A 57,671-nucleotide genomic window follows, 5' to 3' on the forward strand; every position below is an offset into this window, starting at 1 on the left:
CACCTGTCTCTTACTCCACTGAAGATTCGTGGCAAATGGGTTTATCTGTACCGGGCGGTGGATCGGGCGGGCCAGACGGTGGACTTCATGCTCAGGGCAAAGCGCGACATGGGTGCGGCCAAAGCCTTTTTCAGAAAGGCGATCAAACATCAGGGCCAGCCGCCGGAGACGATCACGCGCGATGGTTATGCTGCCTCGCACCGGGCGGTGCGTGAAATGAAGGTCGATGGCCTGCTGCCTGAGGCTACGAAGGTCCGGTCCTCGAAGTACCTGAACAACGTGGTCGAACAGGACCATCGAAACATCAAGTCCAGAACGAACGTGATGTTTGGCGTCAAACGGTTCAGGAGCGCCGCGACCACGATTGCCGGCATCGAGTTGATGCACCGAATTCGCAAGGGGCAGTTCAACCTCTCCATTCTCGGGCCCAAAGATGCAGTTGTGCCCGCCGCCTGGAATGCTGTCCCGTTCGATCGATAAGGTATCCATATCTATAGTAAAATTTTCGGCCAATCCGTCTATTTGCATCAGAGCCGCCGTATCCGAGTACCTGATGAACGAATAACGGAACGATCGAAAGCGGCAATTCCACCGAGATGAATCCAAAAAATAGCCCGACAGCGATAAGCGCCTTTGCGCGCACCGAACTTTCACTGCGTGTATCCAACGGCGATGCCAGCGACAAATTTCCATGTGAAAACATGTTGTTACGCAGTAAAACGCCAGGCGTCTTCCAGTCGGTTGTTCTGCAAGGCAGGGCGCCTGCCGCGTTGTGCATAAGTGGCAGGCAGGTTCATATGCTTCAAGCCGCCGGTTGAAGACGGGGGAAATCATCTTCAAATGCATGAGGCTGATAGCCGGCTGCGTCGAACAGATAGTCACGCGAGGCATCTGTTGCGCGCCGGACAGCGGCGAGGTCGACATCGACCAGTTGACCCTCATGCTTGCGCAACCGACCAGCGATCATCACGGTCCGGACATCGCTGCGATTGGCCATGTGCACGACATTGCCCACTGCGTTGTGCGACGGGAAGATGCCGATGCCGTCCGTGCGGATCATGATCAGATCGGCCTGCTTGCCAGGCGTCAGGCTTCCGATGCTGCTCTCGAGTCCCATGCAGTGCGCACCGTCAATCGTTGCAGCTTCCAGAATCGGACGTACATGCGTCGGTGCCGGCGCAGCGGTCTCAGCGGCCGCGCGTCGCTTCTGGCCGAACGTCCGCTGCTGGGCAAAGGCGGCGTGCATTTCGCCAAACATGTCGCCACCTTGGGATGTGTCGATATCGATACCCAGTGCCGGACGCAAGCCGTACTCGAGTGCCGTCTGATACGGGAAGCCATCGGTTTCCAACCCGAACAACGCGTCCGAGCGCGGGTTCACGGTGACGTTGACGCCTGCTTCCGCGAGGATTCGCCAGTCGTCACCGGTCAGGCGGACACAGTGATTGAAGATGTTGTCCGGGCGCAGTAACCCTTTGGCGTGCAGATCGCGCAGTGGCGACCGGCTGCCGTCCCAGTTGCCGAACTCACTCAGGATGCGGCATCCGGCTTCTCTTGCCACCGCCCATTGATCCGCGACATCGGTATTGGCGAACAGGCCCACATTCACGACGGCATCGGCTGCACGCTTCAGACGCTGAACTTCTCCGGGCCAGTGTTTGACTGCCATTCCCACTGGTTGACCAACCATGTGAATGGCGCGCAGACCGGCCACATCGAAGGCTTCCAGCGCGGCATCCGTGTGTTCGGTGGTAAGACTGTTGTGCGCGGCATCCAGGATGCTCGTAATCCCCGCATCGATGCATGACAGGCTTGTCAGGAGCGTCGCGAGGTGCATGTCCTGAGGACGGTAGTAACGGCCAATCGCAAATGGAATCGCTTCGAAATACTCGTTGAGCGTTTCGACGTTTGGCATGAGTCCGCGCAGCAGACCGAGCCAAGCGTGCTGGTGAGGATTCACAAAACCAGGCATGATGATGTGCCCGCTCGCGTCGATGGCGCGCGCATCGTCCGCGCTGAGGTTGGGACCGACTGCGGCGATCTGTGGACCTTCGACAAGGACATCGGCAATAGTGAAGTCGCCGATCGTTTTGTCCAGACTCAAGACCGTGCCGCCCTTGAACAGGGTCCGTTCGTAGTTTGTCTGCTGCATATTGCTTTCTATCCATGAGGTTGATCTGGCGAGGGTCTGTCGATGCAGATTCCGGCTGTTTCTTACCGCACTGAACATCCGTTGCAGCCCGCGTGCGACGAATCATAGGCCTCCCCCGTTATTTACTGAAGAGCGCTTATGTCTGTACACTCTTGACTCAAATTCAGGAGTGGCGATGAGCTTTGACGGACGTTTGTTATCTGGCGTGACCGTGCTGGCGGCCGTGGTGGGAAGTGGCAGCTTCAGGCGGGCGGCGGCCGTATTGGGCATGTCCGACTCGGGCGTTGGCCGCGCCGTGGCTCGTTTGGAGACGCGGGTCGGAGTGCGGCTGCTGGATCGAACCACCCGCTCGCTGGCGTTGACGGAAGAAGGACGCCGGTTCTACGAACTCGTCGTTCCCGGACTGGCCGATATCGAGGATGCAGCGGAGGAATTGCTGAATTCGCCGGCATCGGTTCGCGGCAAACTCCGGGTCGACGTGGACCCATTCTTTCTTCGCACCATGCTGGCCGACGGGTTGGCCGGTTTTCTGCAGGCGTATCCCGAGGTCGAACTGGACCTGCTGACAAGGCAATCGGTTGGCGATCTTGTGGTCGACGGGATCGATGTCGCACTGCGCTTTGGCGAGCCATCACTGTCATCTTCCTACGTGTCGCAGAAACTTCTGGAGACTCGGGTGCTCACCGTCGCTGCGCCTGAATACTTGGCCCGGCGCGGGCATCCCACGCATCCGTTGGACTTGACGAATTACGATTGCATCCATTTCCGGAATCCGGCAACCGATCGCGCATTCCCTTGGGAATTTCATCGCGGCGGAGAAATCCTGACGGTTCCGACGACGGGACGACTGATGCTCAGTGACGTGACCGCGATGCTGCGCGCGTGTGCGGCAGGAGCAGGCGTCGCGCAGACCATCGAGGTCGGAACTCCCGACCTGGTGAGCGCGGGGAAACTGGTTGAACTGTTTCCTAAGTGGTCCGACGAGCGGTTCGGCCTCTATGCGGTGTACCCGTCGCAATACGCGCCTTCATCTCGCGTGCGTTGCTTTATCGACTTTGTCATGGAGGCGATCCGCTCATGAGCAGACCGGCCGGACGGACCACGAGCCTTGATGGCCGACTACTGACAGGTGTGAGCGTCCTTGCCGCGATCATTGAAACAGGTGGCTTTGGGCGTGCAGGAGAACTGCTCGGAATTACCACCTCGGGGGTAAGCAGATCGCTCTCGCGCCTCGAAGAGCGAGTCGGTGTTCGCCTGCTCGATCGGACAACCCGTTCAGTCAGTCTGACCGACGAAGGGCGAAGGTTCTACGAACGTGTCAGGCCCAGCATGGACAGCATCGAAGAGGCCGCCTCGATGGCGTCGGCGTCGGCCTCGGTCGTACAAGGCCGGCTGCGTGTCAATATCGATCCCTTCGTCATGCGGCTTCTGCTTAGTGGCCGCATAGGCGCTATTCTCGAGCGGTATCCGGGCCTGAGCCTTGAGTTGATTTCGCGCGATCAGATTGGGGATCTGGTGGCAGACGGCGTTGACGTCGCGGTGCGATTTGGAGAGCCGAGGGGGGCATCGCTGATTGCGCGAAAGATCGCCGATCTGAAACTCATCACGGTGGCAGCCCCGACGTATCTCGAGAGGCACGGACGTCCCAAACATCCAGGTGATCTCCAGTCGCACGCCTGCATCCATCTTCGAGATCCGCAGAGCGGCCGGCCATTCGCATGGGAGTTCCACGGAAAGGGTGCTGCGTTCACGGTTCAAACGTCGAGTCGACTCTGCGTGAGCGATGCGGCCACGATGCTTTTCGAGTGCATTGCTGGCACAGGGGTTGCACAGGTCTTTGCCGTCGTGGTTCGCGACCTGGTTCGGAGTGGCGCACTCGTTGACCTGTTTCCAGGGTGGGCAGAAGAAACGTATCCGCTGTATGCGTCGTACCCCTCGCGTAAGAACCGTCCGATGAAGGTACGGGCGTTCGTCGACTTCATGGTTGAAATGGTGAAATGAGGACAATTCTCAAAAGCAAGAGCGCCGGATTCGTGCGCGCCCAAAGATACATTGGCCGTTACCAGCGCTCGACCGCTTACTTGTCACAGAGGCTTAAGTGTCGGGTTTCAGGGTGCTAATGGACGAATGTCCAATTTAGATGACGGCCCGTGGTGGCCGACCACGGAGATTCTCCAGACAGTATCTGGAAAATCTGCCGTTCCTGAAAATGTCCAGACACCGTCTGGAAAATCGCCGCCAGCGAAGACGTCGTCGACTGCATGGCAACGGTGCCCGATTGCATGGCGCTAGCCACCCATCCTACGTCGCCCTGGCCCGCCTACGTGCGCCGGCTTTCAGTGAAGACGGCGTCCGCTCGCGCTTTCTATGAAACAGAGGGGTTGCGCGAAGGCTGGTCGGTGCGCCGGCTCGACCGCCAGATCAGTAGCCGGCTTTACGAGCGGCTGGCGCTGTCGCGCAACAAAGTGGCCCTGATTAGGAAAACCGCGGATGTCCAGCCGGGCGATCCCCGCACGCCGGAGGAGGCGATTCGCGATCGTTCGTTCTCGAGTTTCTAGACATCAAGAACGAGTACTCAGAGTCGGATCAGGTTTGCCATCTTTCCACAGTCTGACCGTTGCATACAGGTCGACATACAAGTGCCGACCTGCATATACGATGTCACAAAGAGCGATGAGTGACGATCTTCGAGTCTGCGCGCCCGGCCGCCGTCAGTCGGTTGCGACAACCAGTTCCTGACGGATCGCTCGTGCCTCGAGTTCTACCTCGCCGCCGGCGATCGGCGGCCGTGCGCGATAGACAAGTACGCCACCGCGGATTGGAGTCCCGACAGCACCGAGCAGCGCAGGTTCCCAAAGGTCCGGAATATCGTGCACATGGAAAAGCGCGATTTGAGTGGCGTCTTTCCACGCAAAGCCGAGCTTGTTGAGCGTGTCGCCGACCGTATCAATCGTGTAGCGTGTACGTTGCCGCATCGCGGCGGGACTGGTATCGCCATCTGCGATTGGCTTGCCGTTCGCGCCAATGTCTGCCTGTCCAGAGAGCAGGAACGTCTGACCTTTGGACACAGCGGGGACCGTGTAGCTGAACGTGCATACCGATGTTTTCGCCGGCGGGTAAAGGGCCAGCGCAATATTGGATCGACATACGCCGCTGTAGTCACCGAACATCAGCTCCCATTTGCGCAATTGTTCGAAATACGGCAGATTGAAGGTCGACCAATCGTTAAATGTCAGCGGAGCGGGTACACGCATTTCAATGCCGCAAAAGGCCTGTGCCGGGCGACCGATACGCTCTAGGTGCGCCTCGATGAACCGGTATGCTTCTTCGAGCGGTAGCCAGGACTGCAATTGGACCCTCACAACCTCAAAGCCTTCATCCGGGATGATCCCGGAGCAGTAAGCGGCACCACCGGGCAGAATCTTGTAGTTACCCGGGCGGTTTTCGATCATATGGAGTGCGGACATGATTCGATTCCCTAAAAAATCAGACTGATCAAAGAAGAATATTGCCAACCTTATCTAGCGCAGTGTCGATGCCGCTGCGCAGCGATTGGTAACGGATCCCCATCATACAAATGATCGTCGATTAGAGCTCGTCGAGCACCGGAGGGTCAAACCAATTCGTCAGCGACAGACCTCCGTCGACGACAAACGAGGCGCCGGTTACGTAAGCCGATACCTTGCTCGAGAGCACCGCCAGTGCCATTGGCGCGAGGTCCTCGCTGCGGCCGAGACGACCCAGCGGGATGTGCCGTGTAAGCGAGGGGTCGGCGACGAAGCCACCAGCTGCGATCGCACCGGGAACAAGCGCGTTCACTCGAATGCCAAACCTGCCAAGTGTCTTAGCGAGCTCCTTGACCAGCATCGCGAGGGCTGCTTTCGATGTGCTGTAGTGTGGGAGGTTGCGGGGCGTTGCCGCATGCAGGGATGTGAGCATCAAAATGGATCCGGGTTCGCGGGCGGCGATAAGCTCACGAGAGAATTCACGTGCCAGATGAAAACCAGCGTCGACGTTGACTGCGCGCATCTGCTCCCAGGTCTCGTCGGTGACCGCGAGTGCGTGATCAGACTCCCGCCTCGGGGGCGCCGCGCTGTGAACGAAAAGTGTCACGCGTCCGACGGCTGCGCGGGTGTCGGTGATCAACGCGTCGCAGGCATCCCGGCTTGCCAGATCACCGATCCATGGTACAGCGAGTTCGGGACGCGATGATGAAGCTGCGGCGGCGGAAACGGTATCGCGGTGCACATCAGCGAAGACGGTCCGCACACCTTCGCTGACCAAAGCTTGAGCGATGGCTCGGCCTATGCCGTTGCCCGCACCGGTCACAAGGGCGGCATCGCGCCCGGGATCGAATAGTTGAGTGAACAAGCTCATGTTCTGGAGGCTCCACAAGAGTGTTGCGGTGGTTGGTTGTATCGAATAGGAAATTTTGAACGCGCATTAGTGAATCGCAGTACGGTCAATCAGAATCGGAGATCATGCGAATACTATGGTAGGACAAAAATTTGAACGGCCTTTCAAGCGCTCGTTCATCGGCTTGGAGTGACAGGTTACTCGAAAGTGAAGTCTAGTCGCTCAGTTTGCATTGACGAAATATGAAATACTTATCCAGCGATCAGTTGCCGTGATCCTTGCAACCTCCTTTAAGCGAGTTGCCCGGTATTGCTGACCGTATTCAGGTGACTTGAAACACGCGATTTCAAGTATTCGTCGTTTGCTGGATCGGTAGCGTACATGAGAACCGTCAAACCCTCGTTGATTGACAACTTTGTGCAGAGTGGTCGTCGATGTACCCCCTCGTCCGCACCTGCAAGCTCGGGGGCATCGATCCCGAGGCATATCTGCGTCACGTCCTCGCCCACATTGCAGACTATCCGATTAATCCGGTTGATGAGCTGTTGGCGTGGCGTGTCGTCGCTTCGCTGCATCCGGCGTCAACCTGACGTAGTCACGCGCCGCACATCGCTGTTAATCACGGTCGTGATGCACCGCTTACGCTACACAAAACGTTGCCTGTATCTGATCGGTCTGTTTGGCTAAGCAGTTAGACGTTAAGGCGCTAGGGACTGCTTGACGAGATCGCTGGCGCCTGTGTGAGCCCCGAGCTTGAATTCACCACGCCGCAACGCGGCTTCGTGTACGTGGAGCTTCGCCTGAAGATCCAGCGCGCGGCGTGCCTCCTGTTCGGCCTCAGCTAGTGGCAACACCAGCACACCGCTTTCGTCCGCAAGGATTACGTCCCCCGGGTGCACTACGACTCCACCGATCGACACGGGAACGTTCATCCGACCGCCAAGGTCATACATGCGCGTAGTAATGGAGGCTATTCCTCGCGACCAGATCGGGAAGTCGGATTCCTCAAGTTCCGCAAGGTCCGTGGTTGGGCCGTCAACGATGCCTGCAGTTGCGCCCGACGCTTTGACGGCCGCAGTGACGCCACCACCCCAACAAGCGTAGGTGTTGTCGCCAAGTCGGTCTACGAGAAGGATGTCACCGGGACGCAGCAATCCAGCGGCATGATGCAGCAACGTAGAGTCCGGGCCGGGGATGCCTAACGTGACCGCAGTCCCGACGACATGCTTACCTCGGAGCATCGGGCGGATCTCGCGATCGCAGAAGCCCCAGAAACGGAAGTGACCGATCGTTGCGGTTTCAACCGTAGACAGAAGTTCACGGACTTCGTCGTTGATCTGTTTCGGCATCGGATTGACTACGTATTTGTGATCCATGGATCTGCCTCTAATATGTATGAGTATTGCCGTTACGTTCGAATTCGTCTATTTCGTCGATATATAAAATTTTGCTTCGTATAACTAATCTATGATGACTTATCAGAAATGTGTTCAAGATAATAATTATTTAAGCGGGGCAATCCATCCTGACGGCCGAATATATGGAGAACGACGGCGGTTAAATCGCCGCGTTCAATGCCTGCAAGGCTGTGCGCAGGAGCAGGGCGCGCAACGATCAACGGCAAACTGAGCGCAGAGAAACCTTGCGCAACAGCAGTTGGTTTGCGTTGTATCCTATACAGCTCTTGCGTCCACCAGCGGGAAACTATCCGCTTCGTCGCTTGCTTGTCTGTTCCACGCGGGGACGTTCTGGCGCGCGTGACTTACTTGCTCTGTGTCGATGGATGCCGTGATGATCGTCGATTCGTCACCGGCTTCGGCAAGTATGCGTCCCCATGGATCAACAATGAGCGAGTGCCCGAACAGCTCGACGCCGTTCTCGAACTGACCACACTGACCCGCTGCAAGAACGTAGCATCCCGTCTCGATTGCGCGAGCGCGAATGAGAGTGTGCCAATGTGCCCTGCCAGTGTGCCGCATGAAAGCCGCGGGCACGATAATGAGGTTGGCGCCAGCCTGAGCGTATCGACGGTAAATGTGAGGAAAACGTAGGTCGTAGCAAATCGAAAGTCCTACACCGCCTGCGCGGGATCGAGCAATCGCCAGCTTGGTTCCGGGGGCGACAGATGCGCTTTCTCGTACTTGACGATCTGGAAGATCGATGTCGCAGAGATGAACCTTGTCGTAGCGGGCGTTCACCTTTCCATCGGATCCAATCATGAAGGACGAATTGAAGATACGACCGTCACCTGCCAGAATGCCGACGGATCCCACGACGATCTCAATCCCATTTGCCGAAGCAAAGTTCGAGAACTCTATTAAAGCCGGATGCTCAGCTTCCGTGTATGCGACCGGTCGGAATAACCCGTTAGAGGTATCGATGCCGGCGCAGACCTCAGGGAGTACCGCTATGTCAACCTCACGATCGATCGCATCTTCTAGCATCATCAACGCGGTGTCAACGTCGCGTCTCCAGTCCGAGGTAGCAGTGTATTGAATACACGCCGCTGTCATCGTAGTCATTCGGTCTCCCGGTCTTCGAGGCAAGATTTCAAAAAGAAAGTTGCAACCAGGGAGCCTTAGCAGAAGCACCGCTGATTCACGATGAATCTTCCGTCAGGTGTGAACGTCGGTCAAATTGTATAAGTTGATGCCGCGCTATAAACAAAGTGAATGAAGTGACGATATTTGCAGTTCGTGGCTCAATAGCTAACCGAAACCACTCCCGATAGGCGGGGGGGAGCGGAGGAAGGGAATGCCGTCCCCTCCGTTGGCCGGAGGGAAGGGGCCTAGGCGGAAAACACTCAGTCAGGGTCGGTCTAACGCCAGATATCCGGTTTCGTCTGGTCCGCAATGTAGTGTTCAATCGCGTTATTTGCGATAGCGACGAGTGAGTCAATGATAACGTTCGTGACCGGTTTTTTCAGACAGGCAAACACGTGGAAGGTCGGTGGTGCCTGTCTAACAGGGACGATAGCCATACGTCCAGTCGCTATATCATCTCGAGCGAGAAACGTCGGACTAGCGATGACACCAAGTCCGGATAATATTATTTGTCGCGCTGTGCTAAACGAGTAGATACAATTGAGTATGATCTTGCTGTGCCGCTTGGGAATATGCGTGACACCCGCGAGTCGGAAATAGTCAATAAGCTGTTCGTAGCCGGACGTGCCCGGTCTGGCCATCACGATGGGAAGCTCAGCGAGTTCGGCTATATCGATTGGTCGCGCGCAATCGTATTTGTTCGGGTTGGCTAGCCAGGATAAATTCATGTTGCATAGGCCATGCGAAGCTATGTTCGGCTCGTTGACTGGGCCAACGAGGAACGCCAGATCGATTTCGCCTTTTTGAAGACGTTCAAGCAGGTCGCTACTGGTACCAGTTGTAATTTCAAAGGTTGCTTTGGGGAACGAGGACGATATTTCGTTGAGGAACGCGGGTAGCCATGACATCGTCACAAACTCGATCGCGCCGATTCGTACGTGATGTTCAGAGTATTCGTCACTGGCGGCCAGTTCGACCAGCTCAAGAGAGAGCGAAACAATCGCTTCGGCATGGTTGTATATCCTGCGACCCGCTGGCGTTAGTTCAAACTGCTTCGCGCTTCGATCGTAAATCTGAATTCGAAGCACGTCCTCCAGTTTATTAATGCGATTGGAAATTGACGGTTGACTAGTGTGCAATTTTTCAGCAGTGCGGCTGAAGCTTTTCAATCGCGTGAGCCACACCAGTGTTTCGAGAAACGTCGTGTTCATCTTCTTAGAGCCTCGGGCCATGACGCGATATCTACGATCCGCAAGAGTCTGCGATGTTCGTCCGGTTACTATTCCGTGTCGCATCCAGCTCACGTCGAGCGTTCATGTCAGCGCGATCCTGCCCGGGATGTTGCACGATCGTTCGCCGCGTGTCAAAACTTCAAAATCGACCACTCTTCCATCTCCCTCCAAGCCTGAATATACATCGACACGATCCCCATTCGCACCGCTGGATTCGCAGAATCGCTAGCTCTGCTCGGTTCTTCCGGAAGAGACTGGGACTTCGCACGGACGCTTGCTTTCCTACGCGGCCGTCGAAAGCTGTCTGACCTTATATTGAGCACCGGATCGGGATCGGATCCGAAGGTGCGCGCTGTAAAGCTGGGCATCGTGCCTAGTCGGCAACCAGTTTCCATGTTCGAGAGGGTCCAGCCTCATCAACTAATTTTATAGGGCATCAAAGAACAATGTGATTGGACGGGGCCAATTTGGTTGGGGAATATACTTTCAGCGCGAAGAAACGCTGCTGAAGCAGACGCGGCGGACCGTACGTGGAAGACGATCAACGTGCGTGAACACGTTCCGGGATCGTGAATATCAAACAATTACAGAAGAAGCAGGAGACGTTAAATATGACCGAAGCAGCGGAAAACGACTGGAGTTACGTAGCTGCGAAATGGTCCCCGCGAAGGGCGTAAAAGGCAGCCGCGCGATCAATGACCTCAAGTAAGGGCTTCACCAAATACGTCGATTGTTGGCGAGAACGTTCTCAAATCGACAAGTCAGCACATTAACATGGCGTCTAACTGATCACTTCTGCGTGTAGGTAATCATGAGTTTATTCAGAAATAAATGGTTCATTCTATTTGCGTTGCTGATTCCGCTCAACCTCCTGTTCGGAATCGATAGAAATGCAATGACGGTTTCAGCACCGTACATTCAGCACGAAATGGGGCTCGACTATGTCCTAATGTCGGAGGTGCTTGTCATCTCAACAGCAGTTTATGCGCTTCTTCAGGTGCCGGCAGGTTGGCTTGTACAGCGCGCCGGCGTCAAGTGGGTGTTGATCACTGCATGTTTAGTCTGGTCCGGTGCCACCATCCTCGCGTCGTTCCAGCACACCAGCAATGGACTGTTCGGCGCCCGAATTTTGCTGGGCATCGGCCAGGCGCCTGATTGGGTTGCATGCATCCTCGCGCTAAAATTGCTCTTTCGTGAGTCCGAGCGCGAAGACACGAATGCGATACTGCTTGCGGGTCTATACACAGGGTATATCGCAAGCGGCACCTTCACTCCTTACCTCGTCGAGAATTTCGGTTGGCGTCAGTCATTTTTCGGATATGGCATCGCTGGGATCGTACTGGCTGGGATTATTTTCCTATGCTTTCAAGGGCCGAGTCGAGAAGTCCGCCCGCAAGAAGGAAAAAAGGACGAGACACGAGCACGAGTGTGGACCGGTCGAGTGGTCACCAATGTCGCTCAGGCAGCCCTGTTTTTCGGACTCGCTTGCATCATGCATTCGTTCTTTTTCGTTACCTTCCCGCACTTCGCTAGCTCGCATTTCAAGGTGACGCCCTCAGGCGCTGGCAAGTTGTTCTCTATTCTCTGGGCAGCCCTTTATGGCTCAGTTTTGTTCTGGGGAGCTTTGATTAAGTACTTACGAAGGAAAGGGAAGTCGGAGTTCCTGCGCAGTGCTAGGGGGCGTGTTTTCGCAATCTCATTGGCGGCAGTTTTTCTCGCGATTGGACTTTATTTCGACGATACGTGGGTATGTATGACGTTTTTCGCGATCTCGATGGCGGGACTCGGCCTTTGCCAGATCTTGACTTGGTCATACGTCCAGACTATTCCCGGCGTTACCGGGATGGCAGCTGGCTTTGTACAACTCGCGGGAAATGCCGGTTTGGCTCTGGGCCCCGTGGTCTTCGAAATCCTGTTCAGAAACTACGGTGTGTGGATTCCGGTTTGTTATATCTCGATTCTCTGCGGAATAATTGGAGCGTTGGTCTGGATTTTGCCTCACGTGTTGACCAAGGGTTTAAAAACTGATCCGTTAAGCGCCGACGGCTCGATGTAATGCGAGAGGTAGCTGATCTGCAATGGTACCTCTCTGGCGCATCAGCACCGTTGCGTTAGCGACAATAAGCGACAACTTGTCCCACGGGGGCGTAACGCTGCCTTCAAGGCAGCGCGCAAGACATGGACTTGGGCCAGTCTGGCGTGCTGCGGTTCGCCGCTCATGAAACCACGAGTGGCCGGTTATCCGCGGCGATACATTGGTCGGGACTGCCCGGCGCCCCAGTGCATTCTCTGCAAAGTAATCAAACACTACGTTGACACGATGTGATCGGGTCCCTATCTCGTCTGAATTATTCTGGAGAATATAAATGAAATTCAAATTAGTGGCTTTTGCTGGATTTGCGATTTTTTTTCAAAATGCGGCTCAGGCTCAGAGTAGCGTGACTTTGTGGGGTTTGATTGACGAAGGGATGCTGTACAACAGCAACGCAAATGGCCATGACAGGATTTCGATGGCAACTATGCTGACTTCTAGTAAATTCGGATTTACAGGCATCGAAGACCTTGGTAACAACTATAAAATAGTGTTTTCACTTGAGAACGGTTTCAATCCGGCCACGGGCGCGATGAGTAATGCGAATCTTGCTTTTGGAAAACGAACCTATATTGGTTTGTCGTCTCCATTCGGAACGCTTCTCGCCGGACGTCAATATTCTGCTATCCTCGACTGGGTGAAATGGTTTTCCGTTAACCAGTCGTTTGCTGGTGGGCTGCCAGGATTGTATATGAATGATGTTGACGATGTTGGTGGCGATATTCACTTCAACAATACAATCAAATACAAATCACCGGACTACAACGGATTTGGATTTGGTGGGCAGTATTCGATGAATTCCCATACCGACTCGGCAACGTCGGGAACGGCGTGGGGGGTGGGTACTGCATATGTGGGTAGCAATTTCGGTGCTGGAGCGGCTTTTCAGCACATCGGGAATCCACAGGCTTATGCCGCATTTCAAAATAATGCTACGTATACGAATGTGTACTATGGCCGGGCGATCACTCTTGCGAGCGGGTGGAATATTGCAGCGGCAGGCGTTTTCGCAAACTATAAAGCGCTGAATGTGCAGTTTCTATATTCGCGAGTAAATTTTTATCTTCCATCTGGAAAAGATATTTCTGTATTCAATAATTATCAGTTGGGATTTAATTATTCATTAACTCCCGCGATCCAGGCTGCCGCCTTCTACGTATATTCAAACGTAAGCCAAGCTGGAGAGGGCGGCTTCAACAACCAACACTTCGGCGTAGTCGGACACTACTTATTGTCCAAGTCAACCGACCTTTATGCTATTGCCATGGGGATTCTCGCGCACGGGAACGTTGCAGGTGCACAAGCAGTTGGGCAACCGGCATCATCGGCAAGTAGGCAGTTCCTCGCCGGCATTGGTATCCGTAAGAAGTTCTGAAGTAACTCGAAACTCTTGGAGCCGCGCCGTTGCGGGCGATCGGCATTGTTCGACTTGCTAGAGATGGTCGACGATCTCTGCTGAAGTTTCGAAGCCGCCTAGATTTGCGGCCGCTAAGTTGTTTGCGTTAACGAGAGGTTGGGACAAGAATCTTGCAGTGAACATGCATCCGTCGATTTCTGCAGAGAGGGAAGTAGGTGCCTTTTTGTGATGGGGAATTCAAAGAGATCGTTTCACATTCCCTGGATCTGGTTTCCATCAGATGTCGGTGATTCCCACGGCGCCGTCATTGACGAACAGCGCGCGTCCCCTCTGATACAGCGCGTAGTTGATAGGGCCAATGCCGAGCAGGAACACCATCGCGTGGTGTTCGTTGGGAATGAGAAGATGGCTGGCAAATCGCCGGCATGCCACATCCTCGATTTGACGACTTGCCTGAGCATCCAGCTAGGAAGTTGCGCCGGGCGCGTCTACTAGGTGCATTGAAAATTGCTAAATTCTCGTTTTTTTGGTCGCTCAAGCGGTGCATATCGACTTACTAGAGCTGTCGTCAGGCTGCTATCGAGCAAAGGTCGCCTGGTACGAGAAAGTCGGGTGAAGCCGCATTTCGGCGCGCGCAACTGTTCGCGTTGGAGAGAGACTTCGCCTTGGAGGCAGAATCTCTCATGCCGTCCGCGAGCCTGTTTTCGCCCTTCTGGGCTTGATGCCGCTTATGCTTCGGTCCGTGTTGAATGTATCGCACTAGCGTTTGGAACCATCCAAAGTGCTGAACCGAGCAATCCAATGCCTGCTATCAGAATGGCCACATGTGTCCACGCAGAATACTCCTTGAACAGAATCTCGAACACGACGGGCCCCAGCGCAAGAAATCCGTTTCCAACCAATTGAGTGACACCCGCAGCAATTCCGGTTGCGCCGGAAATGCTCTGGACATGAGACCACGTTAGAACCTGACACAGGCCGAGCGCGGACATTGAAAGACAAAGAAGTAGCATACTTGCCCAGAGGCTTCCCCACGATACGCCAAGCGCAAGCAACACAGCCGATGCCATTAGACCCACGCTACGGCCTAGGTTGCCTCGCAGCCAATCGCCGCCGCCCCGGGTCTTGAGGTATTTAATAAGACCGCCCCAAAAGAGGACGGATAAATACAGTACAAGCCAGAGAACAGAGAACAGAGTTCCTGCCAAGACAGGCGTCACATGCAAGCTAGATCCAGCAAAATGAGGAAAGCTTACAAAAAAGAAGCCGTGTTGAACGCAGACCGCACCATAATAAAGACCAATTTGCGCAATCTTCCAGATCAGTTCAGCGTTCCATCTGGTATTGGTTCCTCCCGACAGGCAAGAAACAGGAAGCAATTTATCTGTTTCTTGACCTTTGTATCCAAAAAACAAAACTAAACTGAAGGCTATGCCAATAAGCCCGTACCAAAAAAAGCAATTGCGCCATCCGAAATTCTCAACGATATAGGGCGTTATCGCACCACTTGCAATAAAGCCGGTGTACGATGCGGCGAGCAAAAGCGAACTTGCGCCCTCACGGTCATTTTCTGGAAACAACATCTTCATCGCGAAGATGCAGGCGACCCAGTCGGGAGCTTGTCCTATGCCGAGCAAGATTCGCGCGCCGAAAAATCCCGCGACATCGGTTTGCATGGAAGTCGCCAATGTTGCGGCTGACCAAACGAGACATGCGCCCGCCAGCATCCACCGCACGCCGAACCTCTCGACAAGCCATCCCGCGGGTATCTGTAACAGTGCATACACCGCCGTTGAAATGACTAGTATCTCGGACATCAGAACGTAGTCGATTCCTAGCTCAGGTTGGATATAGTGTGCCGTTACGCTAAGGGCATTCCTGTCAACGCCGAATAAAAAATTCAAAGGAGCCAATAGAACCAGCATTATGAACCATCGATTTTCGAATATTTTCATAATTTTATCGACTCCTAATGAGCGCATGGGTGTATTTTATCTGTATAAAAATACATACTAATTCGTTGGTCTTTTGATGAAATCGATTGATCTGATGCAGGTTAGAAACCTGATCATGAAAAATAGGGCGGGACAGCAGTTAAGATCGCTCTCGTGGATTGAATTCTTATATCGTGCACCGTTTGTCATATCGACCTTCGATCATCAAAAGAAAAGATTGATTTTTGAAAAGTGCAGCAGACGAATAAAGCCGAACGGTGTTCGAACCAGGCGCAGTGTGGCGGGTTCGAACGCTCTACGAAGCGCGTACCCGATCTCTAGTTTCAATTAGAAGCATAGATGTATTGATAAACCTCAACTGTCCCAACGCAACTGCCCCAACGCAACTGCCGAAATGGGAGCTGAGAGGCACGCGCCGGACAATTCCATCTGTCATAGTTACTGGGCGTTGAGACGGGTGGGCATGTTGCCTTTGCACGCGCACCGAATACTATCGGATTGATTTTCCGGTTGAAGGGTCGGTATGGCGTTTGACGTGAAGAGCTAGATCAGTACCTATTTCAACCAGTCGGTCGACGACTTGTTTTCCAACTGCGGCCGAACATAGGCGCGGATCGCCTAGATAGATAGCATTGGGGACCATGTCATTTCCCTCAAGCGGGACCGTGACAAAGCCTTTTCCTATGTTGACGGTATCAAAGCCGCTCACAGGTAGACCCCAAGCATGTACGTCTTTGACCGGCGGGGCCATAAGGTCTTCACGTACAAGATCGGGAAAGAGATGCATTGCGACGCTCGTTAGCGGGTTGCCACCATGGCCGCTCGACGCGCGAGCTTCGTCTTCTCCTATGATCTCTGGCAAAAACGTGTATGCGACTCTCCATAGGTAGAAGCTCGGAATAATAACGCCTTGCTCGAGCCAGATTCGTTGGGTCGCATCATGAATCGTGCCGCAGTTTCCTCCATGGCCATTGACGATCACTATCTGGGTCAGACCGTGCCTCAACAAGGAGTTCAGCATGTCGTCCAACAGGGATCGCAATGTCGACTGGGAAAGAGAGATGCATCCGGGCATGTACCCGAAAAAATCACATCCACCGAATGGTACTACCGGGGCGACGTAGGTTTCTGTGCCTTGCTGACTCGCGCGCTTAGCAATCTGTTCAGCGACCACCGCGGCACTCAAATAGTCGCCGGTCGGTGCGTGAGGCCCTTGATCTTCGAAACTACCCATTGGGAGCAGGATCACAGGGCTTCTCGAAGTCACTTGACGCATTTCGTCCGCAGTGAGTTCCGCGAGACGGTATTTTGTGTTCGTCATTAGTCGCCAGTTATTGTTGAGGTTGGGGCGTCGCGATGTGCCGCGCATTGGGATTGTGTTTTATTCAAGTCCTAGCCTATCCTGCCAGAATCTGTAGAAGCGGCGGCTGTCATTATGTCGAACACATCCCACCGATTAGTGACCTTAGACTGGCTTGACTTCGTATTTTGATTCCGTCGCTAGTCCAATTGCTTGGATGATCGAATTCGATTTGAATCCCTGCTGAGGCGGCCCGCGCGTAGGTGCATGTCATCAATTTTCCACATCTAAATTCACCGCGTCCAATCAGAATATGTTGTGCATTCTTATAGAAATATCTGATATGGGTTGGCAAGATGTCCGTTGCTCTCGCACCTTGATTCGAGGATAACACCTTCGGATATGCGCTATTCTTATCAATATCGCTTGATGTCTTGCTGACCAAATCGCGTTGCCGATCTGCCGACATCGCGCGTCTGCAGGCCTGCGACTGCGGATTCGCGAAACGAGCTACTTTAGTGTGGCCGCCAAACCTCGATGCCAACGCGACTTGCGAGATGAGGGGGATCAGGCTAAGCCCTCAGGTTTACCCACATCTATGCAGGGACAGCGCTTGTAAACAGTTTGAGGCGGTGTTAACTTTTGAGGAACCGCCTCAGGAACTACACGTAATTGCCTTCGACCGACAATCAGGAAGACCAGGACGACTGGGCCGACATCGAATTCGGTGCGGCAAATCTGGGCGATGCCCGTCTGACGAGTCGACTCGTTGCGCTGGCACGCCGGCTTGCCAGCACACCAGACTGCTCGTTTCCGCGTTCAATGGACGCCGCTGAACTCAAGGCCGCCTATCGCTTCTTCGATAACGGGCAGGTCGATACCGATGGTGTGCTTGCACCCCACATAGACCAGACGCTCAGGCGCATGACCCAGGTACCCGTTGTGCTCGCCGTACAGGATACGCAACGTGATCGAACAGGACCATCGCCACATCAAGTCCAGAACGAACTTAATGCTCGGATTCAATCGGTCATGAGCGCCGCGGCCGTGATATCAGGCATCGAGTTGAGGCAAGCATTCGCTAGGGTGAGTTCGAGGTTGCGAAGCTCGGTCTCAAGGATGCCGCTGGGCCTGCTGTATGAAAAGCGGTTCTGTTTGATCGATCAGTTATTCCGTCTTTGTGGGATTTTTCAACCTGTTCATCTATTTACACTGAAGCCCGAGAGCAGGCCAGCGGAGTGAACTCAGCGATAGGGCGCATCAGTTGCTCGAGCTTTTGCGCGGACGTGCTTTGCCGTGTGGCTCGCTCGGCCAGTTGGTGCAACCGGACGCTTCCTATTTTCGATTTCGTACGATCAACGGGTCTTGCATCGTAGCGGCCTTTTGCTCATCGGCGCGTGACCGTCCGCGCTTTCTTCGCGCCTTTCGCTGGTATGGCGCGTTGGCCCGTCGCAAACATGGTCATGCGCTCGCGCGACCATTTAAGCAACGCCTCAGCCGCGGCCGACAGTGGTCTGCCGCTTCGCACCAGCAACCTTGCTTTGGTCGATCGGAACATCGGATGCGCGATCGGGAGCACGACCAGGTCTCCGTTCGAGACTTCGCGCATTGCACCGGACAGTCCGACAAGCGTCACGCCGTTGCCGCGTCGGACGAAATCCTTCAGCACCGTCAGAGAGTTCGACGTCAGCGTCGGACGAATCGATTTGTTCTCGACGTATGCGAGCGTTTCCATGAATTTGCCGATGCCGAACGTCGGGTGCATCAAGCCGAGCGGATAGGCGAGCATCTCCGCAATTGACACGTCGGTTCCGCGCTGCGCTAACGGATGCGATGCGTGGACGAGAATCGACAGCGGCTGCGCGGAGGTCGCACGATATTCGATATTCGGATGCCCGGGAGGATTGAATGCGAGGCCGAAGTGCGCGCGACTTTCAGCCACTTCAATGACCAAATCGTCCACGGGTAAAGTATCTACGCAAATATCGAGCTTCGGATAGCGCTCGCAGAAATCGATCAACACTTCTTCCATCAGCGTGTCGACGTAACTTTCGCTGGTTACGACCCGAACGTTCCCCTGTTCTAGGCCATGTAATGCCCGAAAACGGTCTTCGAGTTGCTCTTGCAAGGCATGGCATCCCCGCCAGTAATCGAGCAAGTGGCTCGCCGCATCGGTAGGCTGGACACCGCGAGCGTGCCGCTCGAACAGGAGTGCGCCTATTTCGTTTTCGAGTAGCTTGATCTGACGGGTGATCACGGATGGCGCGGTGTTCAGGCTGTCGGCCGCTCCACGAATCGACCCGTGTGTCACCACCTCGTGGAAGTATCGGAGCCGATGCTGATTGACGCTTCGCATGTGAGTGTCTCCTTGTTCGAGCTTTAACGTGAGCGTTGCCCAATGGGCAACTATACCTATGTTTTGTTGCTCTTGCTCGTATGAAATTGTGGAGGGATGATAGACCTGTCGTCGACAAACATTGGCAAACGGCTTCGCCGCAGAAACCACCATCACATTCGTCCATATTGACCACATGAGAATGAATGGGAGAGTCATGCGGATGAGAGCGATTTTATGAAAAAATTTCGATGACATAGGTAAGGATTTCAAAGAAAAATCGATTGCGTCGATTCAATATCTGATCGGCGACAGAACCACGGATTTTCAAAAATTGAATGAGTATGGAAAGCGAAATTGTCGACTTTGGCGCGATTGAACTTGCGAAACTGATCAAGCGTCGCGATATATCGTGTCGCGATGTCATGTCCGCGTATCTGAACCGGATCGATCGCTGGAATCCGGTTGTTAATGCGATTGTTTCGATGCCCGATCAGGAAGAACTGCTCGACCAGGCGGACGAGAAGGATCGTCTATTGGGAGCGGGGCAGTACTTGGGCCCGTTGCACGGGTTGCCACAAGCCCCGAAGGATGCGTCGGCTGTTGCGGGCATGCTAAGTACATACGGTTCGCCGATTTTTGCCGACCATGTTCCGATCGAAGATTCGATTTTCATTAGCCGGATGCGGGCGGCCGGTTCGATCTTTGTTGGCCGGACCAATACACCCGAGTTCGGTCTGGGCGGGCAAACCTATAACACCGTGTTCGGTACCACGCGCAACGCGTATGATCCAGCCATGACGTCGGGCGGCAGCAGCGGCGGCGCCGCCGTCGCGCTCGCTGCTCGCATGCTGCCCGTCGCGGACGGCGGCGACATGATGGGGTCGCTGCGCACGCCAGCAGCATTCAACAATGTTTTCGGACTGCGCCCTTCGAGGGGTGTTGTTCCGTTTGGTCCCACTCCGGAGCTATTTCTGCAACAACTGGTTTGTGAGGGACCAATGGCGCGCAACGTGCCGGATCTCGCGCTGTTGCTTCAGATTATGGCTGGACACGATCATCGTGCGCCACTGTCGCTCGACAGAGACCCTACCACGTACGCCGGTTCGCTCGATCGAGACTTCGGTGGCACAAGAATCGGCTGGGTGCGTGACTGGAGTGGGTATTTCCCGATGGAGCAGGGGGTACTGGATCTTTGCGATCAGGCAGTACGGATGTTCGAAACGCTTGGGTGCAATGTCGAAACGCTTGACGATGAGATGCTTGGTTTTCCTCCTGAGCGACTCTGGTCGGCATGGGTCACGCTTCGCAATTTTCTGATGGCGGGGAGTTTGGGTGGGCATTATGAGAATCCCGTCACGCGCGCACAACTTAAACCTGAAGCAATCTGGGAGATCGAACGAGGTCTCGCTCTGTCCGGCTCGGATATATATAAGGCTTCCCTTGACCGCAGCGCATGGTATAGCCGGCTATTGACGATATTCGCCCGCTACGATTACTTGATTTTCCCCGGGGCACAGGTTTTTCCCTTTTCCGCGGAGATACATTGGCCATCGGAGATCAACGGTCGCGCGATGGACACCTACCACCGATGGATCGAGGTTGCAATCCCTGCGAGCATGGCCGGCCTGCCGTCCATGAGTACGCCTGCAGGATTTAGCGATACCGGATTGCCGATGGGCATTCAGATCGTTGGACCGTGTGGAAGCGATTTCTCGGTCATGCAACTGGCCCATCAGTACGATCTTGCCACCGGACTGAGCCGGAATAAACCCTATCGTTAACGGGCACGGATCAGAAGTCTGACTTGGTTGATGCGGCACTCAGGGAAGCGCTTTGCGCGTGTGTCGTGTAGAAATATCTGATGCGGTCGATGGTTTTCGGTGCTGAAAGACACAGCACAAATTGTTGCCAATGAGGCTATCTATTACTGGAGATTGTCATGTATTTAAATAAAAATGTGAATGCTGTTCAAGATTATGAAGATATCCTTGAGGTGGTAGGAGAGTACGTCAAAGGTCTTAAAGTTGGTAACGTCGATGGATTGAAGCGTGCTTTTCACGAGAACGCGGTGATGTACGGTTTTACCGATCAAGGCTTACTTGAGGGGACGATCCAGAATTTATATGACTATGTGAAGAACTATGGCGACGCGCCGAAAATCAAGACTCGTTTCGACGTTCTTCATAAAACGCCGACGACGGCGGTGGTTCGGGTCGAACTCGAGAATGATGCGGCCGACGGTAATTTCACCGATTATCATTCGTTGATTAAGGTCGGAAATGAGTGGAAAATTGTCGCGAAGCTCTTCCATTTGTACGAAAAGTAAGAGTTCCTTGTTCTTGACTCTCGCTCCATTGCGGGCGAGAGGCGTTCTTATGAGTATTCGTCTCGCAGTCCTACTCATCTTTGACTCTGAAATCCGGATATGCCGACGCCATGTTCGGGTTCCACCAAACGTTTTCCCATCTTGTAATCGTGCAGGCCGGCATCTACATCAAGATTGACCCGGTGTCAGGCGTTACAGATTTCGCTGTCAAGTAAATGTGTCGCTATATGAGAGACGAATCGACGTGATTGTCGACGTTTACAGAGTGGCCCATGTTTTTGCCATGTCAATTGGACGCAGGTTGGCACCGTGATGCTCAAATCGAAACCCGAATTGGTCGTCCCTGAAGTGGTCGACAACGCAGATAAACAGCCTTTGATCGCATAAATTAAACGTCAATTACCCTTATACGCGCCGGTATGTAAGTGCAATGAGCGCCATGCCAGATTTGCGTGATTCGGAGTATCCCGATTTGTCTTTCTTCGTACATGTCGGTCCAGTCGTAATTGATTAATTTCGAGCCGAGGTATCAAAGGGGGCCATATTTATCTGATAACGACTCGATTGCGTAAATGACGAGGTACATCGAGAATCATATAATCCAAAGCAAGAAGTATCCCACTTACGTATGGGGGAGTCACCTAAACGAGCGGAGAGACGGTCGATCTTGCAATGCCATCTTGTAAGGGGCATGCCGGAGATTGATTGCGAGTGTCGGAGAATTTGCTATATGGTCTGGAGCTTGGCATTGATTGCCAGAGAGGTCGACGATCAGGAAGTCTTACTGAGCGAAGGATCTCAGCTGTTAGGTCTCGTGTCAGCGGGGAGTAAGGCGTGTGTCGGAAACGCCGTGTCGATACTGTGTTGTGAACCGAAACCCGACCGTCCTGAGAAAGAGGTGGATCAATCGCAGCGGGCGATCGAGCTATCAGTTTTTGGATGCATGGTTGTGCCTTCGTATTCAGAACTTATGACGGAGATCTAGGCGTACCAGTAGCTGATGATTATTCGACGAATCTCCCACGTTGGTAAAATCGGCCACGGCAGCAGTCCCTAGCGAAGACGTTCCCGACGCTCGTTGCCAACCTGCCTCGAAATAGACGTCGGTTCGTTTCGACATTAGATAGTCGGTCAGGAATGCGACCTGGTTGTAGTGTTGATTGCCGACTGTCGCTCCGCCGGTGGTTCTGACGCCCTTGCCGATCAGGTATTCGTACCCAAGCGAAAAGGATAAGAACGGTTTGCATGTGTACCGGATTCCGATGTCGGCATTGTTGAATTGAGCGGTTCCCCCAATGAGGGGGCCTCCGAGGTTCGCATACTGGATGTTGGATGCGGAGGCTGCAAGCGTCACGGATCCGATGGAATAACTAGCAGCCACGATTGCGACCTGATAGGCCGATGCACTCGCATATCCTTTGTTCAATGACTGAGCCAGCCATGATGCGCCGTTGGCATTGTTGGTGAACAATCCGGAGCCGGGCGTCGACGATACAGGATTTTTGAAATACTCGAATGCGGTGCCGAGCAATAGTGAGCCATTCGTATAACTGGCACCGAGCGAGTAACCACTGTTGGCAGTCGTGTTGCCGGATACGCCCCCGACACTGTATTCGCCGCCGAACATAAATCCGTAAAAATTTGGGCTCATGTAACGAACTGCATTGTTCACACGTATGTCGTTTCCCGTGTTGTCCAGGTCACCGGGATGCCCGAACGCCGCCGACCCGATCATACCGGCGAAACTCGCAGGTTCGGCAAAGTAGAAGATCATGTCGTATTGCCTGCCGAACGACAGGTTACCGAACCGAGCACTTCCGAGACCAACATAGGCCTGCCTGCCGAATGCCGTACCGCCTTGTCCGAAGGCACCCGTATTCAGGTTGATGCCAGATTCAAGTGTAAAAAATGCATTCATGCCTCCGCCTAGATCTTCACGACCTTGAATGCCCCAGCGGCTACTGTTCATGCCGGAGAAAGAATCGAGCGATACACGCCGTTCGCCACCGAGATTACTCTGATACATCAGTCCTTCGTCGATAATTCCGTATAGCGCGACGCTACTTTGAGCATGCGACGCGGTTGCTATTGTGCAGAGTGTAGTGAGATATGCGGCAGATCCGAAAAGTTTTGCTGATTTCATTTGGCATCCTAATTTAGGATAATACTATTTGATATTTATGGAAGATAGATCGACGATCAAAGCTTTACATTCTATATTTAAATTGTTTCGGCCTTGGCCTGGCAAGGCAACGGGCAATGAAATCGTTAGACAAGAGGGGCGAATGGGAATGATGCGTTGGCTAGCGCGCGTCCGTGTGTGATTTGGTAGACGCATCATCGCGGTGAAGTCGGTTTTTCATGAATACGAAGGCGCCGATTAACAACAAGCCCGACATGGCGAGCAAGCCAAATTTCGTACTGCCAGTTGTACTCTTGATCCAACCGATTAATGTCGGACTCAGGAACGCACCACAAAGCCCGATCGAGTTGATCAGCGCGATGCCACCGGCTGCCGAATCACCTTTAAGGTATTCGGAAGGGGTGGCCCAGAATACCGCATAGGTGATATACATCATCGCGTTGGCTAACGTGATGAAGGCGAGCGAAGCCGTTAGATTGCCGGTTGACATCGCGGACGCGGCAATCGCAAGCGCGCCGATTGCGGCGGTAACCGTGCAATGCCAACGACGTTCTCGACGCAAGTCGGAACTACGGCAGCCAATGAACATTGCGATGGCGGCAACGATATACGGTATCGACGAATACATACCGATCTCCATCGGATCTTTCAGGCCTTGTTCCTTCAGGATGGTCGGTAGCCAGAAGCTAACGACATACATGCTGCCCATCAAGCAGAAGTATGCGAGAGCCATGAGATACACCTTGGGATCCTTCAACACGTGCGAAAACGAGTGATACTTTATCGTAGGGGTACCGAGTTCCTCAGCGAGGAGGTGCTTTTCGTCTTCGGTCAGCCATATTGCTTCGCTCGGTCGGTTGACCAAAAAATGGCGCACTGTGAATCCAAGTGCAATGCATGGTAGGCCTTCAAGCAGAAACATCCATTGCCATCCTGAGAGACCGTATATGCCAGACAATGCGGTCATGATCCAGGTCGACAATGGTCCTCCCATGGCGCCGCCGATCGGACCGGCGAGCGTGACAACAGCCACGACACTCGCCATCCGCTTCGCGTTATACCAATAAGTTAGATAGAAGAACATGGCGGGAGTGAAACCCGCTTCGAAAACGCCCAGTAAGAAGCGAATGACATAAAATTGGGTCTCGTTGCGCACGAACAACGTGGCGGCTGAGGTGAGACCCCAGAGCACCATGATGCGGCTGATTGTTCTGCGCGCTCCGACTTTTGGTAGCAACAGGTTGCTCGGCACCTCGAACAACACGTATCCGAGAAAGAAGATCCCGGCTGCAAGCCCGTAAGCCGCATCCGTCATGCCCAATTGGCCTTGCATTTGCAGCTTCGCGAATCCGATATTGATCCGATCCAGGTACGCGAGCGTATAGCAGGTCAGAAGAAACGGCAGAAGTCGCCAACTTATCTTATTGAACAGGCATGACACGCTTTTGCTTTGCTGCGATAGTTCGAGAGTAGACACCTAAAGTCTCCGAGGGAAGCACATGCGTTATGTGCAACGGTTTGGGATCGTTCGTTGGAGCTTATACTCACTACCCAAAATCAATGGTGCAAGAGCAACAATCGTCAGGAGGTGTTGCCCATCGAGCAACATACCAAAGGAGTGATGTGGCCAGTCGGCTGGCATAATCGCGTCGGCGAGTCGGAACTGTTAGTTTTCACCGAATCCTGATCCAGAATTTCGTGGAAGTTAACATGGATAGATGACGTTTAGCGTCAGCCTGATCAGTCTTGAACGCCACGATCTTCAAGCGATTCCATATCGATGACAAAGCGGTACTTCATGTCTTCTGCGACGACACGCTCGAACGCCTTGTTGTTGTCCCCAATGTCGATTATTTCGATGTCACAGGTGATGACGTGCTTGGCGCTCAAATCCAGCATTTCCTGCGTTTCCGCCGCGTCGCCGATCAGTGAGCCAGCGAGACTGCGCCCCTTCATCACAGGGTTGGCTGAATGTACGGAAGGGTTGACCGGTTCGATAAGCCCGACAAGCATATGTATGCGGGCGAATTTCAGCGTTTGGCGGTAAGGATTCAGGTGGTGCTTGAGGGGAATGATGTCAAGAAGGACATCGAAGTGCTCCTGTGCAGCTTGCATCTCCGCCTCGTTCGACGAGATGACGACTTGGCCGGCTCCTTGATTGCGTACTGCTTCGGCCTTGGCTGGCGAGCGGGTGCATACGGTCTTTTCATTGCCGACCAGGAGCACTTCTTCGGTCTGGGGTTCACGGCTATGGCGTCTGACGTCGGTGAGCCAGCAAAAGCCTGTCGTTAATCGATGGGCGAATGTATCCCCGTAGCCGATGCACCAAGATAACAGGGTGATGCCAGATCGTGCGTTTAGCGCTGTGTTGCACCATCGTTCGCGTGCAATAGACTCATGCACCATCCGTATGTCGATTCGACATGCTCGAACAATTCCTGTCGGGCTTTTTCCCCGTCTCGCGAAACGATGGCGGAGATGAGCGAGGAGTGATCGAGCGACGACATCGCCTTGCTGGAGGGCATGAACGGCAACGGCAGAATCAGATTGTTCAATTGCTCCTGGATCGCGATTTCCTGACGCAACAGATCGTCGGATTTTGAGGCTTGGGCGATCGATGTGTGCAGACGTGAATCGGCCATGCGCCGCGAGACCGAGTCGGTTTGAGATTGATCGAACTCGCGTGACGCTTCTACGATTCCGGTGAAGTCTGCTTTCGTTCCTCTCTTTGCAGCAAGGAAACTTGCCTCTCCCGAGATGGCGCGACGCCAGTCCGTGAGGCTGCGAATCTTCGCGGCGTTGTATTGGTTCGTATGTGCGGCTTCTCGGAGCCGTTCGCCGACATCCTTGCACACATAAGTGCCCCCTAGGCGCCCGCGAATCGTCTCCACCAGACCTAGTTCGCGCAACGATGCTAGAGCGCTCCGTAACGTCATCGGCGCGACGCCTAGCGAGCGAGCGAGTTCCTCTTCGCGCGGCAGTTTGTCCCCTGGGCGGAGGCCGCCCGCCAGAATGCTCTCGGTTAATCGTCTGACGATGGCTTCTGGGACACTTTGACCGGTGATAGGGGTAAGTGTGGATCCAGTTTTATTTTTATACATAACATCTAGATGTTAGAGTTTAAATGTGTCAATTTACTAGGATAAGTATATGTCATTCGTACCTTCGCCGACGATGCCGCGGCGTGTGGTGGTCTCTTGCTCCCTGACGTCCGCGGTGTCGCCGCCGGAGATCAATGCTGCGATTCGGCGCCTTGCAGAACGAGTTATTGCCGGACTTGTCACGATGGATCTTCACGGCGAGCTGATTGATGCGGCGAACCCTCACTCATCCGCATGCGCCGAATTGGTTGGTTGTGCGGCGCTCATCCTGCTCGGCGGCAGTGACGTGCACCCGAAAAACTATGGAGAAAGCGATGTGCATCCGTGCACGTACGGTACCGATCCAGAGGCGGACGAGTTTGAAATCTCGCTGATTCGGCATGCCGTACGTGTTGGGATGCCGGTGCTTGCCGTTTGTCGTGGCATGCAGCTCCTGAACGTCGCGCTCGGCGGGACATTGGAACAGGATATCCCACAGGCGACGACGGTTCACCGGGTACCGAGCAGCAGCGTGCATTTCAATTCACACCCCGTTGAGGTACGGGCCGACACTCGGCTCGCGGCCATTTACGGCGCGGGGAATCTGGAAATTCAGTCGTCTCATCATCAGGCCGTCGCAAGGCTGGGAGAGGGGCTGCGCATTTCGGCAACGGCAGAGGATGGCGTCGCCGAAGCGATCGAACTGACAAGCGACGCTTGGGGGCTCGGCGTGCAATGGCATCCGGAGGCGCCGGAGACGGAGGCGCGGCAATTTGGGCTGCTCCTGACTGAACTGGCAAGGCAATGTGACCGTTATCTTTCGTCCGCACCGACAGCGATTCGGTAGCTGGACTCGCGTATCTCTATTCAATAGGTGAAGTTCATGAAATCCGACGAAGAAATCGTCAACCCGATCGAATGCGAAATCGACCTGGATGCCGACGGAAAACAGGTGGGATATCTTCGCCTGCCACACTCGGTACATCGGTCGGCGTATGGCTGGATCCCAGTTCCAATTGCCTCGATCAAGAGCGGCGATGGCCCGACGATCCTGATTATGGCGGGCAATCACGGTGACGAATACGACGGGCAGGTTATTGTTTCAGAACTGATTCGCGAGATTCCATCGGACGCCGTTTCGGGTCAATTGATTCTGCTGCCGATGGCGAATTTCCCCGCCGCAGCGGCGGGACTGAGGACGTCTCCGATTGATGGCGGCAACCTCAACCGTAGTTTTCCCGGCGACCCGGCGGGCTCGCCAACCGAGATCATGGCTCATTACATCGAGCATGTCTTGCTTGCGCGCTGTCAGTATCTCGTTGACCTGCATTCAGGAGGCAGTTCGCTGCTCTACGATACAGCGACGATGCTCATGCTCGAACCCCGCGATACAGATGAAGCGCCCGAGGTGATGAGGCTGCTCAATATGTTCGGTCTGCCGCTTGCGTTTCTTCATGGTCTCAATCCGGTGCTGAGTTCGGCCGCCGCGCGTCGTCAGAACGCGATCGCCATTATTACCGAGCTTGGCGGTGCTGGGATGGTCGATCCGGTGATGATCCAGTTGGCCCGACGTGGCTTGATGCATTTACTGGGGTACATCGGCGTGTTGAACGGTCGCATCGTCCCGGAATCGCCGCCGACAATCCCGCAAATCCTGGCTGTCGAGGGGGCGCATCATTACGTGTATGCGCGAGATAACGGCGTCTTTGAACCGCTCGTCGAACTAGGCGAGTGGGTGGCGAGCGGGCAGGCTGCAGCGCGCATCCATTTCGTCGACGAGCCGCTCCGGGAACCCGTGGTCCTGCGATTTTCCGGCGATGGCAGAGTCTGCTGCAAACGGGTGCCTGCATTGGTTCAGCGTGGTGATTGCCTGTTTCAGTTGGCAAAAAATCACGAAGGTGCGAGCTGACGTCATTAGTGTGTGTTCACCGAATTACGAATACTGACAAGGATAAAAAATGAAATACGGAAGCATAGAACCGGCCGGCGACGGCATTCCACTGCCGACCACGAATTTCGATAGTCGATCTTTTGGCTGGAAGGCAATTTGTGCCATTGTGGCCGGAAATGTGATCGAGTATTACGACTTCATCATCTATACACTTTTCGCCGTCTACATTGGCCGAACGTACTTCCCGCTTGGTGATAAGTATGGCAGCTTGCTCGCTTCGCTCGCAACACTGGGCGTCGGATTTGTCGCACGTCCCGTTGGCGCAGTGGTGCTTGGTACATTTGCCGACAAGCGAGGCCGCAAACCTGCTCTCTACTTGTCGATTCTGCTGATGACTTTCGGCGCGCTCGGCATCGCCGCTACGCCGTCGTACGCCAGGATCGGCATTGCCGCACCGATCATCGTGGTGATGTCGAGGATGATTCAGGGCTTCGCGGTGGGAGGTGAGGCCGGCACGGCAATCAGCATGCTTGCCGAATCCGCTCCATCGAATCGACGCGGTTTCTATACGAGCTGGCAGCTGGCGACGCAAGGTCTTGCGGGGTTTGTCGGGGCGGCAGTGGGCGTGGCGGTTGCCTATATCCTCGGTCAGGAAACCCTCGCATCTTGGGGTTGGCGAATCCCTTTCCTGTTTTCGCTGGGACTGATTCCCATCGCGATCTACATTCGTAGTCGCCTCCCGGAGACCTTTCGCGGTGATCACAAGATCAGCTCGGAATCGCTACTGCGACGCGTTTTGACGGATCATCGCGGCGTCATTGTGAAAACTGTGCTGTCGATTGCCGGCGTGGCAGTCGCGTTCCAGATCGGCGGGTACATGGGCAGCTACGCAATACAGACGCTGCACCTTCCGGTCATGGTCGCCCAAATGTCCTTGTTGCTGCCTACCGCTGGAAACTTCTTCGGTGCGTTGATCGGCGGTGCACTAAGCGACAAGTACGGGCGGATGCCAGTCATGGTCTGGCCACTTGTCGTGTTACTCGTCGTAGCATTGCCTTGTTTCGGCTGGCTCAACCAATTCGGCGGCTCGCTTGCGCTGGTCGTCGCCGCGGCATCGATTCCATTCCTTGCAGCCATCACGGGCGCTGCTGCGTTGGTGACCATTCCTGAACTAATTCCGACATACATTCGTGGCACTGGCGTCGCGCTGGTTTACTCGACGGCAACGGCAATATTCGGCGGGAGTACCCAGTTTGTGATTACGTGTTTGATGTCTTTGACTCATAAACCGATCGTAATTGGCGGCTACCTGATGGTGTGGTGTTGCATCAGCTTGATCGCGATCTACACGTTGCGTAACGAAAGGCGCTCCATGTCGTAAGTCGATTTATATTTGTCTATCGAAGGTATTGTAAATAGAAGTGCCATCGAAAATAAATAAGGTGCCGATTTAAATAAATATTAATTAGTAATGCAAAATGTTATTGAGGTGGGAAAATGCCAGAAAAAATTAAACGTGCAGTATTACTATTCGGTGTTTTGTTGGGGGTGGGCGATTATTCATACGCGCAAAGCAACGTGACCCTGTACGGTATTATCGACGATGGAATCCAATACACGAACAACTATGGCGGAACGAAGCGGATTGCGATGGGGCAGAGCATGCAGGCGAGCCGCTGGGGGGTGAAAGGGAGTGAGGACCTGGGCGACCAATGGAGCGCAGTGTTCTACCTCGAGAATGGTTTCAACCCGTCGACGGGTGCGCTGGGTGCGGGCGGCGGGATATTCGGCAAGAAGGCCATTGTCGGTTTGTCGTCGCCGTATGGTACGGTGTTGTTGGGGCGACAATACTCGTCCATTCTGAATTGGACGTATCCATTCGCTGTGAACGAGACATGGGCAGGCGGCCTAGAAGCGTATGCCAATGACGTTGATGACACAGGTGGCGACATCCATCTTAACAATACCGTCAGGTATACGAGTCCGAACTTCAACGGTTTCAGTTTCGGCGGGCAATATAGTCTCGGTGGCGTAGCGGGAAATTTCTCTGCCAATAGCGAGTGGGGCCTGGGCACCTCGTATCTGAACGACAACTTCGGGATCGGTGCGGCCTATCAGCATTTCACCGATCCTGCTGCCTACACGGCTGGTGCGAATACTGCAAGTTATACGAATGTTTACTACGGGAAGGCGGTAGCCATCGCGCGCGGCCAGGACATTTTCGTCACGGGCGCTTACTACAACGTCGGGAACTGGAATACTGCTGCACTCTATTCGCACGTGCGCTTCTACGCGCAGGACGGTGGCGCCATTGCGTCTTTCAACAACTATCAAGTCGGGGCGAACTACAAGTTCACGCCGGCCTTTCAGCTGGGTGCGCTCTACGTCCTGACGAATGAAAACAGTGCATTGGAGGGCGGAAGCTCGAAGATTCACCAAGCAGCGGTGGTGGCCGACTACTTCCTGTCGAAAACCACTGATATTTACGCCTTGGGAAGCGTGGTGTTTGTTCACGGTGGAATTCAGAACGCACAGTCGACCGCACAGGTAGCCTCGTCGACAAATCGTCAGATTGTTGCCAGCGTGGGGATCCGAAAAAAATTCTGACGTATTGTCTCTTGGATCAAGCACAATCGATCCATCCGGCTCGACAGGACTTGGCGGGCGCTGTTGCTTTTGCAGTCGGTTAGTGACGAGAGGGGGCGACGCGACTTGTGATATCGATTGCCGCCCTCCTGTTCGGTCTGGTATGAGGCACGATCCTGTATGCCTATTTCAGCTCCCTGGTTCCGCGCGTTAGCGAAATTCTCAGCGACAAAAATTGCGTACCGAGACTGTATTTACGTTGCAGACCTGTTCGGACTTCAGACTCATCGCCGTGATTGTACGTGCACAAAACCATACCTTCGATAAGAAAATCTGATCGTGAATAAGCTGTTCGAGCCACATGTCATCGGAGACATGAAATTCCGCAATCGCGCCGCGTTGTCGCCGGCGTGTCAGTGTGAAGCGAGAGATGGCTTTGTGGCGCCGTTTCACGGTATGCACTATTGAAGTGCGCGCATGCCGGGTCGAAGGCCAGCATGCAGCGTACGACGGCGGTGCCTTGTTGATCGCTGCGGATAGGATCAGGGGTGACGTGCCCTAGCCGGTGGTTTTGCGGAGTACGCTTGCTGCCGGAGAGGGCTGTCCAGTCCCGAGCGCCCTCGACACATCAGGAATCGCGACGGTGCGTGCCGATTTCGCGGCGGCCGGGCGTAGAACGCAATAAAGATGTCAACTTCGGGACATTAAACTCGTCAATTCGCGGAGTCACTGCGCATCGAAGGGCGAGAAGGCTTGTTGGGCAATGGTTTCCGGGACGCGAAGTAATCATGTCAATTGCTCGAGTCGCCTACCAACGAGAATCCTGAATATACGGGCGCCACGCGCTGAGGGTCTTCGCAGACCAAGGTGCACCGCCCCCAGCGAGCGTCGACCGTAGTGAATCTGCCTCCGTTGTGACAAAAAACGATTGCCCATTGAAAGGCTGGAGTAAAGGGGTACATCTCGATCCGCAAGGCTCCGATCTTGCAGCGTTGCAAAACTGTTTAGCCATCCTGGTGATGCGATGCGTAACGACGCGACCGGCTTCTCCTCATCTGGCTACGGAACTGATCCGCGCCAGTCATCTCCTGTATTCCTTTGCGCGCACTCAACTCGTCGGCGGCCGTTCAGGGTAGCGCGGAACCGAATCGTCTCCGCATTCCCAGTCGGTCCTGCAAAACTCTGTTTGCCTAATATTGCTTCGTGAAGCAACACGCCAACCAAGATAACTGGCGCTGCCCATGCATTGGGGCGTCGTATTGCAAAGCAACCGCACATACAGGCACAATCGAACGAATCTTGCTTCGATATAGGCCTTTTCTTTGAATTATTCTTCTGCGTACCCACAATGCATAAAACCGATAAATCTTCCTGTCGCACAAAAGGCCCTCCGGGTAGATGCCGTGTCTTCAAGTTTGGCACAGCGAAGTAATGAAAATCATCCTTTCGATTAAATCGGAAGTTTTAATTGAAAGTTTAGAAAGTAATTGTTGGTAAAAATAAGAGCGGTATACTGAGGTCCCGTCGCCGGATTTTCTGGTCTATGATCACATAGAACATATTAAGAATGACAATTAGAGAAATGCGAACTGCGCAATTTTGATTGATCGATTCTCACGGGGCAATACATGGCGTCGACACAGATTTTCCCGGTCTTGTTTCAGGTTCCTTGGTTTCCCCAAGTGAAACTAGAATTCGCGTCTTTAGCAATATGCGTTAAATGAATTCGAAAATATTATCATTATGATCCGGCTGGCATCGGCACTGTCAAAAATGGCCATCTTGATATGGTTTTGTATCGAGATAGCACTTCCATTTTTTACATTTTACTGTTTTTTTGCTGGAAGCAAAACTTCAGATTTAGGAAAATTCGAAGGAATGTGGTCCTCAACCACAGTCAACTATCTGCCTCGCATTAGATTTTCCGGCTTACCTGACTCTAATTATCTAGATATGTTGGGGGCAGTGACGTGGTGGATGGGCGTATCATCTATTCCAATTTTCATGATCCCGGCGATTGCGCGATTTTACTATAAGCGGCGGCTCATAATAAATGAGATTTCCGCGAAGCCTAGTCCGTTAAGAACAAAACATGACGCTCTGAAGAACCGAGTTTTTTTGATACTGTTGATCGTTCCAAGTCTGTATTACGTAATTGATGGGTATTTTTCTCATTCGCCGATCACACTGCGATCAGCGGCAGGGGCTGCCGCGATAATTATCGGAATATCGTTTGGTCCCGCTGCAATCATTCTTCTCGTTACTGCGTTTGTGATCGATTGTCTCGTACCAGTGGTCACACCTGATCAAGGAGTATCTCATGAGTAGCGGAACTTCCCCATCAACCAACCCCCAGAGTGGGGAACTCAACATCCTGGTAACCATGGAGCCGCAACAAACTGGCGGTGGCTCAGGGACGGACAGCGGGGGCAATGGTTTTCTCAAATCTCTTGCTCCCTCGCCTCTCGATTGGACCACAATGGGAGCAACCGCGTATAGCGCGCTGCTATCCACCTTAGCCTCGTATGGAGTCGCGGGGGAGGCCGAGGAAGAAGCGGCTAGTGCCTACGCAAAAACCTTGGATTTCCCCATTTTTGCGCTTCCATTAATCTTGGCGGACGTCGCCAATGCATCCGGAGAGGATGGTGTGTGGGGAGCAGTCAAGGCGGCGGTAGGAATATCAAACGCGCCCGCGATGCGCTGCTGGCGCAGGGGCAACACCCGTCGATCGACGCGATACGTATCGCGCTCGGCAACACCGGCTCAAAATCGACGATCCACCGCTACCTGAAAGAACTCGAAGAGGAGGACGACGCGTCGCTCACGCGCGCCGGGTCGCTGTCCGACGCCATTCAGGATCTCGTAGCGCGGCTGGCCGCGCGCCTGCACGAGGAAGCGCAGGCGTTGGTCGACCAGCAACTGGCGGCCGCCGCTGCGCAGCGCCAGCAGGCTCAGGCCGAGATCGCGAAGCTGGCCGGCGACGTTGCGGCGCTGCGCGCACAACTGGCCGAGGCCGGCGCCACAGTCGTACGCGAGCAGGCCGCGCATGCGGACACCCACACAGCATTGCAGCAGCGCGCGCTCAACGTCGAACGTCTTGCGCAGCAAGTGCGCGACCTGACCGAGCGGCTCGCCGAACACGACGGCTTCCGACGCTCGCTTGAGGAGAAACTGCAGCACGCGCACGAAGCGCTCGAACACTACCGCACGGCCAGCAGGGAGCAGCGCGAACAGGAAGCGCGCCGGCACGAGCAGCAGGTTCAGCAACTGCAAGCCGAGCTGCGGCAGACAAACCAGACGCAGATCGTCAAGCAGAACGAAATCACCCAGTTGAACCGGGACAACGCACGGCTCGTCGCCGAAGCCGGCGCCGCGACCAGGTATCTACGCGAGCAGCAGACGCGCTGCGAACAGTTGCAGAATGCGTTGAGCCAGGCGCTTGCCGACCATGCACGCGCCAAGGCCGAGCACGACATATTGCAGACAACGGCGAGGGCTCAGGCGACTCAACTGACGCAGGTGCACGAGGCACGCGAATCGCTGACCGCCGATCTGACGAAGCTCGCGGCGCAGTTCGACGCGCGGCAGCAGCTTCTCGTGGACTACCGGATGCGTCTCGGTATTGCGGAGGCCGGCTAGCCAGATGCCGCTTGAGTGCGGCAGCACGCCGACTGACTTCGTTTTACCTTATGCCAAAAGACGACAGTGACGGCGAAACCTTATAAGCCCGAGGCTTATGATAGGAATTCGCGCTTACCTTGTTGATCCCCCTACCGTAGTGCCGAAGACTGCTGCGAACCCGTCGTGCTGTTCGACTACCAGCCGGGGCGCGCTCAGCAATATCCCCAGGCGTTCCTCGCCGGCTACAAGGGTCTGCTGATGACCGATGGATACGCCGCCTGGCGCACGCTCGAAGGTCCGACCCACTTCGGATGCCTCGCCCACGCGCGACGCGCCTTTGTTGATGCCTTCAAGGGCATGAAGAAACCAGGCGGGCGTGCCGCACATGCACTGGAATACTTTAAGGCGCTCTACCAGGTCGAAACACTCGCAAAAGGAGATCTGCCCGAGGGCGAGACGCGCGTCGATTACACCTTCCGGCTGCGTCAGCAACACAGCGTGCCGCTGCTGGAGTCCTTCAGGAAATGGCTTGACGAACTGGCACCGCAAATTCTTCCTGAGAGCCTGCTGGGCAAAGCGATCTCCTATACACGCAATCAGTGGACGTACCTCAGCCGCTACGTGAACGACGGGCGCGCGCCAATCGATAACAACGTCATTCATGCCGCTAGCGGCATGAATCACGTTATGCCGACTCCCGGATTATGCCGCGTCCCGAAGCCACGGGCGCATCAGTTGGGCGGATCCCTGTTCCGGGTCGCTCGGATTGTCGGCATTATCAAAGGCCCTCCAGGAAGGCGAGCAAGGGGTCGGGAGGTTTGTAACGCGTCGGCGCAATGCCGCTCGCATTGGCGTGCGCAAGCGCGCGTTCCTTGAGCCGCATGTCGGCGTGCAGGTAGATCTGGGTCGTCTCAGATGATTCATGTCCGAGCCAGAGCGCGATCACGGTCAGGTCTACGCCGTGATGCAACAGGCTCATCGCGGCCGCGTGCCGAAGCGTGTGGGGCGTTACTGATTTTTTCTTCAGCGAGGGGCACGAGAGACGCGCGATTTCGACGTTGCGTGACACGAGTCGCTGAAGAGCATCGGCACTGAGATGACCGCCGCGCGAACTGGGGAAGACAGGATCATCTGGTTCGCCTGGTTGATACCGTAGCCATTCTTTCAGGACGGCAACGACATCCGGTCGCAGCGGAGTGCATCGCATCTTTCTGCCTTTGCCGAGGCAACGGACGTGGGCGCCTGTGCCGAGCACCACATCCTGACGCCTGAGAGAGGTCAGTTCGCTGTTGCGCAGACCCGTTTGAACCGCTACAAGAAGCAGCGTTCGGTCGCGGTTGCCGATCCATGTTCGTACATCGGGTGCAGCTACCAGGGATGCGGCCTCGCTCTCGGTGAGAAACTCGACGGGGCCGTGTTCACAGCGTTTGGATGGAATCGCAAGGATGCGCTGACATTGCAGGAACAGCGCGGGCTCGCTGACCGCGACGAACCGGAAGAAGGCATGCACAGCGGCGAGGCGCGTATTACGTGTCCGCACTGAATTTCCCCTGTCCTGTTCAAGGTGCTGAAGGAATTTCTCGATCAACGACGCGTCGAAGTCTTCGATCCGCAGTTTTGACGGCACGCGCCCGATATGCTTCATGGCGAACGCCAGCAGCAAGCGGAACGTGTCGCGGTAACTCGCCACCGTGTGCGAACTCAGACCTTGCTGCTCGAGCAGGCGCTGGGTAAAGAAACGCTGGACGAGGGATGGAAGGCCGGCGGCGTTCATGGCCGCTCTCCCGGACAGTTCCTGCTGAGATAGCCTGCCGCAAGTTCAAGCAACTCCGGAACCGCTTCGATGTACCAGTACGTAAGACCAACGTTGACATGTCCAAGGTAGGCGGCAAGTTTTGGCAATTCCCGGCTCACGTCCAGTCCGGCGCGATACCATGCAACCAGCCTTCCAGTCGCGAAACTGTGTCGAAAGTCCTGGAGCCGTGGGCCGTAACCTGCCCGGCCATCCTTTGTCGCTGGCCGTAGGCCGACCGCACGCGACATTCTGACGAACATGTTGCGCACAGCGCTGGCGTTCAGTCTCATACCACGCTCACCCACCAGGAACGCTTCACTCACCCGTAGAGGGCAGAGTTGGTCGCGACTCTGCGCGTAGCGTTCGAGTGCCTCGCGGGTCGACTCTTCGACAGGAACAAAGCGCGATTTGCCGAACTTCGATTCCCGAACGGAGAGTATTCCGTTCACGAGATCAACGTCGCACCGGTCGAGCGAAAGGGCTTCGCCTGGTCTGAGGCCGGTCGCTGCGAGAAGCCCGATGAGCGTCGTATAGGCCAGTGCTCGCAAGCCTGTGCGCGAGCGTAGCCGCGCAGCATGAGTCATGAGCAGGGTAATTTCCTGTTCCGCGTAAATATGCGGAGGATTGCGCCGTCGGCGGGCACTGAGGAGTCCTGCTGGAGGAATCTCATTCCGACTGTCGATGGCGTTCATCCACTTGGCGAATCCTCTCACCTGGGAGAGACGCCGCCCCCAGGTAGCGCGTTCGACGAGTACGGGCGTCGTCGCCCAGCGCAGAGCCAGATCGGTGGTGATGAACTCGGCACCTTCGTGTTCCAGAAGATCAACGAAATGACCGAGTGCCAATGCAGGTTCATAGAATTTCGCCCCGAGCACCCGGCGCACTGCGACGTACCGAGCGAGGGAGTCACGGATCGCAGTCATATTGCACCTCCCGTCGTGGGCCACGGGCGTGCTACCCTGCGCAGATCCTCAAACGCAACCTTTGCATAGATCGCGGTACTGTCCTGTGAGCGGTGCCGTAAGACCTCAGCGATTTCCGCGATCGACGCACCATGGCGAATCATCGTCGTCGCCAGACCGTGGCGGAATAGATGCGCGGCGCCACGGCACGCGGGACGGAATTCGGCACGAGCGAAAGCCAGACGAACAATGTGGCCAATCGCCGCGGGTCCCGCCAGACCGACGCGCGGTGCCCACATGCGAAGGAAGACCCGTCGCGATGCGCTCGCACCTCGATCGTCGCGAAGGTACATGGCAATCGCCTCTCCAACCTCGGATGGCAGAGGGAGATGCTCGACCATTTGCCCCTTACCATGAACGACGAGTTCTCCGGAACGCCAGTGGATGTCGCCCAGTTCAAGCGCGACGATCTCTCCGGCACGCAAACCGAGCCGCGCCAGCAACAGCAGGACGGCATAATCACGGCTCCCGCGTGGAGTCGACCGATCAGCAGTTGCAATCAGGGCCTCTTCCTGCTCCGGCGTGAGGAACGTTGGCACAGTTGACTGCCGCCACTTGCGAACCGAAGGCACCGACTCATACAGGTCTCGTGCCGTCTCGCCATGCAGAAAGAGGAAATGGCAAAACGAGCGAAGGGCCACCGTCATCAGCCGCGTGTACTCCGCCGACCGGCCTTTGCTGCGGGTAAGGAGGTGATTCCGGATCGTCATGGCGTCGAATGCATCGGGCAATATGTCGCCGTCGCCGACATCCTGGCTGTTGAGGAAGTCGCGAATGAAGGGCCCGTAGACGAGCACCGAGTTCTTCGCAAGTCCACGATCCTGCCGCAGGTAGTCCAGGTACCGCTCGTAGATATGGGTGATCGCAGATTGGTCGCCCAATGTCGGCGAGAGCACGATGGCTTCGTCACGCAGATAGGCAAGAAACGACCGTAACACGGCAAGCTCGAACTGAACACGCGCTTCAGGAGCGTCGGTCAGGCGCTCCATGAAACAAGCCGTAGCGGACTCATCAAGGTCAACCAGTCCGACGTTCGTGCTCTTCATCCACCGAGAGAAGGCAGACAAAACCCTTCGTTTCTTGAGAAGCGTTACTTCGGAATAACGTGCCGTCCGTAGACGATCAAGGAATGTATCAATGTGACGGGCGGGCAGCCCGCCCGATGCGCTGACTGTGTGTATCGCCTTCATTTGATTTCTCCTGGCCAGCGTAACAGCCAGCCTGAGAAATCATACGGATTATGCCGGCTCGACAATCACACAGGGGCGTGTTCGATGCTCTTTGGGACCTTGACTCGGCATAATCCGGGAGTCGGCATAACGTCATCGAGCGCGACATTCGGCCATTCTGCACGGGCAGATCCTCGTGGCTGTTCAGTGACACCGTTGCCGGTGCGAAGGCCAGCGCAATGATCTACAGCTTGATGCTCACGTGCCGAGCGTGCAACGTCGAACCTTATGCATACCTCGTACGGGTACTCAGCGAATTGCCGCAACGAGCATTAGACGCCGATGTTACCGACCTGCTGCCGTTTAACTTCTCGCAGCCTACGGCTTGACCGCGTAACAGCGCTTGCTCCGAACCGTATTGACGCGAACGTTGCCACGCGGACATATTGGTCCCGTGTGTGCCAGATCGAGCGCTTACGAACAAGCGGCATGTTCTTGCATCGTGAATAAGCAGTGTTTGGACAACAATGTTTGTGTTGGGGGAGACGGTCCTCCGCGATAGGGAGGGTGTCGGGTCTCAGTCGGATGTCAGTCCACAGTCGCGCCACTTGCTGGGGGTTGTATAACCCAGTATCCGGACAGTCCGCCCCGTAAACGCTTGACGTTCAAGACAGTTACTCCGGTTGGTCATGGACACTCCCGATCAGAAGAAACGGAGCGGATCCATCAGAAAAGTCGAATCGCGTGCAACACCCGATGTCGGCGGCGCCTATGCTCGGATCAACAAGTGGCGCTAATACGCCGATCGGTGACAAATTTTGGCCGTGTCGAGTAAGTGCATGGCGGCTTCGCGTTATCAAAAGATGTCCCAATGTGGGTAGACTTCGCATCTCAAATACGAATGAGACGCATTATGATTGAAGAAAAGATTTACTGGGCATATGACTTGCGGTCCCAAGGACGCGCAATCTTTAAACCATGCCTACGATTTTTATTACCCGCTGCCTTAGCGCTTGCCGGTGTGATGCCATTAAACGCGCGAGCCCAAACGCGCCGTGATGATTTGGAGACGATCCGGCAAGAAAAACAAGGTTCCTCATCGAACTCCGCCTCCTCCGACGACACGGCTAGCTTGCCACCCGTCAAGGTAACTGCGCGCAAAACAACCGAGCGAGCCCAAGACGTTCCGGAAAGCATAACAACTATTGGAAGTGACGTAATGAGAACCGCGCCGCTGGACCCGGCCGTCGCGATCATGCAAAACGCTCCGAACGTGCTATGGAACAACTGGGCTGCTAACCAAGGATTCTTTTCCATACGCGGAGTTAGTTCGTTAGGCGGCCCAGTGAACAATTCTGACGGAACGGTCGGGTTTGTTGTTGACGGCGTGCCAGCCAGTATGTCCGGTCTATCAAACGTCTTGCTCGACGTAGACCGGGTTGAGGTGTTGCGGGGCCCTCAGGGAACGCTATGGGGCAGTAATACGCTCGGTGGAGCGATTAACGTGGTCACCAATCAACCAGACGGTAAGCGTGACGTGCACGTCACCACCGAAGTGGGTTCACATGGATATTGGGAACAGGAAGGTGTCGTGGCAGGAAACATTGTTCCCGATGAATTGGACGGGCGCGCTGCGGTTCGGTTAAGTCACTATGGCGGCGATATTGGAAGCGTATACACCGACAGGCTCGACGCTCAACGCGTCCAGGCTTTCCGTGGAGGCTTCAGGTTCCGAAGCAGCGACGGGACCGTCGCCACCTTGACTGGAAGCTACACACACGACGATGGCAATTCGCCATTTTTTCTAAAGCAAACCGCGTCGGATCCCGTCAGTGGAACCCTGACGGAACCACAACAGGACACGACGCAATCAAGCCTCACACTGAAAATTGAACATCCCTTTGATAAGTTCACGTTGACGTCAATCTCTGGATATCAACAAAACAAGCTTGATGCCAATACAAATGTGACTGATCAACTGGTTGACGAAGCCTTAGGTATTCCATCAGCTTACATCGTAAGCCAGCCCGTCCTCACAGATGATCGCGAGAGAATTTTCAGTCAGGAACTGAGGCTGAACTCTGTGGAGGGCGGACCTTACCGTTGGGTTGTAGGTGTGAACGCTAACCATACGGACGCGGATCGGTGGTGGAGCAGTTCAAACCTTACGCCCACACAACACACGAACCTGACAACTCTTAACCTAGGTCTGTTTGCGGACGGCTCAGTAGCGCTGGACGATCGTTGGACATTGTCGATCGGCGGGCGTGTCAGTCACGATGATATTCACGTGGCTGACAGCAACGCGGCCGACCTGGCGGCGCTGAGCGGTACAAATTCGACGTCGCAGGGTTATCTTACGGGTCGCATCGCACTGAATTACAAATGGGACGACCAAGCGATGACCTACATTTCAATTGCACGAGGCCATTCATCGCAACTTTTTCCGCTTTACAACACGCCTGTTAACGGCCAAGTCGCAGATGCCTACCCCGCGGCATCGGGATGGACCTACGAGGTCGGCACCAAACTGGATTTACTCGCAGGAAAACTACAATTGGATGGAAGCGTCTTCTACAACAACATCAAAGATGGCGTTCTGACTTATCTTGATCCCATCACATCGACATTCCAGACGACCTATCAAAGCTACTATACAACTGGCTTCGAGCTACAAGCACGGGCTCTTCTGAGCAAAGGTTTAACACTTAACAGCGCTATAGGCTATACGCACGCGGAGTTAAAACCCGGAGGTTCAAATGCGTCCTTCGCGACCAACCGCGTTCCGTACATTCCTTCGTGGACAGCTAATGCGGGACTTCAATATGCGTTCGCCGCGGGACGTTTTGGGCTGCCCGGTGAAATTATGCTCGGTGCGAACTACCAGTTTGTAAGCTCGCGTACTGTCGACGTTCAAAACTCGTTTTCGTTGCATCCCTACGGCGTCGTGAATGCCTCCATTGGATGGCGGAGTGCCAACGGCAAGACCCAGTTATCCGGTTTCGCCCGAAATCTGACAAACGAACGATATGAACTATACGGTTCAAGTCTAGGGGGAGTGCCAACAGTGATGGTGGGACGCGGTAGGATTGTGGGAGCCTCCGTGACTGAATATTTTTGACTACCCCTGCTCATTCTCGCTGTCGAAGCCTACCGCTGGTAGGCTTGACGCATATTGCGTTGGACTCCTTCCTACGGTTCGCTTGAACATGGCAATAAATGCGCTCGAATGCTGATACCCGAGAGCCGTGGCAATGCGCGTGACGGGGTGTCGCGCTGCTAACCATTCCAAAGCGAGACTCATCTGAAAATGACGATGCCAGGTTCCAAAGGACATGCCTGTCTCCACTTGAAACAGACGGCTGAGCGTGCGGTCGCTTGCGCCTATTCGTTCGCCCCAGTCGCGCAATGATAGTCGTTGAGCAGGATCCGCATAGAGTAGTTCAACGAGTCGTCGCAGCCGACGGTCGGAGGGCATTACAAGACGAAATATAACCTCCGGCGAGGAAGCGAGCTCGTCAAGCATAGTTCGCGAAAACCGCGCCTCACGCGGTGCTTCAGTGCGGCGAAGCGGTGTGCCTTGCAAAAGGCGCAAGAGCATTTCCCGCAGCAGCGGATCCACCTTGAGCGTTCGGCAAAGGTTAAGCCCTTGCCAGACGGGGTCCTCGCCGGGTTCGAAATATAAGAACCCGATAGCAGCGGGTGCGGATGTCAATGAACGGTGTGGGACGTCAGGCGGAATCCAAAGCGCGTGACAAGGTGGGATGCAATGGACAACATCTTCAACCTGCACCGACACAGTTAAGTTCAATGGAAAGGTCAACTGAGCCTTCGAATGTGAATGAAAACCGATGTCGCGATAGTCGCGCGTGTCGATTACCGCTGCAGTCGCGGAACATGTAATATCGTCTGGATTCACAAACTCAGACGGTTTCAAAAAGGTTAGCCTTGGAGAAGTCATGAGCTCGATAACGCTAGTGTGCACGGCATTGTCAACTTGCCGAGAGTTTGATGGAAAAACCCGACATGACGAACGTTTAGAAACCGGACGATTTGTGGGTAGCTGGCGCTAGGCCACTAAGCATACAGTGAGTTATTTCCATAAAGTGATGGCGCGCGTAGACTCAGCTTCGTGAAAAGTTGCCTGATATTACAGGACCAACCCAACGGTTTGACAATGTCCATTCAAGCCTTAGTGGTGAGTAGCCCCGAGGAGTTTCACCCCGAGGCTCTCGCAGAACCGGACGTGAGGCTCGCACCTCATCCGGCTCCCGTTACCCAACCTCGCGCCGAGCGATACGCCAGTGAACGAACAACCGTGGAGCGAGTTCCTTCATCTTGCCGAGCCATCGGACACAGAGGAACACGCCGATCTGGCTGTTCTCGATACGGCCTGCGGTGCCACTGTACTGGCGTTGCACACCGGCCGAGTGCTGCCCCTTCTTGACGAAGCCGGTTTCATCCATGATCAGCACCGCGTTACGTTCGGCCAGTTGTTCAACAACATACTCCCGCAGTACATCGCGCGCGGCATCGGCATGCCAGTGTCAGCAAGTCACCGCCGCTTCGGCTCGCTTCCTCCCGCAGCGGAAGAAGGGCATGTTCCTAGCACTGCCACATCAACTTCTCCAGGTAATACATTCCAGACATGCTCAAGCAGCTTCACCCCCGTGTGGGCGGACTACGCTGGCTGGGCGTACCATAGGTGAAATCCGAAAGCCGCAACTGGTTCGGTCGCTCCGCCCGGAACTGCCGATGACCCGGTCCAGCGGATAGGGTGCTTTATCGTCCCTGATCGTCGCATAACGCTCGACGGCATTCACACGACGCTGGAAAGCGCGACGCTCTTCGTCACCGAATTCCGTGTAGGCGACGCCGGGCCATGCCGCAACGTCCAGAGCCTGAAAATCAGCACGCCGCCGGTTCATGCCACTTCTCCAACGGCGACAAACTCCGTGAGCAGCGACAATTCGTGCGCGCGTAGTTCCGGTGCCTGCACACGGCCGGCATGCAGCAAGCCGAAAACTGCGGCACGCACGAGAACTGGATCCCCGGTCGTGAACTCGCGCTCAATCGAAAGTAGCCGATGCGGACGAGCAACAAACCGCTCAATCGCGCTACTGAGCGACGGAGGTACGAGGCCACGCGTGGCAACGAGGCAAGGGAGCATCCGCTTCCAGTTCGCTATCCACGCGCGCGAGGCAGCGATTTCAGATGACTGAACCGACCTGACCGTCAGCCCTGCAGTGCCGAGGACCGCGTCTGGTTTTACAGACGGCGCGGAGTCCGAATCAAATAGGATAACTAACTCTTGACGATCAAAGTAACGCACCCAAAAATCCGCGAGATAGCGTTTCCCTTCAGATTGGATAAAACCCGGTCGCTCACAGAACGCGGAGACCGCTGGATCTGCCTCAAGGATTACCCACTGCTCGAGCGAGGACTGGCGGTACAGCGTCAGTCGTCGGTTCGCCTTCAGGCTGAACGCTTCAAGGCGATGGGCGCCGCGGGGACGGTCGAGCGCGATCGGCTGACAATCGATAATATTGTCCATAAGATCAGTGGCTTACGGAGAAAATTCGAAGTCTAGGACGCGGATTGACGCATTTAATGCGGACTTATGCGAATTGACGATTTTATTTCGTTCGGACTGGAAATAAACATGTCAACTCGTGCCGTGGAACTCAGCCTTTACAAGCATTCCGGATTGACAGATTTATTGCGTTCTACGCCGGGTGATGCGGACTGAAAGCGGGATTCGACGTGCTCAAGCTACGTTGTGCGCATGGTATTCTCCTGAACGCGTTTATGTCGCCGCTCACCAATTTGCGAACTGATAATATGGTGGTGATCCGGGGGCCGTATGCGTCTTCCGCTGAATATTGCGGCGGGGCTGCGCGCGATCTGGCCTGCCCGTGTTCCACTATTCATCCGCATCAGTTGTCGACGGAAGCCGCGCCAGTGTACCGATAGAGCATAGTGTCGTATTTGCAAAGGCGCTCGCATCGGCATCGACTTGATCGACTGCTTGTCCGGCGGCATCAGCAAGTCCAACGAGCATCCGAACGCCTATGGCTACCATGTGCCACAGGAAGAGCGCATCAAGCGCCACGTGACTATTCACACGATGGCGGTTGATTTTATCGTCGTGCGGTGTTGACGGCGCGTTAGCTTTCTCTGGAAACGCACCTGCCGCGGGGCGTGTTCGAGTCATCGGACATTCAAACACAGCAAGCACAACGGCTGCGGCTCTCATCGGATTTTGCCCCGTGTCAATTGCAGACGTGCGTACCCAGTTGCCGCACCGCGGACTAGGCCTTCAAAACCACAAGGCTGGTGTCCAGTTGCGGGGATGCTGCCGCCGTTCCTAGCTGGGCGCACCTTCCGGGAAGGTAAGGATGTCTGGATGGGACTGCAGCCAGGGCACTTCGTGCGACGTCCATACCCGTGTTGACGGCTTCAGTCCAGGATCAGAGTCCAGTGTCGCCGCACGCAGCACGACAAACGGCAACTCCGAGCGCTCGGCATACACGTGGGTTCCGCAGCGTCTGCAGAAGTGACGAAATTTGCCCGGGCTCGACTCGAAGTGTGAGAGCATTTCTGCACCGTCTGTTACGCGAAAATGTTCCCGCTTGACCCGAGCGGCTGTATTGTGATGCGCGGCATGTGCTTTGCGACATGTCTGGCACATGCAGTCCCAGATTTGCCCATCGATCTCGTCAATCTCGTACCGCACCGTTTTACACAAACAGCTTCCTTGAAGCGCCATTTCGAAACTCCGATAAAACAAGGAAAATCGGGAAATCGTGTCGAACGTGACGTCGCTTTGCGCGACGGCGTTCAGTGTGTCGCATCGATGTAACGCGAAATCGCGAGTTTGCCATCCTGATACAACAGTGGGGCGATCTCATCTTCGACGCGAACCGATTTGACCCGCCCGACGATGACGTCGTGCCCACCATAGTGAATCTGACTGTCGACGTCGCAGACGATCGCGGCTTGCGCGTCCGTCAGGATCGGCGCTCCTTCACTGTGATCCCAGCGGCCATGCTCGAATCGTTCGCGTCCCTTGATCTTTCCGCTGAACAGCCCGACCAGTTCCTGATGCTCGTGGCGCAGCAGATTAACGACGAAATGGCCGCGATGCAGCAATGGTTGCGAAATGCTCGCTGACCGGTTGACGCAGATGAGCAGCGCCGGAGGATCCACGCAAAGCGAACTGACCGCCGTTGCCACCATCCCAAACGGTTCGCCGTCGAACTCTGTGGAAATGATCGCGATCGTGGATGTCAAGCGCCGCATCGCCTGCTTATAAGTCAGGGATAGAGCCTGACGGTTCTGATTCGCGACGTCCTGAGCATGTTGCTGCAGAGCGTGACCGGTCGGGGTCGTTTGGGATTCTGCCATCTTCGTCTCCAGAATTGTTGACTCGTTCAGACGCAGTGGGCGCCGACCGGAACGGGACCGGGCGTTCGCGTGCATTCCCCGCTACGTCTCAGGAATATCCTGCGGCTTGAGGAGCGAACGTGCCGCTCGACGAACGATTCGTGTAACGCACATTGACCTTCAATGTGCCGCGTAGATGTATAATCCAGATTTGCAGACAATCTGTCAATTAGTTAATCTGGCATAGGATTGAATTGATCTCGAGGGTGTCCTGCTCATCTGGTCATAGGCGAGGCGACGGGAATATTCAGAACGGAGGAGCTATGGGCTTTGCGGGAAGCGTGGTGGTTGTCACAGGCGGGGCGAGCGGGATCGGACGAGCAGCGGCGGAGCTATTTCGCAGTGAAGGGGCAACGGTGGTCGTCGCAGACAAGGACGGCAGAGCGGCCGATGAAGTGGCGCGCCAGCTTGGTGGCGAATCAGTGGCAGTAAGGACTGACGTAAGCAATTCCGAGGACGTCCGTGCTCTGATGTCGTTCGTCGACGCGCGATTCTCGCGGCTAGATGTTCTCGTCAACAATGCTGGCTTCGGAGTGGCGGGCACAGTGCAGGATCTGCCGGAAGAAGACTGGGACCGTCTGATGAACGTCAACGTCCGGAGCGTGTTTCTGTGCTCGAAGTACGCGATTCCTATTATGGAACGTTGCGGCGGGGGGGCGATTGTCAATACGGGGTCGTATACTGCGATGGTAGCAATTCCCAATCGGGTCGCGTATGTCACATCGAAGGGGGCGATTGCGTCATTGACTCGGGCGATGGCGCTAGATCATGCTGCTCAGAATATCAGGGTCAATTGTGTCGCACCGGGTACCATCGAAACGCCTTGGTTTGACCGCAGCTTCGCGGAGAGCGACAATCCTGACGAAGTTCGCAAAGCACTTAATGATCGTTCGCCGCTGAAGCGCATGGGGCGGCCAGAAGAGATTGCAGAGGCGATACTATGGCTGGCGTCAGACCGCTCGACGTTTGCGACTGGCTCCGTGCTCACGGTTGACGGCGGTACGTCAATTTGGTAGGGATTGCTCCGTCGCTGCTGCGTTAATTTCAATCAATTTTCGAATCGATTATCGAACGAATATGTCTACCACGAATTTGCAGATCCCTCGTCAGGCAGCCACGCTGCGGCTATTGGTTGAGGAGAAACTGCGCGAGGCTATCTCGAGCGGATACTTTGCACCGGGGCAGCGACTTGTTGAGCGGGAGTTGTGCGAGATGACGGGGGTCGGGCGGACATCGATTCGTGAGGCGCTCCGTCAGTTGGAAGCGGAGGGTTTGATCGCGACGATCCCCCATCGTGGTCCGACGGTCAGCACGATGACGATGGAGGAGACGCGCAATCTCTATGAGTTTCGTGGGCTTCTCGAAGGGTACGCGGGGCGGCGGTTCGCGGAAATCGGTACGCCCGGACAGGTTGCAGCGCTCGAAAGCGCGTTCAAGGACTTCAAAGCGGCGGCGAAACGCAGCGACAAAAAGGTATTGCTCGATTCCAAGACGAAGTTCTATGCGGTCTTGCTGGAGGGCGGGGGCAATCCATTTGTGACGCAGACGCTCACGTCGCTGCACAACCGCATTTCTGCGTTGCGTGCCACGTCGATGACCAAGTCGGGGCGGCTCAAGGATAGCGTCGCGGAAATTCAGGAAATTGTTGACGCAATCAAGGCCGGCGATGGCGAGAACGCGGCACGGGCATGCCAGCGGCACATCGAGATCGCAAGTCGCGTAGCACTCGAAATGATCGTGAAGGCGACGGCAGTATCCAATAAAGCTGACGCGCCGTAATTTCGATCGTCTGAGTATGCGGAATGGTGGCATGCAACGCGCGGTTGCGCGGGACTGCAGCGTTCCACCTTCTGTCCGCTAAGCGAACTGCAGGCATCACGCAGTTCGTTTGTCAACGGCCACCATCACCTGGTACGCGGTATTCGCGAGCAGCAGGATCGCCGCGTCGCGTATCAACCATCTGGGTCTATCAGTGCCCAATTGCAGAGTGTCGACCGACCGCAGTCTATCCGCGGGCAGCGGGTATGCGAACGCGGTTTCATCCAAGCCGAATTTCCACCTTGGCCCGCTTGCCTGCGGGTTGAGTTTGCCGCCGTCCATACGGATTGCGTCTTTCAACCCAGGTGAAAGGAGGTCGTCATTGGCGCGAATCTGCGTAAGGCGCGGCCTGTAGTTTGTGCAATCGCACATCTCTGCTTCTGAGTCAATCGTTCCTTGGTCGACTATGCGCGGCGATCTAACCCGGCCGGCGCATCGACGAACCCACGCTGCTCTTCATCAAGACCGAAATCATCTTGAGCGTACCGTCTCGGATGCCGAACGCTTGAGACGTCATGCACTGTCCATCGCTCAGCATAGAGCTGAGACCAATTGTTTAAGCGTGAACCCGGGCAGCCAAGACGGGGCCATATCGTCCCGCCTCATAGGCCATTTCAGGTTGAGCGCTTCGTTGCTCGTCAGGCATTGCGCTGCGGCGAAGGACCTGCGGCTTTTCTGGAGATCATCAGTTATCTGCCGCTAGGGAATTCCCTAGTGATTAGTCGAGCTATCTGTAATTGACAGATTGTCTGATAGCAGTCAATATCGCTTCAACGGTGCCAGTATGGGTGCGCTTCGTTCCCTGATGGGTCGAGCGCGGCACCAGGATCGACCAACCAACAAGGAGCAGTCACGATGCTGAACAATCGCGAAGTTTCGGAAAAATTTCAACGTGGCCTGAAAACCCGCAAGGAAGTGCTTGGAAGTGAGTACGTCGAAAGCTCGGTCGCGGGCGCAAGCGAATTCAACTGGCCAATGCAGGAACTGGTCACCGAATACTGTTGGGACGGCATTTGGAATCGACCGGGGCTCGATCGTCGCAGCCGCAGTCTGCTGAACCTCGCGATGATTTCAGCGCTGAACCGTCCGCACGAATTAAAGCTGCACGTGCGTGGAGCAATCAACAACGGATTGACGCAGAAAGAAATTGGGGAAGTGTTCTTGCAAGTGGCAATCTACTGCGGAGTGCCGGCCGCGATTGACAGCTTCCGCGTCGCGAAAGATGTCTTCAAGGAAATGAACCTCGACTGATGGCGAGGTGTCGGGCCGACCAGGCTTGCAGTGTGGTATGGGAGCGGTCCCCTGAGAGGTGCAACATGGAAGAGACGGAAAAATACAAGATGGATGTACTCGCGATGCTTCGAAAGCGCGTGACGACCGCGTTCGAGGATCCTGAGATTCCCCGTCTCGCGGCGGGGCTTTCTGCAGTAGTCCAATTTATCGTTTGCGACGACGTTTTGACGTTCGCTATCGAAGACGGCCATGCGAATTTCGTAGAGTCGCATGTGAATCCCGACGTCACCGTTCGTGCCGACGCGGCCGGCTGGGCGAAGGTGCTCGAGGTTCCTCCTGCGCCGACATTTCATTCGTTTACCGCATTGCAGCTCGCGAACGACGTATTCAACGTAGATGGCGAGCCGATTGCAATTGCACGTTGCCGGCCTGTACTCGAGCGAATCGTGGAGAAAGTCGTCTTGGCATCTGCGGCTGTTGACGGCAGTATCGCGCGCGACGTGACGCAGATCACTGGAAAGTACTACCCAGTCGAGATCGGTGGCATCCGACACAACGTGTACGTCGAGCGTGCTGGGCGCGGCATACCGGTCTTGTTTCTCCATACGGCCGGCGCGGATTCGCGGCAATATTTCGGTCAGCTCGCAGACACGCGGCTCGCGAAATCGTACTCGATGTGGGCGGTCGATCTGCCGTTCCACGGACGCTCGTTGCCGCCGGATGCGTGGGACGGTGGCTCCTACAAGTTGACCACCGATCTCTACCTGTCCTGGTGCGTTGCGGTTCTCGAGCAGCTCGTGCGTGAGCCTGCATACATCGTCGGTGGGTCGATGGGCGCCGCGATGGCGATGGTTATTGCGGCCCGGCGTCCCGATCTGACGCATGGAATCGTGGCTGTTGAGCCGCCATTCCGTTCGAAGGGGCGGCGCAATCAGTTCCAGCATCACGCGGGTGTGCACGGCGCGTTGCACAACGCGGGCTACGTGCGCGGGCTTATGAGCCCGACAAGCCCAGAGATTGCGAGAAGAATGGCTGCGTGGATTTATTCGCAAGGTGCTCCGGGCGTCTATTCGGGCGACTTGGCGTTCTACAGTGATGAGTTTGACGGCGAGGCGATAGGCCCGTTAATCGATTGTTCCCGCACGCCGGTCGTGCTGTTGTGTGGTGCATACGATTACTCGGCGACTCCGGCGGACGGCGGCAAGCTAGCGTCTGTCATCAAGGGCGCGAGGCTGGTGGAGATGCCTGGTCTTGGACACTTCCCAATGTGCGAGGATCCGGATCGCTTCAGACCCTACCTGGTCGACGCACTGACCAAGCTTGATCTGGCGTAGTGCAAACTTTGGTTGTTCCAAGGAAAACCAACCTGACGACTAATCTTTCAAGTCACGATGAACGCGAGCACCGAAGAACTCATTCAGGAAATACGCAAAGGCAGGATGATTGTCCTTGTGGATGACGAGGATCGTGAGAACGAGGGCGACCTCGTGATGGCCGCACATGCCGTGACGCCACAAGCAATTAACTTCATGGCGACGCATGGCAAAGGCTTGATCTGTCTTGCGTTGACGAAGCGCCGGTGCAACGAATTGCGGTTGCCGTTGATGGTCCCAGAGAACGAATGTCGGCTGGGCACGGCGTTTACTGTGTCGATCGATGCTGCGGCGGGAGTGACGACCGGCATTTCGGCCGCCGATCGCGCGTTGACGATCCGTAGTGCGGTTTCGGAGTCCGCACGTCCCGAGGACTTCAGGCGCCCCGGGCACGTTTTTCCGCTGATGGCACGGAGCGGAGGCGTGTTTGAACGCGCGGGTCATACGGAGGCCGGTTGCGATCTCGCTCGCCTCGCCGGACTGGGGGCTGCAGCTGTGATCTGCGAAATCATGAATCCGGACGGCACGATGGCGCGCGCGCCCGATCTGCTGCGGTTCGCCGCACGTCACGGCATTAGGTTCGGGACTATCAAAGACCTGGTTGCCTACCGGAAAGAGACTGAAGCAATTGCGGTGTGCTAGACGCATATCGCGTCGGCCGATCCCATTCGAGTAATCCAATACATGGAGGAGTGAAATGAATAATCTGGACGCATTCCGCGAAGCCGGCAATCCGATGTTCGGCGAGAACAAACTGAAGTTGGGCATCTTCGGCGCGAATTGCTCGAATGCGTGCGCAATTACGACAGTCGAGACAGACTTCGAGCCTACGTTCGAGAAGAACCTTGAAATCGCCACAATGCTCGAGGCGTCGGGTATGGAATGCATGGTTCCGATCGCACGCTGGCGCGGCTTCGGCGGCAAGTCGGATTTCAACGGCGATAACATGGACACATTCACCTGGGCAGCGGCGCTTGCCGCAGCCACGAAGAACGTCTATCTGTTCTCGACGACCCACGTACCGACGCTGCATCCGATCGTCGCCGCAAAGATGGCCACAACGATCGATCGCATTTCGAAAGGCCGATACGGGATCAACATTGTCTGTGGATGGTTCACACCAGAAATGGAAATGTTTGGCGTGAAGATGATGGAGCATGATACCCGATACGAGTACGCGTCTGAATGGATCGAAGTCGTGGAAAAACTCTGGACGGAGAAACGCTTCGACTACAAGGGCGACTTCTTCACGATCAACGACGGTGTGAGCAACCCGAAGCCCTATCAGAGTCCGCGGCCAGTGCTGATCTGCGCGGGTGCGTCGCCGAAGGGGCGCGACTTCGTCGCGAAGCATTGCGACATCAGCTTCGGCTTCATGGAGGACATGGAGAAAGGCAAGGCATGGGTGACAGAGACGCGCAAGCATGCCGCGGAGAAGTATGGCCGTGAAATCGGCACATTCACGTCGTGCCCGGTCGTCGTGCGCGAGACCGAAAAGGAAGCGAAGGAGTTCTTCGACTACTACGTACATGAGAAGGGCGACTGGGAGGCGTGCGAAAACATCTGCGAAGTGCTTCAGGTTCAGAGCATGAATCACAGTCCGGAGATGTACCAGAAGTTCAAGGCCAGGTTCATCGCCGGCTGGGGTGGTTATCCGATCGTCGGCACACCCGAGCAGGTCACCGATAAGCTGATCGAGCTGTCGAATACCGGCGTTGACGGCACACTCATCTCAATGGTCGACTACAACACCGAACTGCCGTTCTGGAACGAGCGCGTGATGCCACTGCTCGAGCAGGCCGGTCTGCGCAAGCCCGTGAAGACCTCGGTGGAAGAGTAGTCGTCAGCCCGTACGTCGGACGCGTTTCCATGCCTGACGTTCCACACATTGCGGGTGGGCGCGATTCGGCTCGGCCGTGTGCCGGCCGGCTCGCCCAGATGTACGGTGACGGCACCTATACGACAACGGTGTCTTCAGTGTCTGGTTGCGCCAATACCCGAATCTTAACGGCGCGATTGCGCGGGAGACGTTGCGATGAGTCGTGAACTGCCGACATATGAAGTCTATGCATTGCGTTACGCAACTGTCGAACGTCGGCGGCGGGATAACTTCATCGTTGGCGACGCGCACGACATGTCGCCTATGCCGATGGATTACTACGTGTGGCTCATCTGCGGCGCAGGCAGAACTTATCTCGTCGACACCGGATTCAATGAAGCGGCTGCGCGCGAACGGGGCAGAATGCTGCTGCGCTGCCCGATCCAGGCGTTGACGTCTTTCGGCCTCGCGCCGGAAATGATTACTGACGTGATCGTTACTCATCTTCACTACGATCACGCCGGCAATCTCGGACTGTTGCCTGAGGCGCGGATACATCTCCAGGAAAGCGAGATGCACTATGCGACTGGGCGCTACATGCGGCACGGGCTGTTGCGTCACGCATATGCCGTCGAGGACGTACTGAACGTCGTGCGCGGAGTGTATGACGACCGTGTCGAGTTTAGACGCGGCGATGAGGATATTGCCGACGGACTACAAGTGATTCATGTCGGCGGCCACACCGCGGGTTTGCAGGCCGTACGCGTACATACGGCGCGCGGCTGGATCGTCATCGCGTCGGATGCAAGTCATTTCTACGACAACATCCAGCAGGCATCACCTTTCCCAATCGTTCTGCATGTGGGCGAAATGCTGGATGGCTACCAGAGATTGCTATCCCTTTGCGCTAGCCCTGACCACCTGATCCCGGGGCATGACCCACTGGTACTACGGCGCTACCCGCGCTGGAAGGATCCGGCCTGGGACATTGTCATGTTGCACAGGCATCCAGGCGCTATCTAGTCGGGCATTTGCAGGTGCCACCGAGGTTGCGGATGCGCGGACGTGGATAAGACGCACTACGGACCTGATGACGTCGCAAGGTTTGTCAGAAAGCCAGATGATGCGGGAAATTCCCGATTCGACTTTGCAGTGATGGTGGCAGTACTATTGTCCGGTAGGATTGTAATACAAACATATAATAGTAGCATGACGTCGAAGAGTTGATGGCTCATGGAGAACGACCGGGCACCGCGAATCCTGAGCGACAGTCGCCGTCCGTCGGCAATCTTCACGCCCCGTCGATTGGCAACGAAGCGCCCTGCTGTTTTGTAGTCTGCGGGTGCTGAAAGCCAGACGGGCGAAATGAATCGCCGGCAGTGTTTTTCGACGGCATCAAAAACAAGGATGGAGGAGTCGTGAAGAGGCATCTCAGTCAGGATCTGATCGTATTCGGAATCTTCGTGGTCGCGTTCGTCGGGCTGTCGGTTTTTTTGGACGGATTTCTTGAAGTTGGCAACGTGTTGACGCTTCTGCGAGGTGTTTCGGTGCTCGCCATCCTTGGTGTGGGCATGGCGATCGTGGTGATCGGGCGCGGGATCGATCTTGCGATGATTTCAAACATGGCAATCTGGACTGCATTTGCGCTCTATCTGGCGAACCGCGGTGTACCGATCGAGGTCAGTCTGCTCGTCGGGTTGTTGCTCGCACTGTTGTCCGGCTTCGTGTCTGGCGTGCTGATCGCCTACGTGGAAATTCCGTCGCTCTTCGCCACTCTCGCGCTTGGGATCGCGATCTACGGTCTTGGCCGATTCCTGCTCGTTCCGACCGATGTGATCTATCTGCCGGCGAACATCGGCGCATGGGAGTTGCTCGGCAAGGGATTCATCGCGGGCGTGCCGGTTCCAATCATTGTCGCAGCGGTCGTCGGTGCGCTTGCTTTCCTTTACCTGCGATACACGAAATATGGCGCGTTCACATACGCAATCGGCGACAACTTCGCATCCGCGAGGGTCGCGGGCATATCGGTACGGAAGATTCAGGTTCTGCAATACGTGATCTCGGCGGCAGTCGCCTATCTGGCCGGCCTACTCACCGCGACCAGCGTATCGAGCATCAATACGCGAGTCGTCAACTCGACCATGATCTATGACGTGATTCTCGTGGTCGTGCTCGGCGGCATCGGCCTCAGCGGAGGTAAGGGAGGTGTTCGGAACGTGCTGGTTGGCACACTGTTAATCGGTACTGTGGTCAACGGCATGACGATCATGGATGTGCCCTTCACCGCGCAGAACATCTTCAAGGGCGTGATCCTGCTGTTCGCGATCATTGTGGATTCGCTTGTGAATCCACGCGATGAGCAGACTGCCCAGCAAGGCGACATCTAACCCAATCAAAAAACGCGACGGCCGGTGTGGCCGGGCGCCATTACAGAGGAGTAGGAGATGAAATCGAGAGCTTGGCTGGTAGTGTTGTCAGCACTGTTATTCCTGACCGGGTGGGCGCGTGCTGACGGACTGGACGATCCTCATCGGGCCCCGTATTACAACACGTTCAAGGGAAAGAAGGTTGCGTTTGTCCCACTATCGATGGGGTTTGATCTGACGGATGGTTGGGCCGCATTGTGGAAGCGCCAGGCGGATACCCTCGGGTATACGTTCACGATTCGTGACCCGAACTGGAACACGCAGGCCGGTGCACAGGCGATTGAGTCGCTGATCAATGAAAATCCGAAACCGGATATTATCATCATCCAAAACCCAGACATCCAATCCTACGCGCGACTCGCAAAACGCGCTCAGCAGGCGGGCATCTACGTTCTGCAAATCAACATGAACTCAGCGGCAGATACCGAGGCGTATGCCGGTCCGGACTGGGTGGCGCTCGGTGAGGATCTCGGCAACGCAATGGTACGTCGCTGCGGCAAGGGCAGTGGGAAGTCCGGCAAGATCGCGGTGCTGCAGGGCCCGCTGACGGCGGCGGCGAGCGTGTTCCAGATCAAAGGCGTCATGAATGTGCTCGCCAAGCATCCAGAATTGAAACTTGTGTCGAATCAAGCGGCTGAATGGGACGCGAGCAAGGCGCACGCGATTGCGCAGACGGTTCTGCAGCAGAACCGTGACCTGTGTGGCTTCATTGGCTTCTGGGACGGCCAGGACATCGGCGCCGCAGCAGCAGTCCGGGAGGCGGGCATGAGCGGCAAGGTGGCGATCGCGACATCGGCCGGCGGCGTGCAGACGAGTTGTGACAACATCGCCAAGGGGAACTTTACCGATGTTGTCAGTCTGGACGTGCGGGGCGAAGCGCGTGACATCAATACGATGATTAGTTTCCTGCTGCAGGCCAAGCCGAAGCCCGGCACGCTGAGTTCGAACTTGTACATCCATCGTCACATGATCACGCCTGAAAACATGAAGCCGGGTGACTGCTACGTGCAGGCAGATCTTAGCAAGCCGTGAGCTTAGCAAACCGCAAGTGCCGGGGTCGGCGAACCGTGACGCCTTCGGATCCGCCGGCCAACTGCGAATCAACCTTCCGAGTGCCACATGTCGAGTATGGACGCATTGACTTCCAATGACGCACTGGCTGACCAGACGAACGCGCAGGTCAGCACAAACGTCAGGCTCACGTTCGCGGAGCGAATGACCGAATTGCGCTACCGTGTGCTCCCCGATCGGGCAGTCGGCGAGATTATGAGCAAGAAATGGTTCGACAACTTCGTTCCGTTTGTCCTGATGATTCTGACGCTGTCCTTGTTCAGCGTGATCGACGGGAGCTTCCTGACCGCGGGTAATCTGCTCGGATCGGCGCGGCAGCTCGGCGAGGTCTCTCTCATTACGATCGGGCTGATGATCGTTCTTGCTGGTGGCGGCATCGATCTGAGCATCGGCTCGAACTTCGCGCTCGGTAACGTGCTGGCGATGCTTGTGCCGAACGTCTTTGGCTTCAATTTCTGGGAAACGCTCGGCGTTGTCCTGCTGTGCTGTGGCACGATCGGCGCCATCAACGGCGTGATGATTGGTTACATGAAGCTGCGAGCGTTTCTCGCGACGCTTGCGATGTTGATCATCGTACGAGCGATCGTCGATACGATCCTACTCGGATATTCATCTCAACTCGCACTGGGTATCCCGCTTGAGCCGGTATGGATGTTCGTCGGCACCGGAGACGTGTTTGGTCTGCCCGCGTCCTTGCTGCTGCTGCTCTTGATCGGTATTGGCGTCCACATCATCCTGAGTCGCATGCGAGCTGGCTGGCACCTGATGTCGGTCGGCGGATCGCGACGCTCTGCCAATAACGTCGGGATCAATGTCCGCCGCACCGTCTGTGGAAGTTATATCGTCTGCGGGCTGCTTTGTGGTCTGTCTGGAGCGCTTTATGCGGCGAGATTGAGCAGCGCGGGATCGGATACCGGTGTCGGCCTCGAAATAACGGTGCTTACCGCCGCGATCCTGGGTGGCAACAGCATCGGTGGTGGGCGCGGGTCCGTCGTCAAGGCGCTTGTCGGCACGATTACCGTCCTCACGATTTCGAACGGTGTAATCCGGCTGGGTTTACTGAGCGGTGCGGGGCCAGCGGTGCTTGGCATTGTGTTGCTGGTCGCGGTGGCGATCGACGTGCGCTGGCTCAAGAATCTTCAGCGCATCCTCGCGAAGGTCTATGTGTCGCCGACATTCGTTGCGCTCCCGGAAGTGCCCGTCACCGAGGAAGGCTCCAACTCTCCGTTCAGCGTCAACAGCCGACTCGATGCAGTCGAGCTGATTGGCCTCGGCGAGCTCGAAGGCCCGGAGGACGTTATTTTCGACCGCGCCGGCAATCTATACACGGGCGAGCGTCACGGCGACATCATCCGCTATTTCTCGCCGGACTATACCCGCCGCGAGGTGTTCGCACACATCGGCGGTTATCCACTCGGCATGGCATTCGACAAGGACGACAATCTCTATTCGTGCGTCGGCGGGATGGGACTTTATCGGGTGAAGCAGGACGGCACGGTTGAACTTGCCACTGATCAGACAAACCGAAGCCCTTTCTCGATCATCGACGATTCGCGAATGCGTCTTGCGGACGACCTCGACATAGCG

Annotated in this window: 45 protein-coding genes and 5 pseudogenes (1 of these 50 running past the window's edge); 28 read left to right on the forward strand and 22 right to left on the reverse strand. The window is 55.5% G+C overall.

Annotation, left to right across the window (positions count from 1 at the left end; genetic code table 11):
• Positions 1–480: IS6 family transposase (locus tag PQR40_RS34750; protein ID WP_408510837.1), on the forward strand; the 480-nt coding region annotated here is incomplete at its 5' end.
• A 322-nt stretch (positions 481–802) separates the two neighbouring features.
• Here the strand turns inward: PQR40_RS34750 and PQR40_RS34755 are convergent.
• A complete protein-coding gene (locus tag PQR40_RS34755; RefSeq protein ID WP_408510838.1) occupies positions 803–2,152 on the reverse strand; it encodes an amidohydrolase family protein in 1,350 nt (449 codons plus the stop codon).
• A gap of 175 nt (positions 2,153–2,327) precedes the next feature.
• Here PQR40_RS34755 and PQR40_RS34760 point away from each other — a divergent pair, with 175 nt between their 5' ends.
• The 3 genes from PQR40_RS34760 (at position 2,328) to PQR40_RS34770 (ending at position 4,710) form a co-directional block, all read left to right on the forward strand.
• Entirely contained in the window at positions 2,328–3,233 is a 906-nt protein-coding gene (locus PQR40_RS34760) for a LysR family transcriptional regulator (RefSeq protein ID WP_408510839.1), read from the forward strand.
• A complete protein-coding gene (locus PQR40_RS34765; RefSeq protein ID WP_408510840.1) occupies positions 3,230–4,153 on the forward strand; it encodes a LysR family transcriptional regulator in 924 nt (307 codons plus the stop codon). The genes PQR40_RS34760 and PQR40_RS34765 overlap by 4 nt, the downstream gene beginning before the upstream one ends.
• 281 nt (positions 4,154–4,434) lie before the next feature.
• Positions 4,435–4,710 carry a DUF1016 N-terminal domain-containing protein gene (locus PQR40_RS34770; RefSeq protein ID WP_408510841.1) on the forward strand — a complete coding sequence of 92 codons (276 nt, stop codon included), beginning with the start codon at positions 4,435–4,437 and terminating at the stop codon, positions 4,708–4,710.
• 153 nt (positions 4,711–4,863) lie between these two features.
• Here the strand turns inward: PQR40_RS34770 and cnbZ are convergent, their stop codons facing one another.
• Together cnbZ and PQR40_RS34780 are read right to left on the reverse strand one after the other, a co-directional pair.
• Complete coding sequence (cnbZ, locus tag PQR40_RS34775) at positions 4,864–5,667, reverse strand: 2-amino-5-chloromuconate deaminase CnbZ (RefSeq protein ID WP_408510842.1); 804 nt, start codon at positions 5,665–5,667, stop codon at positions 4,864–4,866.
• Positions 5,668–5,740: 73 nt separating this feature from the next.
• Complete coding sequence (locus PQR40_RS34780) at positions 5,741–6,529, reverse strand: SDR family NAD(P)-dependent oxidoreductase (RefSeq protein ID WP_408510843.1); 789 nt, start codon at positions 6,527–6,529, stop codon at positions 5,741–5,743.
• 413 nt (positions 6,530–6,942) lie between these two features.
• Between PQR40_RS34780 and PQR40_RS34785 the strand changes: the two are divergent.
• Positions 6,943–7,098: pseudogene (locus PQR40_RS34785) on the forward strand (transposase domain-containing protein); the annotation flags it as partial.
• A 108-nt stretch (positions 7,099–7,206) separates the two neighbouring features.
• On the opposite strand, the gene PQR40_RS34790 reads toward PQR40_RS34785, so the two are convergent.
• From PQR40_RS34790 to PQR40_RS34800, 3 genes are all read right to left on the reverse strand, one after another.
• Positions 7,207–7,884: an RraA family protein gene (locus PQR40_RS34790; RefSeq protein ID WP_408510844.1), complete on the reverse strand. Its 678-nt coding sequence runs from the start codon at positions 7,882–7,884 to the stop codon at positions 7,207–7,209.
• A 297-nt stretch (positions 7,885–8,181) separates the two neighbouring features.
• Entirely contained in the window at positions 8,182–9,030 is an 849-nt protein-coding gene (locus tag PQR40_RS34795) for a carbon-nitrogen hydrolase family protein (protein WP_408510845.1), read from the reverse strand.
• A 296-nt stretch (positions 9,031–9,326) separates the two neighbouring features.
• Positions 9,327–10,262 (reverse strand): LysR family transcriptional regulator, encoded by a 936-nt coding sequence (locus PQR40_RS34800; RefSeq protein ID WP_408510846.1) that lies wholly within the window; start codon positions 10,260–10,262, stop codon positions 9,327–9,329.
• A gap of 832 nt (positions 10,263–11,094) precedes the next feature.
• Here PQR40_RS34800 and PQR40_RS34805 point away from each other — a divergent pair.
• The gene (locus PQR40_RS34805) at positions 11,095–12,339 is read left to right on the forward strand and encodes an MFS transporter (RefSeq protein WP_408510847.1); all 1,245 of its coding nucleotides are present in this window, start codon (positions 11,095–11,097) and stop codon (positions 12,337–12,339) included.
• Positions 12,340–12,649: 310 nt separating this feature from the next.
• Positions 12,650–13,750: a porin gene (locus tag PQR40_RS34810; protein WP_408510848.1), complete on the forward strand. Its 1,101-nt coding sequence runs from the start codon at positions 12,650–12,652 to the stop codon at positions 13,748–13,750.
• A 710-nt stretch (positions 13,751–14,460) separates the two neighbouring features.
• On the opposite strand, the gene PQR40_RS34815 is transcribed toward PQR40_RS34810, so the two are convergent.
• Both PQR40_RS34815 and PQR40_RS34820 read right to left on the reverse strand, forming a co-directional pair.
• Positions 14,461–15,687, reverse strand: coding sequence for an MFS transporter (locus tag PQR40_RS34815; protein ID WP_408510849.1), 1,227 nt, complete (start codon positions 15,685–15,687; stop codon positions 14,461–14,463).
• Between the two features lie 490 nt (positions 15,688–16,177).
• The gene (locus tag PQR40_RS34820) at positions 16,178–17,008 is read right to left on the reverse strand and encodes a creatininase family protein (protein WP_408510850.1); all 831 of its coding nucleotides are present in this window, start codon (positions 17,006–17,008) and stop codon (positions 16,178–16,180) included.
• Positions 17,009–17,659: 651 nt separating this feature from the next.
• Here PQR40_RS34820 and PQR40_RS34825 point away from each other — a divergent pair.
• Complete coding sequence (locus tag PQR40_RS34825; protein ID WP_408510851.1) at positions 17,660–18,229, forward strand: IS4/Tn5 family transposase DNA-binding protein; 570 nt, start codon at positions 17,660–17,662, stop codon at positions 18,227–18,229.
• Between the two features lie 145 nt (positions 18,230–18,374).
• Here PQR40_RS34825 and PQR40_RS34830 read toward each other — a convergent pair whose 3' ends face one another.
• Positions 18,375–19,343 carry a LysR family transcriptional regulator gene (locus tag PQR40_RS34830; protein ID WP_408510890.1) on the reverse strand — a complete coding sequence of 323 codons (969 nt, stop codon included), beginning with the start codon at positions 19,341–19,343 and terminating at the stop codon, positions 18,375–18,377.
• Positions 19,344–19,666: 323 nt separating this feature from the next.
• On the opposite strand from PQR40_RS34830, the gene PQR40_RS34835 reads away from it, so the two are divergent.
• Together PQR40_RS34835 and PQR40_RS34840 are read left to right on the forward strand one after the other, a co-directional pair.
• Positions 19,667–21,106, forward strand: coding sequence for an amidase (locus PQR40_RS34835; protein WP_408510852.1), 1,440 nt, complete (start codon positions 19,667–19,669; stop codon positions 21,104–21,106).
• A gap of 158 nt (positions 21,107–21,264) precedes the next feature.
• The gene (locus PQR40_RS34840) at positions 21,265–21,651 is read left to right on the forward strand and encodes a nuclear transport factor 2 family protein (protein ID WP_408510853.1); all 387 of its coding nucleotides are present in this window, start codon (positions 21,265–21,267) and stop codon (positions 21,649–21,651) included.
• 961 nt (positions 21,652–22,612) lie between these two features.
• Here the strand turns inward: PQR40_RS34840 and PQR40_RS34845 are convergent.
• From PQR40_RS34845 to PQR40_RS34860, 4 genes are all read right to left on the reverse strand, one after another.
• Positions 22,613–23,794: a porin gene (locus PQR40_RS34845; RefSeq protein ID WP_408510854.1), complete on the reverse strand. Its 1,182-nt coding sequence runs from the start codon at positions 23,792–23,794 to the stop codon at positions 22,613–22,615.
• A 160-nt stretch (positions 23,795–23,954) separates the two neighbouring features.
• Positions 23,955–25,271: an MFS transporter gene (locus PQR40_RS34850; protein WP_408510855.1), complete on the reverse strand. Its 1,317-nt coding sequence runs from the start codon at positions 25,269–25,271 to the stop codon at positions 23,955–23,957.
• A 263-nt stretch (positions 25,272–25,534) separates the two neighbouring features.
• Positions 25,535–26,200, reverse strand: coding sequence for an MDR/zinc-dependent alcohol dehydrogenase-like family protein (locus PQR40_RS34855; RefSeq protein ID WP_408510894.1), 666 nt, complete (start codon positions 26,198–26,200; stop codon positions 25,535–25,537).
• Positions 26,152–26,895 (reverse strand): FadR/GntR family transcriptional regulator, encoded by a 744-nt coding sequence (locus PQR40_RS34860; protein WP_408510856.1) that lies wholly within the window; start codon positions 26,893–26,895, stop codon positions 26,152–26,154. The genes PQR40_RS34855 and PQR40_RS34860 overlap by 49 nt, the downstream gene beginning before the upstream one ends.
• A gap of 49 nt (positions 26,896–26,944) precedes the next feature.
• Between PQR40_RS34860 and PQR40_RS34865 the strand changes: the two genes are divergently transcribed.
• From PQR40_RS34865 to PQR40_RS34890, 6 genes and pseudogenes are all read left to right on the forward strand, one after another.
• Positions 26,945–27,721: a gamma-glutamyl-gamma-aminobutyrate hydrolase family protein gene (locus PQR40_RS34865; protein ID WP_408510857.1), complete on the forward strand. Its 777-nt coding sequence runs from the start codon at positions 26,945–26,947 to the stop codon at positions 27,719–27,721.
• A gap of 36 nt (positions 27,722–27,757) precedes the next feature.
• Entirely contained in the window at positions 27,758–28,783 is a 1,026-nt protein-coding gene (locus PQR40_RS34870; RefSeq protein ID WP_408510858.1) for a succinylglutamate desuccinylase/aspartoacylase family protein, read from the forward strand.
• A gap of 49 nt (positions 28,784–28,832) precedes the next feature.
• Positions 28,833–30,146, forward strand: a complete 1,314-nt coding sequence (locus PQR40_RS34875) for an MFS transporter (protein WP_408510859.1) — start codon at positions 28,833–28,835, stop codon at positions 30,144–30,146.
• Positions 30,147–30,262: 116 nt separating this feature from the next.
• Positions 30,263–31,372: a porin gene (locus PQR40_RS34880; protein ID WP_408510860.1), complete on the forward strand. Its 1,110-nt coding sequence runs from the start codon at positions 30,263–30,265 to the stop codon at positions 31,370–31,372.
• Positions 31,373–34,000: 2,628 nt separating this feature from the next.
• Entirely contained in the window at positions 34,001–34,990 is a 990-nt protein-coding gene (locus tag PQR40_RS34885) for a DNA-binding protein (protein WP_408510861.1), read from the forward strand.
• 132 nt (positions 34,991–35,122) lie between these two features.
• Positions 35,123–35,632 (forward strand): annotated as a pseudogene (locus tag PQR40_RS34890) (IS66 family transposase); the annotation flags it as partial.
• Positions 35,633–35,750: 118 nt separating this feature from the next.
• On the opposite strand, the gene PQR40_RS34895 reads toward PQR40_RS34890, so the two are convergent.
• The 3 genes from PQR40_RS34895 to PQR40_RS34905 are packed head-to-tail and all read right to left on the reverse strand — an operon-like array spanning position 35,751 to position 38,919.
• On the reverse strand, positions 35,751–36,746 hold the full coding sequence (locus PQR40_RS34895; RefSeq protein ID WP_063495242.1) for a tyrosine-type recombinase/integrase: 996 nt from the start codon (positions 36,744–36,746) through the stop codon (positions 35,751–35,753).
• Entirely contained in the window at positions 36,743–37,690 is a 948-nt protein-coding gene (locus PQR40_RS34900) for a tyrosine-type recombinase/integrase (RefSeq protein ID WP_408416665.1), read from the reverse strand. Before PQR40_RS34900 ends, PQR40_RS34895 begins: the two co-directional genes overlap by 4 nt.
• Complete coding sequence (locus PQR40_RS34905; protein WP_408510862.1) at positions 37,687–38,919, reverse strand: site-specific integrase; 1,233 nt, start codon at positions 38,917–38,919, stop codon at positions 37,687–37,689. Before PQR40_RS34905 ends, PQR40_RS34900 begins: the two co-directional genes overlap by 4 nt.
• 125 nt (positions 38,920–39,044) lie before the next feature.
• Here PQR40_RS34905 and PQR40_RS34910 point away from each other — a divergent pair.
• Positions 39,045–39,287 (forward strand): annotated as a pseudogene (locus PQR40_RS34910) (transposase domain-containing protein); the annotation flags it as partial.
• A 524-nt stretch (positions 39,288–39,811) separates the two neighbouring features.
• Entirely contained in the window at positions 39,812–42,019 is a 2,208-nt protein-coding gene (locus tag PQR40_RS34915) for a TonB-dependent receptor (protein WP_408510863.1), read from the forward strand.
• Here the strand turns inward: PQR40_RS34915 and PQR40_RS34920 are convergent, their stop codons facing one another.
• The 6 genes and pseudogenes from PQR40_RS34920 to PQR40_RS34945 all read right to left on the reverse strand — a co-directional run bounded on the left by PQR40_RS34920 (position 42,020) and on the right by PQR40_RS34945 (position 46,305).
• Positions 42,020–42,835 carry a helix-turn-helix transcriptional regulator gene (locus tag PQR40_RS34920; protein WP_408510864.1) on the reverse strand — a complete coding sequence of 272 codons (816 nt, stop codon included), beginning with the start codon at positions 42,833–42,835 and terminating at the stop codon, positions 42,020–42,022.
• Positions 42,836–43,256: 421 nt separating this feature from the next.
• Positions 43,257–43,442 (reverse strand): annotated as a pseudogene (locus tag PQR40_RS34925) (transposase); the annotation flags it as partial.
• A gap of 380 nt (positions 43,443–43,822) precedes the next feature.
• Positions 43,823–44,452: a hypothetical protein gene (locus tag PQR40_RS34930; RefSeq protein WP_408510865.1), complete on the reverse strand. Its 630-nt coding sequence runs from the start codon at positions 44,450–44,452 to the stop codon at positions 43,823–43,825.
• A gap of 369 nt (positions 44,453–44,821) precedes the next feature.
• On the reverse strand, positions 44,822–45,112 hold the full coding sequence (locus PQR40_RS34935) for a hypothetical protein (RefSeq protein ID WP_408510866.1): 291 nt from the start codon (positions 45,110–45,112) through the stop codon (positions 44,822–44,824).
• A gap of 153 nt (positions 45,113–45,265) precedes the next feature.
• A complete protein-coding gene (locus PQR40_RS34940; RefSeq protein WP_408510867.1) occupies positions 45,266–45,667 on the reverse strand; it encodes a GFA family protein in 402 nt (133 codons plus the stop codon).
• A 71-nt stretch (positions 45,668–45,738) separates the two neighbouring features.
• The gene (locus PQR40_RS34945) at positions 45,739–46,305 is read right to left on the reverse strand and encodes a flavin reductase family protein (protein WP_408510868.1); all 567 of its coding nucleotides are present in this window, start codon (positions 46,303–46,305) and stop codon (positions 45,739–45,741) included.
• A gap of 302 nt (positions 46,306–46,607) precedes the next feature.
• Here PQR40_RS34945 and PQR40_RS34950 point away from each other — a divergent pair, with 302 nt between their 5' ends.
• The 10 genes and pseudogenes from PQR40_RS34950 to PQR40_RS34995 all read left to right on the forward strand — a co-directional run.
• The gene (locus tag PQR40_RS34950; RefSeq protein ID WP_408510869.1) at positions 46,608–47,360 is read left to right on the forward strand and encodes an SDR family oxidoreductase; all 753 of its coding nucleotides are present in this window, start codon (positions 46,608–46,610) and stop codon (positions 47,358–47,360) included.
• Entirely contained in the window at positions 47,335–48,123 is a 789-nt protein-coding gene (locus PQR40_RS34955) for a GntR family transcriptional regulator (RefSeq protein ID WP_408510870.1), read from the forward strand. The genes PQR40_RS34950 and PQR40_RS34955 overlap by 26 nt, the downstream gene beginning before the upstream one ends.
• 894 nt (positions 48,124–49,017) lie before the next feature.
• Positions 49,018–49,413, forward strand: a complete 396-nt coding sequence (locus tag PQR40_RS34960; RefSeq protein ID WP_408510871.1) for a carboxymuconolactone decarboxylase family protein — start codon at positions 49,018–49,020, stop codon at positions 49,411–49,413.
• Between the two features lie 65 nt (positions 49,414–49,478).
• Positions 49,479–50,729 (forward strand): alpha/beta fold hydrolase, encoded by a 1,251-nt coding sequence (locus PQR40_RS34965; RefSeq protein ID WP_408510872.1) that lies wholly within the window; start codon positions 49,479–49,481, stop codon positions 50,727–50,729.
• 57 nt (positions 50,730–50,786) lie between these two features.
• A pseudogene (ribB, locus tag PQR40_RS34970) lies at positions 50,787–51,398 on the forward strand (3,4-dihydroxy-2-butanone-4-phosphate synthase); the annotation flags it as partial.
• Between the two features lie 67 nt (positions 51,399–51,465).
• Complete coding sequence (locus tag PQR40_RS34975) at positions 51,466–52,608, forward strand: LLM class flavin-dependent oxidoreductase (RefSeq protein ID WP_408510873.1); 1,143 nt, start codon at positions 51,466–51,468, stop codon at positions 52,606–52,608.
• A gap of 195 nt (positions 52,609–52,803) precedes the next feature.
• Complete coding sequence (locus tag PQR40_RS34980; protein WP_408510874.1) at positions 52,804–53,610, forward strand: N-acyl homoserine lactonase family protein; 807 nt, start codon at positions 52,804–52,806, stop codon at positions 53,608–53,610.
• Between the two features lie 395 nt (positions 53,611–54,005).
• Positions 54,006–54,974, forward strand: coding sequence for an ABC transporter permease (locus tag PQR40_RS34985; protein ID WP_408510875.1), 969 nt, complete (start codon positions 54,006–54,008; stop codon positions 54,972–54,974).
• A gap of 57 nt (positions 54,975–55,031) precedes the next feature.
• A complete protein-coding gene (locus PQR40_RS34990) occupies positions 55,032–56,045 on the forward strand; it encodes a sugar ABC transporter substrate-binding protein (RefSeq protein WP_408510876.1) in 1,014 nt (337 codons plus the stop codon).
• Positions 56,046–56,132: 87 nt separating this feature from the next.
• Positions 56,133–57,671, forward strand: the 5' portion of a protein-coding gene (locus PQR40_RS34995) for an ABC transporter permease (RefSeq protein ID WP_408510877.1). The gene runs 663 nt beyond the window's last position; only the first 1,539 of its 2,202 coding nucleotides appear in the window; it begins with the start codon at positions 56,133–56,135; the stop codon falls past the right edge of the window.

This window comes from Paraburkholderia sediminicola (assembly GCF_046026855.1).
In the GTDB taxonomy this organism is placed as follows: Bacteria; Pseudomonadota; Gammaproteobacteria; order Burkholderiales; family Burkholderiaceae; genus Paraburkholderia; species Paraburkholderia sediminicola_A.

Bases quoted from the DNA above. Each gene is read 5' to 3' on its own strand.
- PQR40_RS34755 (WP_408510838.1), bottom strand. From the start codon at position 2,152: ATGCAGCAGACAAACTACGAACGGACCCTGTTCAAGGGCGGCACGGTC.
- PQR40_RS34760 (WP_408510839.1), top strand. From the start codon at position 2,328: ATGAGCTTTGACGGACGTTTGTTATCTGGCGTGACCGTGCTGGCGGCC.
- PQR40_RS34765 (WP_408510840.1), top strand. From the start codon at position 3,230: ATGAGCAGACCGGCCGGACGGACCACGAGCCTTGATGGCCGACTACTG.
- PQR40_RS34770 (WP_408510841.1), top strand. From the start codon at position 4,435: ATGGCGCTAGCCACCCATCCTACGTCGCCCTGGCCCGCCTACGTGCGC.
- PQR40_RS34780 (WP_408510843.1), bottom strand. From the start codon at position 6,529: ATGAGCTTGTTCACTCAACTATTCGATCCCGGGCGCGATGCCGCCCTT.
- PQR40_RS34790 (WP_408510844.1), bottom strand. From the start codon at position 7,884: ATGGATCACAAATACGTAGTCAATCCGATGCCGAAACAGATCAACGAC.
- PQR40_RS34795 (WP_408510845.1), bottom strand. From the start codon at position 9,030: ATGACTACGATGACAGCGGCGTGTATTCAATACACTGCTACCTCGGAC.
- PQR40_RS34800 (WP_408510846.1), bottom strand. From the start codon at position 10,262: ATGAACACGACGTTTCTCGAAACACTGGTGTGGCTCACGCGATTGAAA.
- PQR40_RS34805 (WP_408510847.1), top strand. From the start codon at position 11,095: ATGAGTTTATTCAGAAATAAATGGTTCATTCTATTTGCGTTGCTGATT.
- PQR40_RS34810 (WP_408510848.1), top strand. From the start codon at position 12,650: ATGAAATTCAAATTAGTGGCTTTTGCTGGATTTGCGATTTTTTTTCAA.
- PQR40_RS34815 (WP_408510849.1), bottom strand. From the start codon at position 15,687: ATGAAAATATTCGAAAATCGATGGTTCATAATGCTGGTTCTATTGGCT.
- PQR40_RS34820 (WP_408510850.1), bottom strand. From the start codon at position 17,008: ATGACGAACACAAAATACCGTCTCGCGGAACTCACTGCGGACGAAATG.
- PQR40_RS34830 (WP_408510890.1), bottom strand. From the start codon at position 19,343: ATGCGAAGCGTCAATCAGCATCGGCTCCGATACTTCCACGAGGTGGTG.
- PQR40_RS34835 (WP_408510852.1), top strand. From the start codon at position 19,667: ATGGAAAGCGAAATTGTCGACTTTGGCGCGATTGAACTTGCGAAACTG.
- PQR40_RS34840 (WP_408510853.1), top strand. From the start codon at position 21,265: ATGTATTTAAATAAAAATGTGAATGCTGTTCAAGATTATGAAGATATC.
- PQR40_RS34845 (WP_408510854.1), bottom strand. From the start codon at position 23,794: ATGAAATCAGCAAAACTTTTCGGATCTGCCGCATATCTCACTACACTC.
- PQR40_RS34855 (WP_408510894.1), bottom strand. From the start codon at position 26,200: ATGGTGCATGAGTCTATTGCACGCGAACGATGGTGCAACACAGCGCTA.
- PQR40_RS34860 (WP_408510856.1), bottom strand. From the start codon at position 26,895: ATGTATAAAAATAAAACTGGATCCACACTTACCCCTATCACCGGTCAA.
- PQR40_RS34865 (WP_408510857.1), top strand. From the start codon at position 26,945: ATGTCATTCGTACCTTCGCCGACGATGCCGCGGCGTGTGGTGGTCTCT.
- PQR40_RS34870 (WP_408510858.1), top strand. From the start codon at position 27,758: ATGAAATCCGACGAAGAAATCGTCAACCCGATCGAATGCGAAATCGAC.
- PQR40_RS34875 (WP_408510859.1), top strand. From the start codon at position 28,833: ATGAAATACGGAAGCATAGAACCGGCCGGCGACGGCATTCCACTGCCG.
- PQR40_RS34880 (WP_408510860.1), top strand. From the start codon at position 30,263: ATGCCAGAAAAAATTAAACGTGCAGTATTACTATTCGGTGTTTTGTTG.
- PQR40_RS34895 (WP_063495242.1), bottom strand. From the start codon at position 36,746: ATGAACGCCGCCGGCCTTCCATCCCTCGTCCAGCGTTTCTTTACCCAG.
- PQR40_RS34900 (WP_408416665.1), bottom strand. From the start codon at position 37,690: ATGACTGCGATCCGTGACTCCCTCGCTCGGTACGTCGCAGTGCGCCGG.
- PQR40_RS34905 (WP_408510862.1), bottom strand. From the start codon at position 38,919: ATGAAGGCGATACACACAGTCAGCGCATCGGGCGGGCTGCCCGCCCGT.
- PQR40_RS34915 (WP_408510863.1), top strand. From the start codon at position 39,812: ATGATTGAAGAAAAGATTTACTGGGCATATGACTTGCGGTCCCAAGGA.
- PQR40_RS34930 (WP_408510865.1), bottom strand. From the start codon at position 44,452: ATGGACAATATTATCGATTGTCAGCCGATCGCGCTCGACCGTCCCCGC.
- PQR40_RS34935 (WP_408510866.1), bottom strand. From the start codon at position 45,112: ATGACTCGAACACGCCCCGCGGCAGGTGCGTTTCCAGAGAAAGCTAAC.
- PQR40_RS34940 (WP_408510867.1), bottom strand. From the start codon at position 45,667: ATGGCGCTTCAAGGAAGCTGTTTGTGTAAAACGGTGCGGTACGAGATT.
- PQR40_RS34945 (WP_408510868.1), bottom strand. From the start codon at position 46,305: ATGGCAGAATCCCAAACGACCCCGACCGGTCACGCTCTGCAGCAACAT.
- PQR40_RS34950 (WP_408510869.1), top strand. From the start codon at position 46,608: ATGGGCTTTGCGGGAAGCGTGGTGGTTGTCACAGGCGGGGCGAGCGGG.
- PQR40_RS34960 (WP_408510871.1), top strand. From the start codon at position 49,018: ATGCTGAACAATCGCGAAGTTTCGGAAAAATTTCAACGTGGCCTGAAA.
- PQR40_RS34965 (WP_408510872.1), top strand. From the start codon at position 49,479: ATGGAAGAGACGGAAAAATACAAGATGGATGTACTCGCGATGCTTCGA.
- PQR40_RS34975 (WP_408510873.1), top strand. From the start codon at position 51,466: ATGAATAATCTGGACGCATTCCGCGAAGCCGGCAATCCGATGTTCGGC.
- PQR40_RS34980 (WP_408510874.1), top strand. From the start codon at position 52,804: ATGAGTCGTGAACTGCCGACATATGAAGTCTATGCATTGCGTTACGCA.
- PQR40_RS34990 (WP_408510876.1), top strand. From the start codon at position 55,032: ATGAAATCGAGAGCTTGGCTGGTAGTGTTGTCAGCACTGTTATTCCTG.